We start from the raw sequence: 57,127 nt of genomic DNA on the forward strand, positions 1-57,127 counted from the left end.
CAACGCCATCGGCACCGGGGTGGCGGACGACAAGTCGACCTATCCCTACGTCACCGAGATGATCCGCTTCTACCTGGATGAGGAGCCGATCCTCAAGAACGTGCCGACCTGGCAGTGCAGCAAACCGGCTGACCTGTCCCATGTACTGGCCAACCTCGGCGAGCTGGTGGTCAAGGAAACCCAGGGCTCTGGCGGCTACGGCATGCTGGTCGGGCCGGCCGCGAGCAAGGCCGAGATCGAAGATTTTCGCGCCCGCCTGATCGCCAGGCCGCAAGCCTATATCGCCCAGCCAACCCTGTGCCTGTCGACCTGCCCGACCTTTGTCGAGACCGGCATCGCGCCGCGGCACATCGACCTGCGCCCGTTCGTCCTGTCCGGTCGTGAAGTGCGCCTGGTGCCGGGCGGGCTGACCCGGGTGGCGTTACGTGAGGGCTCGCTGGTGGTCAACTCGTCGCAAGGCGGCGGTACCAAAGACACCTGGGTGGTGGAGGACTTGAAAAATGCTGAGTAGAACTGCCTCCGATCTGTACTGGATGTCGCGTTACCTGGAGCGCGCGGAAAACCTCGCGCGCATGCTCGATGTCAGCTACTTGCTGTCGCTGATGCCGCAGGATGGCCGTGGCGATGGCCTGGAAGAGCTGGCGATGCCGCTGTTGATTACCGGCACGCTTGAGGAATACATGGCGCGCCATGGCCAGTTGCACGGCGAGCGCATGCTGTACTTCTTCGCCCTGGATGCCGAGAACCCGGCGAGCATTTATAGCTGCCTCGGCGCGGCGCGCAGCAATGCCCACGGCGTGCGCGGGCGTATCACCGCCGAGATGTGGGAGAACATCAACGCCACCTGGCTGGAGATTCGCGGCATCGCCGAGCAGGGACTGGGGCGTTACGGCATCAGCCGCTTCTGCGAGTGGGTCAAGGAGCGCTCGCACCTGTTCCACGGCGCCACTTCCGGCACCATCATGCGCGGCGATCCGTACCGCTTCATTCGCCTGGGCACCTTTATCGAGCGGGCCGACAACACCCTGCGCCTGCTCGATGCGCGTTACGAGATGCTCGGCGAGGACATCGACGAGGTCGACGGCCGCCCGGCGCGCAGCTACTACCAGTGGAGTGCGCTGTTGCGCGCGCTGTCCTCGTTCGAGGCCTTCGCCGAGATCTACCGCGGCTCGCCGGGTACGCGCAAGGTCTCGGAACTGTTGCTGCTGCGTCCCGAGATCCCGCGCTCCCTGCGCGCCTGCGTGGACGAACTGCATCTGATGCTCGCCAGCCTGCCTGGCGAGAATGGTCGTCCGGCCCAGCGCCTGGCGGCCGAACTGGAAGCCCGCCTGCGCTACACCAGTATCGACGAGGTGCTGGATGAGGGCCTGCATGCCTGGCTCACCGACCTCATTCTGCTGGTGCGCGACCTGGGCCAAGCCATCCACAGTTCCTACCTGGAGGTCGCATGAGACTGTCCATCAGCCACGACACCACCTATCGCTATGACAGCCAGGTACGCACGAGCATCCAGTACCTGCGCCTGACCCCCCACGACAGTGAACGCCAGCGCGTGCTCAACTGGCAGCTCAACCTGCCGCGCCCGGTGCACGCCCAGCTCGATCCCTATGGCAACATCTTGCATGTGCTGACGATGGATGAGCCCCACGAATCCATCGTCATTGGCGCCCGTGGCCTGGTCGAGATTGATGTGTTGTGCGAGTCCGAGCACGAGAGCCAGTCGGCGTTGCCGTTCCTGCGCTTCACCCGTCTGACCGAGGCGGATGCAGCCTTGCGCGAGTTCGCCCAGCAGCACTGCAAAAAACGTCGCGACCGCAGCGCCCTGATCGACCTGATGCATGGCTTGCATGGCCACATCAGCTACCTGACCGGCAGTACCGCCGTGGAAACCAGCGCCGCCGAAGCCTTCGCCGGCCAGCAGGGTGTCTGCCAGGACCATGCCCATGCCTTTCTCGCCTGCGCACGCAGCCTGGGCATCCCGGCGCGCTATGCGTCCGGCTATCTGTACACCGATAGCGACGACCACCTGGCCAGCCACGCCTGGGCCGAAGCCTGGCTGGAGGGTGCCTGGTACAGTTTCGATGTGACCAACTGCCTGGCCAGGCCGGAACGTCATTTGAAGCTGGCGATCGGCCGCGATTACCTGGATGCCTGCCCGGTGCGCGGCATGCGCCGTGGCGGCGGCACCGAGCAGATGCACGCGCATGTGGAGGTTGAAGTGGAGGTTGCTCCGATGCTGCAGGTGCAACAGCAATAACCTCAGCCGGATGAGTGCTCTATCGCCCCAGGCACAATATTAATCATTGCGCCTGGGAGCTGGATTCATGGCGACCCAGGTGCCAACCCTGGACCTCTCGGGCGGGATCGAGCGCTATGCCCCCGCCAGTTCTTCGCTGGTGGGGATCACGGTCACACGCACCTGCAGCTCTTGTTCGCCACCACCCAGCACCACGCCACGCAGGGGCGTCACATCGCTAAAATCACGCCCCCAGCCCAGGGTGATGTGCTCCAACTGGACCAGACAGCGGTTGGTCGGATCGAAGTCCACCCAGCCAAGCTGCGGGCAGAATACCGAAACCCAGGCATGTGACGCATCGGCGCCGATCATCCGCGGCTGCCCGGCCGGCGGGTGGGTGAGGATATAACCGCTGACGTAGCGCGTCGACAGGCCGAGGCTGCGCAGGCAGCCAATCATCAATTGGGCAAAGTCCTGGCAAACGCCGCGCCGGCCTTTGAGCACCTCGGCCAAAGGGGTGGAAATCTCGGTGGCGGTTTCGTCGAACTCGAAATCGTCAAAAATGCGTTGAGTCAGATCCAGCGCGGCCTCCAGATGCGGCCGGCCGGGGCTGTAACTGTCGCGGGCGTAACGCGCGAGCTCGGAACCGCACTGGATATGGGGTGAGTCATACAGATAGCGTACGGCTTCAAGCGTCGCCGGGCTGCGTACCTGTTGCAGCATCTGCGCCTGCGCTTCCCATGGCATGCTGCCTTTTATCTGCCCCAGCCCCGGGCGCGGGCGCAGCAGCACGGTCGACTCGGCATGCACCAGCAACTCCTTGTGCGACTCGGTGATGGTGATGTTGCGCGTGTGGTTGCCGAAGTAGTCCAGCGCGTCGAGGTGGTGCTCCTGCGGCGGATCAACCCAGATAGTCTGCGACTCGGTTTGCTGATACTCGAATGAACGCGGCGTCAGGTGCAGGTATTGCTGCGAGAGCGTCACCGGGAACTGGTAACTGTAATGGGTTTCATGCACCACGCGGTAGCGCACGGGGGCCGAATTAGCGGAGGGAAAATTGCTCATGCGGCGCCCTTGCCCTGGTGCTCGCTAGCGGTGTAACTGAAGAATCGCGCACTGATCTGCTGCGACAACTCCACGCTGGCATGGTTGATACGCTGCAACAGGCTGATCAGGGCTGGATTAGCGCAATACAGATCTTCATCCGGATCGAGTGCCAATAATGCGTTTTTCAGCGGCAGCAACAGTGTCTCGCCACAGCTGCCGTAGGTTAGCGCCAACTTATTCAAGCTTTTCAAGATACCGGCTATTTGGAACAGCACCGAGCGCGGGTTACTGCTGTCGAGCAGCAACAAATCCAGCACCGGTAACCACTCGGCCTGCGCCCGATAACGGGAGCGGTAGGTGACGATGCTATCGGCCAGTTCGAGCAGCCAGTCCAGGCTGCCGTCCGTCTCCATAGCCAACGCGCGCTGCAGCACCAGGGTCTGGAATTGCAGGCGCTCCAGGCGCCGGCCGATGGAGAGAAAACTCCAGCCCAGATCGCGGGTCATGCCATCGAGGGCGAAACCGGACAAGGTCATCAAGGACGCGGCCGCATCATCCAGCGCGCTCATGGCTTCCGCTGGTGTCAGTTGCTCATCGCTGTTGGCGTTGCGTTGGCGCATGCGGTTGAGGGCACGCCAATTATCCGCCGACAAGCGCTCGCGCAACTGGCTGGCAGTGTTGTACAGCTGCTGCTGCTGGCTGGCGAGACCGGGCACATCGGGCGATACCACGGCGAGTAGCAAGGCCGCCTCGATCCGGGCATCGCTCCAGCGCACCACCGGGGGTGCGCTCTGCGTCTGGCTTGGCGTTTGCCCCGCGACCTGGCTTTGCTGCAGCAGGGCATCCTTGTCCGGGGTCTCGATCAGTTGAAACCAGGCACATAGCGCCTTCACCGTGGCCCATTCAGGGCCGCGCTCCTGCGGGCTGACATTCAACAGCTCATGCAGAGTGGTACGCATCAGGCGCGCGATATTGTCACAGCGTTCGGTATTGCGCCCCAGCCAGAACAGGTTCTCGGCCATGCGACTGGACAGGTGGGTATCGTCGCGAATCAGGTCTTTGCTGGTGGTGGTGCGCGTGGGGTGGCGGTGAGCAGCGGCTTGCGCCCGCGCCTGCACCCAGGTGTCCTTGCTGCTGCCACCGCGCTGCATGGCGATGACCCGCGAGTCGGGTCCGGTAGCGACCCGGGTCAACCCACCGGGCATCACCACGTAGCCGTCGGCAGTGGCACAGGCGTAAACCCGCAGGCCGACGGCGCAGGCACTCAAACCGGCTGGGGCACTGGCCTTCCACACGGGCGACTGCGACAAGCGCACCAGTTCCTGGGCAACATAATTGCGTGGATTGGCGCGCATCTTGGCGATCAGGGCCGCGCGTGCTTCGCCGCTGAGGTCCTGGCCAAACACCGAGAGTTGGCGCAACTGCGGGAAGCTCGACTTGATCACCAACTGATCGAGATTGGCCAGTACCTGTTCGAGCGCGGCCGGTTCACCGCACCACCAGGTTGCTACCGAGGGCATCAGTAATGGCTCGCCGAGCAGGCGCTCACAGAGTGTCGGCAAGAAGCCCAGCAACGCCCCCGACTCCAGAAGGCTGGAGCCCAGACTGTTGGCGATCAGCACATTGCCGAGGCGCGCCGCCTCGGTCAAACCGGCCACGCCCAGTGCCGACTCGGTACGCAGTTCCAATGGATCGCAGAAGTCGTCGTCGACCCGGCGCATGATCACATGCACACGCTGCAGACCGGACAGGGTTTTCAGCCAGACGATACCGCCGCGCACGGTGAGATCACTGCCCTCGACCAGCGGAAAACCGAGATAACGGGCCAGGTAGGCCTGTTCATAATAGGTCTCGTTGTAGGGGCCGGGGGTGAGCAACACAATCAGCGGCGATTCGCTGCCACGCAGCGGCACCCCGCCATTGGCGGCGCACTGCCGCCCCCAATGGGCCAGGCTGTCACGCATGCTGCTGAAAAAGCCGGCTAGATCCTGCACCTTGAGGTCACGCAACTGATCCGGAAAGGTGCGCGCGATCACCGCACGGTTTTCCAGTGCATAACCGGCGCCCGAGGGTGCCTGGGTCCGATCGGCCACCACCCACCATTGACCGTTGGGGGCGCGCGCCAGGTCGACCGCATAAAAATGCAAGGCCACATTGTCGAGGTGCTGGATGCCGTGGGCCGGACGCAGAAAGCCGGCATGACCGTGAATCAATGCCGGTGGCAGCAGACCCTCCTGGAGCATGCGCTGCTCGCCATAAACGTCACCGAGTATCCGGTTCAGCAGGGTTGCGCGCTGGGCCACTGCCGCTTCGATGCCCGCCCATTCGTCATGGGGCAGAATCAGCGGCAGCACATTCAGATCCCAGGGCCGCTGCATGCCTTTGGTGTCGGCATAGACGTTGTAAGTCACACCGTTTTCGCGGATCTGGCTTTCCACCGCTTCCAGGCGCTGACGCATGATCTGCGGCGACTCTTTGGCCAAACTGCCGAGCATTGCGCGCCAGTGTTCGCGTGGCTGCTTGGCGGCATTGAGCAGCTCATCGTAGCTGTTGGGAGCGGCGCGGTACTCGGCGAGTAATTTCTTCAGCATTGGTTCGGTTCTTTTGCTCGCGAATGACGCACGGGAATGCCCCCGGGCTTAACAGGGCTGCCAGCGTAAATCGAGGGTCATCGGGAAACTCGGGTTGAGCTCTTCCTTGTACACGCGCATCGGTCCGGGGGTATGTCCATGGGCCCAGAAGCGGGAAAACCGCCGTGCTTCTGCGGCATTGGCATTGACCGGTGAACTCTCTTCACTGCGGCCACCCGGGTGCACCACATGGTAGGTACAGCCGCCGATGGCGCGGCCGCTCCAATTATCGACTAGATCGAAAGTCAGCGGTGCCTGCACCTTGATACTCGGGTGCAACGCCGACCAGGGGCTCCAGGCGCGGAAACGCACGCCGGCGACATACTCACCCGGCACGCCGGTCGGGTGCAACGGCAGACGCCGGCCGTTGCAGGCGATCTCGTGGCGGCCATCGGTCAGGCCGCGCACCAGCAGCTGCATGCGCTCCACCGAGGAATCGACATAGCGGGCCGTGCCGCCGCCGCTCATCTCCTCACCCAGGACATTCCAGGGCTCGATGGCCTGGCGCAGCTCCATCTCGACCCCTTCGTAGACCACGGTGCCGAAGCGTGGAAAGCGGAATTCGATAAAGGGTTCGAACCAGTGTTCCTCGAAGGCGTAGCCCGCCGCGCGCAGGTCCTTGACCACATCGCGAATATCCTGGGCGACGAAGTGCGGCAGCATCCAGCGGTCATGCAGTGCGGTGCCCCAGTTGACCAGCTTGGCCTGATACGGTTCGCGCCAGAAACGCGCGACCAGGGCGCGCAACAGGAGCATTTGCAGCAGGCTCATGCGCTCATGCGGCGGCATCTCGAAGGCGCGGAATTCGACCAGACCGAGCCGGCCCGTGGGGCCGTCTGGCGAATACAGCTTGTCGATGGAAAACTCGGCGCGGTGGGTATTGCCGGTCAGATCGACCAGCAGATTGCGCAGCAAGCGGTCGACCATCCAGGGCTTGTCGCCCGGCTGCAGCGTCGGCAGGATCTGATCCATCTGCTGGAAGGCAATCGCCAGTTCGTAGAGGTTGTCGTCACGTGCCTCATCGACCCGTGGCGCCTGGCTGGTCGGGCCGATAAAGGTGCCGGAGAACAGGTAGGACAAGGCCGGGTGGTTCTGCCAGTAGGTGATCAGGCTTTTCAGCAGGTCCGGCCGACGCAGCATCGGGCTGTCTTCGGCGGTCGCGCCGCCCAGGGTGGCATGGTTGCCACCACCGGTACCGGTATGGCGGCCGTCGTGCATGAACTTCTCGGTGCCCAGCCGCGTCAGGCGGGCTTCCTGATACAGGGTCGACATGTTGTAGACCAGCTCGTTCCAGCTGGCTGCCGGGTGGATATTGACCTCGATCACGCCCGGATCCGGAGTGACGCTGAGCAGTTTGATCCGCGGGTCGCGCGGGGGCTGATAGCCCTCGATGCGCAGCTTCAGCTTGAGCTTGGTGGCGGTATGTTCGATGGCCGTCACCAGCGCCAGATAATCCTCGATGCGCTTGAGCGGCGGCATGAAGACATGCAGGCGCCCTTCCCTGACCTGCACGCAGAGCGCCGTATGAATCACCTCGCGCGGCTCTATTTTGCTCTCGGCGGCGATGCTGGCGGCATTCTTGCGGCTCAGCGTCGGGCGTTTCTCACTCTTGCCGGGCGCTGCGGCCACGGCCGGGGCGACGGTCGCCAATGCCTCGCGCGGGGCAAAAGGATCGACATCGAAGCTCTGCGGCATATCTTCCGGCATGACCCAGGGCAGCGCGTTCAGCGGCAGGCGCAAGCCCATCGGCGAGTCGCCTTCGATCAGGTACAGATGCTCGCGCTTGAGCGGCCAGGGACAGGTGCGCCAGGCAACCCCCAGGGCAATAGTCGGGTCGAGCGTCTTGGTCGCCAGGGGCAGCACATAGCCGACCACCTCGCCCAGGCCTTGCTCCAGCAGACGGGCCAGGCGTTGCCGCGCCTCGGGCGCCTTGAGATCCAGCTGCAGCGGGTCGAGGTTGTTCGGCAGTCCTTGCTCCAGCTGGGCCTGCTGCACCACGTCCTCGTAGGCCGGGATCGGGCAGTTGGCCGGCAAGCCGAGGATTTTCACCAGTTCGGCGGTAAACCGCCTGGCTTCGTCGGCGCCATAGCCCTCGCTGTGGTCATCGGCAGAAAACAGCGTTGCATCGAGCCACATTGGCAGGCCATCGACCCGCCAGAAAATATTCAATGCCCAGCGCGGCAGCGGTTCGCCCGGATACCACTTGCCCTGGCCGTAATGCAGCATGCCGCCGGGAGCGAAGTGGTTTTTCAGACGCTGCATCAACTCCCCGGCCAGCTCGCGCTTCTGCTCGCCATGGGCCTCGGTATTCCATTGCGCGCCATCCATGTCATCGATGGAGACGAAGGTTGGCTCGCCGCCTTGGGTGAGGCGCACATCCTGACGTTTCAGGTCGGCATCGACCTGCTGGCCGAGCTGATCGATTTTCTGCCAGTCGGCTTCCGAGTAAGGCTTGGTTACCCGCGGATCCTCGTGGATGCGCGTGATGGTCATTTCATGCTCGAAGGTGACTTCGGCCTTGTCGGTAAAGCCGCTGATCGGCGCCGCCGAGGATGGCAGTGCGGTGCAGGCCAGGGGAATATGGCCTTCGCTGGCGAGCATGCCCGAGGTCGGATCGAGACCAATCCAGCCGGCACCGGGGATATACACCTCCGTCCAGGCGTGCAGGTCGGTGAAGTCGACTTCCGCCCCGCTCGGCCCATCGAGGGCTTCCTGGTCGGCGCGCAACTGAATCAGGTAGCCGGAGACAAAACGCGCGGCCAAGCCGAATTCGCGCAGGATCTGCACCAGCAACCAGGCGCTGTCTCGGCACGAGCCCGAGCGCTTCTCCAGGGTTTCCTCAGGCGCCTGCACGCCCGGTTCCATGCGCAACAGATAGGCGATATCCGCTTGCAGGCGCTGGTTGATGGCCACCAGAAAGTTATTGATCGGCTGCGCCTTGCCGAGCAGCTCGCTGCGGGCTGCCGCCATCCACTTGCCCAGCAAGGGGCCGGGCTCGTCGGCCTTCAGATAGGCCGCCAGCTCATCGCTCAATTGCGCCGGATAGCTGAAGGGGAACTGCTCGGCGTACTTCTCGACAAAAAAGTCGAACGGATTGATCACCGTCATATCCGCCACCAGATCGACGGTGAACTCCAGGGTCGCGGATTTTTCCGGGAAGACAAAACGGCCGATGTAGTTGCCGTAAGGGTCTTGCTGCCAATTGATGAAGTGCTTCTGCGGGGTCACGCTCAGTGAGTAGGACAATATTGGCGTGCGCGCATGAGGCGCCGGGCGCAGGCGCACCTCATGGGGCGACAAGCCAACCTGGCGATCGTAGTGGTAGCTGGTTTTGTGATGCAGCGCTATACGTATGGCCATTGACGTTGCCTTCCATGAAAATTGACGCGCTACGGCGGACACAGCCCTGCCGTCCCACTGAAAACGAACTCCTCGGCTTTTTTGCAGAAAGCATGCCATAAGGAATAACGCGCAAGCCCTGCTGCGCGCCCCATTATGGCCATCTACGCGCCTGCTGGTGGTGCGCCCATCCAGCGCTCGCACCGATATACGGCGCCGGCCAGCATGATAACGCTAGTGAACTGTGAGGCCAGTGTAATTTTCAGTGTCTGCCAGACCGTCGTGCCTGGCTAACAGCAGGCGTGTGGCGTCTAGCCCGAGCAGGATGAACTAAGAGTAAGGGTCGTCCTTGCTCCAGGCACCATAGCGCCGGTGACGCTGAAAGTGCAGCCCGCAATGGCGCAGGACGCGCAATCAAAACAGACCCGATGCGACCCAAGCGGGACACGCAAAACAAAAAGGCCAACCCAGTGAGGTTGGCCTTTTTGCTTGGATGCAGATGGTGCCCGAAGCCGGAATCGAACCGGCACGGGGTTACCCCCGAGGGATTTTAAGTCCCTTGCGTCTACCGATTTCGCCATTCGGGCGGTAGAGCTTTAGCGTGAGGCCTGGACTATATACAGCCCCATCGAGCCTCGCAAGGCTTGCTATTCCAAATAAAAAAGCCTCGTAAATCATAGATCTACGAGGCTTTTTATTTGGAGGCTGAGGTCGGAATCGAACCGGCGTTCACGGATTTGCAATCCGGTGCATAACCACTCTGCTACTCAGCCTTGAAACTAAACGGACCGTGCTAGACGGTCCGTTGAAAATGGAGCGGGAAACGAGACTCGAACTCGCGACCCCGACCTTGGCAAGGTCGTGCTCTACCAACTGAGCTATTCCCGCTTGTCTTGTAGACGGGCGCCATTCTATATCTTCAGAACGCCCAGTCAACCCCTTGATTCAAAAAAGCTTATTTCTTTTCAGTGGAAGTACTGAGGTGCGGCCAGGCAGCCAGCAGATACTGCAGCATCGACCACAAGGTCAGGATGGCGGCAACGATCAGAAGACCGTAGCCGAGCAGAACCCAGAATGTGAACAGCGGAGGATTCGCCAGCAGCATGATCAAGGCGAGCATTTGTGCTGCGGTTTTCCATTTGGCCAGTTCGGACACGGCGACATGGGCGCGTGCGCCCAGTTCAGCCATCCATTCACGCAAGGCCGAGACGACGATTTCACGGCCAATGATGATTGCCGCCGGCAACGTCAGCCACAGGTTGGCGTGCTCGGCGACCAGCAAGACTAGTGCAACCGCGACCATCAGTTTGTCGGCGACCGGATCGAGAAAGGCGCCGAAGGGCGTGCTCTGCTCCCAGCGACGCGCCAGGAAACCATCTAGCCAGTCGGTAGCTGCGGCAACAGCGAAGACCGCACTAGCGGCCCAATAACTCCAGCTGAATGGCATATAGAACAGCAGAATGAAGATTGGGATCAGTGCAACGCGGAGCACGGTAAGCAGGTTCGGGATATTCATCGGCGCAACTGGCTGCAAGGTGAGCCGGCATTCTACTCGCTGTGCAGTGCGGCATAAATCAGCTCTGCAAGCTTTTTACTGATCCCGGGCGCTTTGGCGATTTCTTCACTGCTGGCCCGAGATAACTCCTGCAGGCCGCCAAAGTGGTTGAGCAGCTCGCGGCGCCGCTTCGGCCCTACCCCGGCAACCTCCTCCAGGCTCGAGGTACGACGGGCCTTGCCGCGACGGGCGCGGTGCCCGGTAATGGCGAAACGGTGCGATTCGTCGCGAATCTGCTGGATCAGATGCAGTGCCGGCGAGTTGCCCGGCAGGCTGAACTCATGGGCAGCGTCGTTGAGGTAGAGGGTTTCCAGTCCCGGTTTTCGCGTCGATCCCTTGGCCACGCCAAGCAGGATCAGCTCGGGCACGGCCAACTCGTTCAGCACGTCTCGGGCCATGGCCAGTTGGCCCTTGCCGCCGTCGACCAGCAGGATATCCGGCAACTTGCCCTCGCCGTCCTTGATCTTGCTGAAGCGCCGCGTCAGCGCCTGGTGCATGGCAGCGTAATCATCGCCGGCGGTGACGCCCTCGATATTGTAGCGACGGTAATCGGATTTCAAAGGACCTTCCGGACCGAACACTACGCAGGACGCCACCGTAGCCTCGCCACTGGAATGACTGATATCGAAACATTCGAGGCGCTGCGGCACCTCGTCCATTTCCAGCACCTCGGCCAGGGCTTCGAAGCGCGCGGCCACATGCTGGCGGTCGGCCAGGCGCGCGCCGAGCGCCGACTCGGCATTGGTCACCGCCAACTGTTGCCAGCGCGCGCGGGTACCGCGCACCCGGTAGCTGATACTCGGCTCGCAGCCGCGCGACTCGCCGAGCGCCGCGATAAGCGTGGGAAAGTCTTCATGCTGCGCGTTGACGATCAGTTCGGCAGGCAGCTCGCGGTCCTGATTGCCCAGATAATACTGAGCCAGGAAAGCCAGCAGCACCTCGCTGGCCTCCTCCTCGATCGCCACTTGCGGGAAGAAATTCTTGCTGCCGAGTACGCGACCGCCACGCACGCTGATCAGGTGCACGCAGGCACCACCCGGATTGACCATGGCCGCGACTATATCGACATCGCCACTGCCGCCTTCCATGCTCTGCTGGTCTTGCACGCGGCGCAGCAGAGCCATTTTGTCGCGCAATTCGGCTGCCCGCTCGAAATCCAGGGTCGCGGCGGCTTGCTGCATGGCACTGGACAGTTCATCGCCGAGTGCATTGCTGCGGCCCTCGAGAAACATCACCGAGTGGCGCACGTCCTCGGCATATTCCGCCGGATCGACCAGACCGACACACGGCCCCTTGCAGCGCTTGATCTGATACTGCAGGCACGGGCGCGTGCGATTTTTGAAATAGCTGTCTTCACACTGGCGCACCAGGAAGGCCTTTTGCAGCAGACCGAGGCTTTCGCGAATCGCTCCAGCGCTTGGATATGGGCCGAAATAGCGGCCTTTCTGCTTCTTCGCCCCGCGATGGATGCTCAGGCGCGGGTAATCACCATCCGACAAAAATACATAGGGATAGGATTTGTCGTCGCGCAACAGGATGTTGTAGGGCGGTCGCCATTGCTTGATCAGCGTCTGCTCGAGCAACAGGGCTTCGGTTTCATTGGCGGTGATGGTGGTTTCGACCTGGGCGATCCGGCCGACCAGCGCCGCGGTCTTCGGCGCCAGGCCGCTCTTGCGAAAGTAGCTGGCCAGGCGTTTTTTCAGGTTTTTCGCCTTGCCGACATAGAGCAGCTTGGCGTCCGCAGCGAACATGCGGTAGACACCTGGGCGGCTGCTGCACGTAGCCAGGAAAGAGCCGGGGTCGAACGAGGGGTTCATTTCAACCGCAGGCAGCTCAGTAGGCAGCTCAACTGTTGGCATCGACCATGCCATGGCGCACGGCAAGCAAAGCAAGCTCCACGTCGCTGGTAATCGACAGCTTTTCAAAAATCCGATAACGGTAGGTATTGACCGTTTTCGGCGACAGGCACAGCTTGTCGGAAATGCTCTGCACCTTCTGGCAGCCGGCAATCATCAGCGCGATCTGAATCTCGCGCTCGGAAAGCAAATCGAAGGGCGAGTTATTGTTTTGCGGCTGAAACGACTTGAGCGCCAATTGCTGGGCGATTTGCGGGCTGATGTAACGCTGCCCGGCGAACACCTGACGAATCGCCTGCACCATCTCGGCCAGGGCTGCACCCTTGGTCAGATAGCCAGCGGCACCGGCCTGTAGTAAGCGAGTGGGGAACGGATCTTCCTCACAGGCGGTCACGGCGACGACTTTCAGGTCGGGATGACTACGCAGGAGTTTGCGGGTCGCTTCAAGGCCGCCGATGCCAGGCATCTTGACGTCCATCAGGACCACGTCGGGCTTCAATTCGCGCGCTTTCTTCAGCGACTCCTCACCTGAGTCGGCCTGCCCTACGACTTGCAGGCCGTCGATATCGGCCAGCATGCGCGTGATGCCTGTTCGAACCAGATCGTGGTCATCGACCACTAGCACCCTAATCAAGCGGACTCCTCATTGCGCATCAAGCAGCAGCCTCAATTGGTCTTATTCGCGACGCGCACCTTAGCAAAAAAGCATGGTGCAGACCTAGTTTTGCGCATGCCAGTCAGATAGCAAGCGCCAAAAATATACCATGCGAAGTGAGCAACTCATCATGAAGATACAACGTAGAAGCGAAAATACCACGACGCCCGCCTATGCCCCAAAGCGGCAGGAAAATTCTTTTTTTACAAACAGTTAGACGTTTTCCATGACAACTGCGCGGCCAGCCGGAACGTGTCATGGTTGTTGCTTGCGGTCAAGATGGCCTGTTTCGATCACTGACGCGCAGCAAGAGTGCACTATCGGAGTGCAAATGTCGCTCTGGTATGCCGGCTCGCGAGCTCCTGCGCCGCTTCTTTTTTACAGTAGTACTGCGGCTCACTGACGCCCTAACGGTTTCGCCTCCTTCGCCTCGGCGCATTATCGTTGCTGGGTTCGACTGTCGGGCCAGCCACCTCATCTTCAGCCGCAGGCGCATTCACCTGGTCGGCCAGGCTCGGGTCGGCCACGATGTCCCAGCGCACCATCATCGCGTGGTCTTCGTGGATCAGATTGTGGCAATGCATGACGTATTTGCCATAGAAGTCGCGGAAGCGCAGCAACAGCTTGATGCTAGAGATTCCGTTGAGGACAAAAACATCCTTGCGGCCCAGTTCGTGGGGCGGCACCGGCACTTCTTTCCCCTCCACGGTCTTGCTGATGATACGTCCCTCCTCGAAGTGGATATGGATCGGATGGCTCCAACCGTCGTCGATATTCACCAACTCCCAGACCTCGACGCCGCCCTGGGCGATCTTGGCGGCGGCACGCTTCGGATCGAAGAACTCGCCGTTCACCGTCCACATGCCGTTGGCCCGGTCGAAATCCCAGCGTCGCAGCGGAGCCGCGGCGATTTCCGCCGGGTCGAGTGGGCGCAGCTCACGCAGTACAGCCGGTATCTGGCTGACGTCCTGCTCCGGCGGATAGCGGTCGACGATGATCTTCAGCAGCCGATCGCCCGGGGCGCGCACGTCCTTGGGTCGTCGGGTTTCGCCCGGGCGGTGGGTCAGGCGATTGACCAGGTACAGCTCGGTGCCGAGCGGATATCGGGAGAAATCCACCACGATATCTGCGCGCTCGGTCACCCCTAGGCGCACCTTGTACTGGTTGAACAGCGGGGCCGGCAGCAGGTTGCCGTCGTTGCCGATATAGGTGAAGGTCTGCACCACATTGTTCGGTCTGACCAGGTAGAGCTCGTAGAAGCGACTCGGCCCGCCGTTGAGCAGGCGCAGGCGATACTTGCGCGCGGCCACGCGCAACACCGGTTCGATATAGCCGTTGACGATCACCTTGTCGCCGAGCAGCCCTTCGGGATTGACTTGATCCCAGAGCATGATCCCGTTCTGGTCGAAGATCCGGTCGGAGAAATCCAGCGGGTAATCGTAGGGATAGCTCGGCAGGCGCAATGCGCTGGGGCTGGGGTCGCGTTCGTCGCCCGAGTCAATATGGTCGAAGATCAGGAAGAAGCCCATGAGGCCACGAACCACGTTCGGTGCGGTGAAGTCCATCGTGTGGTCGTGATAGAACAGCGTGCCCAATGCCTCGCGCAGGTCACCGATGCCATTCTGCAACTCGTCGTAGCCGGCATAGATGTTGGCGTAGAAATGATCCTTGAACTCACCGGACGATGCCAGGGTCGGGCCGGCCTTGTTGACGCTGTAGTAGTCGCTGGGGAAACCATCGCTCTCCGAGGCCGTGTGCATGTTGTGCAGGTGGGTGGAGATCTCCGGTGCGCCAAAACCTACGTGATCCTGCGGCAGGCGGTTGTGCATGCGGAGGATGGTCGGCTGGCCGTAACGGGCGAAGATGGTCGGCCCCGGCGTGATCGCCCCGGGTGTATTGCCCTCGTAACCCCAGATGCGCTGCGGCGGATAGGCCGGGTTGAAGACCCAGGCGGGGTTCTCCTTGGCGCTCAGCTCGTAGTGGACCGGCGGGTACTGGCGTGGCGTCTCGTACAGCTCGCTCCAGCGCTGATGAGGGCCACGCCCGGCTTCGCCGGCAGCGGTGTTGGCCACTGCCATGGGTGGCGGATCGAGAACTATTGGCTGCAACTGATCGATCGCCGCGGGCAGCTCGAACTGCCAGGGAATGGTCGGCGGGCTGGGCGGCAGCAGCAAAACCCCAGCGTCGTCCCCGTCGTCATCACGTCGACGACTCCTTGCGCTACCGGCAAGGGGGGCCAGCAGCGGCGCCGCAAAGGCGGCGGCCGTGAGTTTGAGAAATGAACGTCGGGCTGCGCCACCCGACGCCCCCTCTGGTGCGTCGGGAATTGAGTCCCAACCTCCCGCCTTGATGGAAATCTTCCAGTTTCCCGGTTTCAGTGTGTCTTGGCAGTTCTCCAGGATAATCGCTTTCATGTGCATCGCCCTCACTGAGGCGCCCTGACTACTCCTTGCTGAAGAAACACCTCTCCCTGCTCAGATGATGGCAAGAACACTCGTAGCGGCCGTATGGTCTAGCCGAATTGAGCGGTACCGCCGCCCCCCATGTACGCGGTGTGCACCATGGCGTTGTCCACATGATTGATGGTGGTGATTATCCGTTCCGGATCGGCCAGCGCCGGCGCCATGGTCCAGCGCTGGTTGCGGTCGTTACCTACGCGCAGCATGCCGGTATGGGTCGCCAGGTTATTGTCGACTTCCGGGACGGGATCATAGAAACCAAGCCCGTAGCGCAGGCGCCTAATGTCGGCAGGAGAGCCAGTAAGGAACTTCCAACCCGGTAGGATACGTTGCTGTTCGACGTACTCCTTGAGGTGCTGCGGCCGGTCGACCTCGGGCTGCAGGGTAATCGAGTACATGAAGACATCCTGCCCCAGGCGCTCACCCAATAGCTGCTGCACTTTGCGCAGATTGGCGGTCATGGTCGGGCAGGCGCCGGTGCACATCACGTACATCATGTTGATGGCAACGATCTTGCCGCGCACCAGATCGTCGTAGAACCGTACCTTCTCGCCCTCATGGGTATAGAGCCAGACGTTGGGGAAATACGAATCGGCGTCGGCTTCCTCTGCCGCGGCATGCTCCAATTCCACCGGCAGACGATTCCACAGCAGCCCGCCCAATGCCACCGCACCCATTCCGGCCAGTAGATTTCTTCGCGTATTCATTGCAATACCTCCAGTCGCAGCAACTAGTCGTCGTCCCTGATATCCCAGCGCAGCATCATCGCGTGGTCCTCATGGATCAGGTTGTGGCAGTGCATGACGTACTTGCCGGTAAAGTCACGAAAGCGCAGAAACACCCGGATAGTCGACATGCCGTTGAGCACATAGACATCCTTGCGTCCCTGCTCATGCAGTGGCACCGGTATGTTGACCCCGTCTTTGGTCTTGCTGAGGATGCGCCCCTCCTCGAAGTGGATATGTATGGGGTGATCCCAGCCGTTGTCGATATTCACCAGCTCCCAGACTTCGGCACCGCCTTTGGGTATCACGGCGCGCGCGCTATTGGGGTTGAAAAATTGCCCGTTGATCGCCCACATACCGTTCTTACGTTCGAATACCCAGCGCCGTACCGGCGCGGCGGCGATCTCGGCCAAATCGAGTGGCGGCAATGGTCTCAACACATCCGGCACCTGACTGAGATCCTGTTCCGACGGATAACGGTCGACGATAAATTTCAGCACCGGCGTCCCCGGGGCCTTGACGTCTCCGGGCCGACGGGTCTCGGTCTGCTCGAGGCGGTTGCTCAAATACAACTCGGTACCGATCGGATACCTGGAGAAGTCGATGATGATGTCGGCGCGCTCGGCCACGGCGATGTGCACCCTGAACTGATTCTTCAACGGCGCCGCCAGCAGATTGCCGTCGTTGCCGATGTAGGTGAAGGTCTGCACTACACCGTTGGTTTTGGTCAGGTAGAACTCGTAGGTGCGACTCGGTCCTATATCGAGCAGGCGGAAGCGGTATTTGCGCGCCGCCACCCGTAACACCGGCTCGATCTTGCCATTGACCGCTATCTTGTCGCCCAGGGTGCCTTCGGGGCTGACCTGGTCGTAGATCAGCCGGCCACTGGCATCGAAACGCCGGTCGCCGAAACTCAACGGATAATCGTAAGGGTGGCTCGGCAGGCGCAGGGCGCCGGGGTTGGGGTCGCGCTCGTTGCCCGAATCGAGGTCGTCATAGGTCAGGTAGAAACCGGCCAGGCCCAGATACAGATTGGGCGCGGTGAAATCGAAGGTATGGTCGTGGTACCAGAGGGTAGACATTGCCTCGCGGTAATCGCCCAGACCGTTCTGGTATTCATCGTAGCCGGCACAGATATTCGGGTAGAAGTGATCCTTGAACTGCCCCGGAGCCGCCAGGGTCGGCCCGGCCTTGTTCGGGCTGAAATAGTCACCGGGGAAACCGTCGCTTTCCGAAGGCGCGTGCGCATTGTGCAAGTGTATCGAGATTTCCGGTGAGCCGAAGCCGACATGATTCTGCGGCAAGTCGTTATGGAAGCGCACGACCACCGGCTGCCCGTAACGGGTCATTATGGTCGGCCCCGGAGTGCTCGCGGCGGCAGAGCCTGCGGCGAAACCCCAGATACGCTGTGGCGGGTAGGCCGGATTGAAGACCCAGGCGGGGTTTTCCTTGGCACTCAGCTCATAATGAGCAACCGGATACTGCCGCGGCGTGCCAAACAACTCGGTCCAGCGCTGGTGTGGTGCGCGTCCGCATTCGCCTGCAGCCGTATTGGCGTCTAGTGCAGGGGCCGGATTCAGGGTGACAGGTGGCAACGGAGTGATGGCGCTGGGTAATTCCTCGACCCAGGGAATAGTCGGCGGACTCGGCGGCAACGCCGGTGGAGCTGGCTCCTCCTCAGGCGCGGGCTCGGGATCCGGTGCCCGCCGCCTCCTGGCATTGCCGTCGGGCGAAACGAATAAAAGCGGGACAGCCATCGCCGCAGCCGTAAGCTTCAGGAACGCGCGCCGGCCGTCGCGGCTATCCGGGAGTTTCTCCTCTGTAGCGGGCAATGGCTCCCAGCCGCCGCGCCTGATGGAAATCTTCCAGGCTCCCGCCCCTAGCGTGCCCACGTTCTCCAAGAATTGGGACGTCATGGCCTTGACCTCTCAGTGCTGTATTGTCCAACTGCAGCCCAGCCTCTATACCGATACCGGCCTCGACTGCTCCGTGTGCTCCTTGCTTGACTCGATGGCGACCTTCTCAATCACTGGCACGCACTTTCCCGCTGAATTGCATTCGCTCATCAGTGTTCTTTAGGTAGAAAAAGCCCCTAGCAGTACCGCGACACCTGCCTGAGGCTATCGCTCAGGAGGAAGGCAGCCCCGCCAAAGGGCATATAACAAGATGATCCCGCGCACGCGCCCTAGCGTTGCAAATTAAGCGCAATCCTGCACATCACGCATTCCTTCCATGGCGCGACAGATACCCTTGGAGCTGACGCCTTCTTCTGCACGGCAAGCCTCATCAATTCCACCCTCTCCCATGGCTAACTAAAGGATCACCCCCAGTATTTGTCAATAGAACGTCGAAATCGCAACCAGCCTAGCTCTTAGATCACAAGCTATTGTTTTTTTTGAAAATAGCCATAATCAGGCGGCGCTTATCAACATCGCTTACTGGACTTTTCGTGGAGGCAGTTGGGGAGTCAATTTGTTCTGCGCCGAGGAAAGCACAGCGACGCGCCGAGAGGCATGTAAACGGCAGCGCCCTTTAAGGTGCCGATGCGGCGGTGAGCAGCTGGAGGGGCAGGCGACCGGCTTACAGTGCGTTCACTCCAGGCATAAAAAAGCCCTCGGGACCGAGGGCTTTTTTATGACCACCAAACAAGCAGTTCGTGGCGTTTTGCTTTCGAGAGTAACGCTGTAAAGCGCTTGTCATGCATATGGCGGAAGCGTAGAGATTCGAACTCTAGGACAGTTTCCCATCGGCGGTTTTCAAGACCGCTGCCTTAAACCACTCGGCCACGCTTCCCAATTCTACGTAAACAGCCCAGAACCGTGGCTTCAACTACCCGGCTACACCTTGGCACGGCTGCGGGCGGCTATCTTACCGGAACGCAACACACTGTCAAACTCTAGAGGTTGGCAGCATGCAACGCTCTGTTATGATCAGTGCAGCTCTGATTACGGATCTATTTAGTCTTCATAGGAGTGTCGCCACCATGCACGAACAAAATTACGCACTCAGTCACGCTCAGGTTGAGCAGCAAGAAGTCAGCCGCGTACTGCGCAATACTTACGGCCTGCTGGCCATCACCCTGGCCTTCAGTGGATTGGTTGCCTTTATGGCGCAACGCGCCAATGTGCCTTACCCCAACTTTTTCGTGGTGCTGATCGGCTTCTACGGCCTGTTCTTCCTCACCGCCAAACTGCGTGACTCCTCCTGGGGCCTGCTCTCCACCCTCGCCCTGACCGGCTTCATGGGCTACACGCTGGGGCCGATCCTCAATCGCTACCTGGGAATGGCCAACGGCGCCGAAGTGGTCAGTTCGGCCTTCACCATGACGGCTCTGGTTTTCTGTGGCCTGTCCGCCTACGTGCTGATTTCGCGCAAGGACATGAGTTTCCTCAGTGGTTTCATCACCGCGGGCTTCTTCGTCCTGATCGGCGCCATAGTGGCAAGCTTCTTCTTCCAGATCAGCGGCCTGCAACTGGCGATCAGCGCCGGCTTCGTGCTGTTTTCCTCAGCCTGCATCCTGTTCCAGACCAGCGCCATCATCCACGGTGGCGAGCGCAACTACATCATGGCGACCATCAGCCTGTATGTCTCGATCTACAACCTGTTCATCAGCCTGTTGCAGATCATGGGCATCATGGGCAGCGACGACTGATCATCGTGTTGCACCCGAAGCCCGCTTCAGCGGGCTTTTTCATGTCTGCGGCGAGCATCTTGCGCGCTCAGCCTTTATCATTGGGGCAGATTTCCCTGCCGGCTTCTCTATGAAATTCGCCATCGCCCTCTTCGCCCCACCGCATGCGCCCTCCTCCCGGCGCGCCCTGTGTTTCGCCCAGGCAGCCCTGGCCGGCGGCCATCAGATCGTACGTCTGTTCTTCTATCAGGATGCGGTGCACAACGCATCGAGCAATGTGGTCAGCGCCCAGGATGAGTTGGACACCCCTGCCGAATGGCGCGAACTGGTACGCCAGCAGCAGCTCGATGGCGTGGTCTGCATTGCCGCAGCGCTACGCCGTGGCATCCTCAATGCGCAGGAAGCGCAACGCTACGGGCGTAGCGCCGGCAATCTGGATGCTCCCTGGGAGCTATCCGGGCTGGGCCAGCTACATGAGGCGGCGCAAACGGCCGATCGGCTGATCTGCTTCGGAGGGCCTTGAAGTGAGTAAATCCTTGCTGATCATCAGCCGCCAGTCGCCCTGGTCCGGGCCCAGCGCCCGCGAAGCGTTGGATATTGCCCTGGCTGGCGGCGCGTTCGACCTGCCTATCGGCATGCTGTTTCTCGACGACGGCGTGTGCCAGTTGGCGCCAGCGCAACGGCCCGCCGCCCTGCAGCAGAAAGACCTCGCTGCCAACCTGCAGGCGTTGCCACTGTTCGGCGTCGAGTCGCTGTATGCCTCGGCCCGCAGCCTGCAGGAGCGCGGCCTGGATCCACAGGCGCTGACGCTGGCGACCGAGGTGCTGGATGATGCCGCCCTGATCGCGCTTATCGACCGTTACGACCAGGTGATCACCCTCTGATGGCTACCTTGCATGTGTTATCCCATTCACCGTTCAGCGACAGTCGGTTGAGCAGCTGCCTGCGCCTGCTCGGCCCTGCCGACGGCCTGTTGCTCTGCGGCGATGCGGTATATGCCCTGCAACCCGGCACCGCGCAGCGCCAGGCCCTGGAGCTGATGCCGGACGCTATCGACCTGTTTGCCCTCGACGAAGACCTAGGCGCCCGCGCTCTCAACGCGCCGACGCGGGTCCAGGTGGTCGACTATCCGGGGTTCGTCGAACTCAGTTGCCGCTTCGACAAGGTCAACAGCTGGCTATGACGCATTTGATCGTTGCCGGTCGGCGCATCGAGCTGGACAAGGATGGCTATCTCCTCGCCCTAGCGGACTGGTCGGAACCGGTGGCCGAGGCCCTGGCGCAGCAGGAACAACTGGCCCTGACTGCCGAGCACTGGCAGATCCTGCGCTTGTTGCGGGCCTTCTACGCCGAGTTCCAGTTGTCGCCAGCCAACCGACCACTGATCAAATACGTGGCGCTCAAGCTAGGCCCGGAAAAAGGCAACAGCCTGTACCTCAATCTCCTGTTTAAAGGCGCTCCCGCCAAACTCGCCGCCAAACTGGCGGGCCTGCCCAAACCGACGAATTGCCTATGAACCTTGTCACCCCAGCGGAACACCCTTTTGCCCAATTCGTGCGGATCCTCGGCAAAGGCAAGCGCGGCGCGCGCAACCTGACCCGAGAAGAAGCCCGCGAAGCCATGGGCATGTTGCTCGACGGCAAGGTCGAGGACACCCAGCTCGGCGCCTTCCTGATGCTGCTCAGGCACAAAGAGGAAAGCGCCGAGGAGATGGCCGGCTTTGCCGAAGCAGTACGCGAGCGCCTGCAGGCACCGGCCATTGCGGTCGATCTGGACTGGCCCAGCTATGCCGGCAAGAAACGCCATTTGCCCTGGTTCCTCCTCGCCGCCAAGGCCCTGGCCAACAGCGGCGTGCGCATCCTCCTGCATGGCGGCGGCGCGCACACCGCCGGGCGGCTGTACAGCGAGCAGGTGATCGGGCTCCTGCAGATCCCTCTGTGCCATAGCTGGACCGAGGTGGAGCGCGCCTTGCAGCAGCAGCACCTGGCGTTTATCCCACTGGGCGACTGGATGCCGCAACTGCAACGAATGATCGACCTGCGCAACATCCTTGGCTTGCGCTCGCCGATCCACTCACTGACCCGCATTCTCAACCCCTTGTCGGCGCGCTGCGGCTTGCAGAGCATCTTTCACCCCGGTTACCAGGCGGTGCACCGCGAAGCCAGCCAGCTGCTCGGCGACACCGCACTGGTGATCAAGGGCGAAGGTGGCGAGGTGGAAATCAATCCGGACGCCACCAGCCATCTCTATGGCACGGCCAACGGCGAGAACTGGGACGAAGACTGGCCGCCGCTGTCGGCCCAGCGCCACGTCAAGCCCGAGTCGCTGCAACCGGAGCACCTGCGGGCGTTCTGGCGCGGCGAAGTCGAGGACGCCTACGGCAGGCTTGCGGTATTGAGCAGCATGGCCGTGGCCCTGCGCGGCCTGGGCATCCCCCGTGAAGAGGCATTCGTGCAGGCGCAGCAGCGCTGGGATGCACGAAACATATCGGGCTAGTCGATTTTTAGAGGCAGGTTTTTCTACCTTTCAATCGAACCACCACCGTTAGACTGAACGCCTGAGCCGTAAAGTCAAAGGAGTCGGGTAATGGGTTTGTTGATTGAAGGAAGCTGGCATGACCAGTGGTACGACACTGCAGCTGACGGCCGTTTCAAACGCGAGGATGCCCAGCGACGCAACTGGATCACCGCCGACGGCAGCCCTGGGCCAAGCGGCGAAGGTGGCTTCAAGGCGCAGGCTGGTCGCTATCACCTGTATGTTTCCCTCGCCTGCCCCTGGGCCCATCGCACCCTGATCCTGCGTCAGCTCAAGGGCTTGCAGGATCTGGTCGATGTATCGGTGGTCAGCTGGCTGATGCTCGACGATGGCTGGACCTTTGACCCGGCCCATGGCTCCACGGGTGATGCGCTGGACGGCCTGGAATTCCTGCATCAGCGCTACACCGCCGATGATGCCAACTACAGTGGCCGGGTGACCGTGCCGTTGTTGTGGGACAGACAGCGGCAGTGCATCGTCAGCAATGAGTCAGCGGAAATCATCCGCATGTTCAACTCGGCGTTCGACGGGCTGACGGGCAATTCCCTGGATTTCTATCCCGCAGCGCTGCGCGGCGAGATCGACGCACTCAATCGGCGCATCTATCCGGCGGTCAACAATGGTGTGTACCGCGCCGGTTTCGCCACCGCCCAGGACGCCTACGAGGAAGCCTTCGGCGAGCTGTTCGCCGAACTGGATTGGCTGGATGCGCGTCTCGGCGAGCACCGCTACCTGGCTGACGAATACCTCAGTGAAGCCGATTGGCGCCTGTTCACCACCCTGGTTCGCTTCGATGCAGTGTACTACGGGCACTTCAAGTGCAACCTGCGGCGTATCGAGGACTACCCGAACCTGTCCAACTGGTTGCGCGAGCTGTACCAGTGGCCCGGTGTGGCGGCGACGGTGGATTTCGACCACATCAAGGGCCATTACTACGCAAGCCATCGCACCATCAACCCGACCGGCATAGTGCCCAAGGGCCCCGCGCTGGACTTGTCCCGCGGCCATGACCGCGCGCGCTTGCCGGGCAAGGGCGTCTTGGCAAGGTAGGAGCGGTTCAGACTTCTGCCTGCGCGCCCTCGAACCAGGCGAGTTTTTCGCGCAGCTGCACCACTTCGCCGACGATGACCAGGGTCGGGGCATGGACTTCGTGGTGGGCGACCAATTCCGGCAGGTTCGCCAGAGTGCCGGTGAACACCCGCTGGTTATGCGTGGTGCCCTGCTGGATCAGCGCCGCGGGGGTGCCGGCGGCACGGCCATGGGCGATCAATTGCTGGCAAATCAGCGGCAAGCCGACCAGGCCCATGTAGAACACCAGGGTCTGGCTGGGCGCTGCCAGTTCCGCCCAAGGCAGGTCGCAGCTGCCGTCCTTGAGGTGGCCCGTGACGAAGCGTACCGACTGCGCATGATCGCGGTGGGTCAGCGGAATCCCGGCATAAGCCGCGCAGCCACTGGCCGCGGTGATGCCGGGCACCACCTGGAAGGGAATGCCGTGGGCCGCCAGCTGTTCGATCTCCTCGCCGCCACGGCCGAAGATAAACGGATCGCCGCCTTTCAGGCGCAACACCCGCTTGCCCTCTTTGGCCAGGCTGACCAGACGCTGATTGATCTGATCCTGCGGTACGGCATGGGCCGCGCGCTGCTTGCCGACGTAGATGCGCTCGGCATCGCGACGGCACAGTTCGATGATCGCCGGAGCGACCAGGCGATCATAAAGCACCACATCGGCTTGCTGCATCAGGCGCAGGGCGCGAAACGTCAGCAGGTCCGGGTCGCCCGGGCCAGCGCCGACCAGGTACACCTCACCTAGGGCGCGCGGTGCGGCACCGGCGATTTTTGCCTCGAGCAGGCGCTCGCCTTCGTGCAATTTGCCGGCGAACACGCTCTCGGCGATCTGCCCTTGAAATACGTCCTCCCAGAACACCCGGCGTTGCTGCACATCGGGAAACAGGCCTTTGACTTGCGCGCGGAATTTCTTCGCCAAGCTGGCCAGTTGGCCGTAGGTCGCCGGAATCCAGGTCTCGATCTTGGCCCGAATCAGGCGTGCCAGCACCGGCGCATCGCCACCGCTGGTGACGGCGACGATCAGTGGCGAGCGGTCGACGATGGCCGGGAAGATCACGCTGCACAGCTTGGGTGCGTCGACAACATTGACCGGAATGCCCAATGCCTGGGCCTGGGTGGATATCCGCGCATTCAGGGACTCATCGTCGGTGGCGGCGATGATCAACACCACGCCACCCAGGTCACCGGTTTGATAGTCACGCAGCAGCACCTCGCCGCCTCTCTGGCCGACCAGTTCGCGCAGTTCGTCGCGCACCCCGGGCGCCACGACCCGCAACCTGGCGCCGGCATCGGCCAGCAAACGCGCCTTGCGCAGGGCCACTTCACCGCCACCGACCACCAGCACCAGGCGATCCTGCAATTTGTGGAACAGAGGGAGAAAGTCCATGAGCATGATCCAAACAAGTAGCTGTGGCGCGGCACGAGGAACCTGCCCCGTAGGGAGGGCTTCAGCCCACCGGGGTTGCTGGCAGCGGCGACTTGAAAGCCACCCTACCAGGTACGTCCTCGCGATTTACCCGATGACTTCGATGCCGCCCATATAGGGCTTGAGCACGTCAGGTACACGAATGCTGCCATCGGCCTGCTGGTAGTTCTCCAGCACCGCCACCAGGGTGCGGCCCACCGCCAGACCGGAACCGTTGAGGGTGTGCAGCAGCTCCGGCTTGCCGGTTTCCGGGTTGCGATAGCGAGCCTGCATGCGCCGTGCCTGGAAGTCGCCGCAATTGGAGCAGGAGGAAATCTCGCGGTACTTGTCCTGGCTCGGCACCCAGACTTCCAGATCGTAGGTCTTGGTCGCGCTGAAGCCCATGTCGCCGGTGCAGAGGGCGAGCACGCGGTATGGCAGTTCGAGCAGTTGCAGGACCTTTTCGGCATTGCCGGTGAGTTCTTCCAGGGCCTGGTAAGAAGTACCCGGTTCGACGATCTGCACCATCTCGACCTTGTCGAACTGGTGCTGGCGGATCATCCCGCGGGTGTCGCGACCGGACGAACCGGCTTCGCTGCGGAAACACGGGGTGTGGGCCACCCACTTCAGTGGCAATTGCCTGGCATCGAGAATCTCGCCCGCGACGATGTTGGTCAGCGACACTTCGGCGGTCGGAATCAGGTACAGATCGGCCTCGTTCTCGCGGCTGATCTTGAACAGGTCTTCCTCGAATTTGGGCAACTGACCTGTACCCTGTAGCGCCGAGGCCTGGACCAGATAAGGTGTGTAAGCCTCTTCGTAGCCATGCTCGCCGGTGTGCAGGTTGATCATGAACTGGGCCAGAGCGCGATGCAGGCGAGCGATAGGCCCGCGCAACAGAGCGAAACGTGCTCCGGACAGCTTGGCGGCGGTTTCGAAATCCAGCCAGCCGTGTTGCTCGCCCAGGCTGACGTGATCCTGGATGGCGAAATCGAAGGCCTTGGGTGTGCCCCAGCGGCGCACCTCGACGTTGCCGTCTTCATCGTCGCCGACCGGCACCGACTCGTGCGGCAGGTTGGGTATATTCAGCAGCAGCCCGTCCAGTTCGACCTGAATGGCATCCAGCTCCTGCTTGCCCTGCTCCAGCTCGCTGCCCATGCGATCGACATCAGCCAGCAGCGGCGCTATGTCTTCGCCACGCTGCTTGGCCTGGCCGATGGCCTTGGAGCGACTGTTGCGCTCGGCCTGTAACTGTTCCGTGCGGGTCTGCACGGTCTTGCGCTGGGTTTCCAGCGCTTCGAAGCGTGCCACATCCAGTTGAAAGCCGCGGGTGGCAAGACGCTGAGCCACATCGTGGAGTTGGCCGCGCACCAGTTTGGAGTCGAGCATGTCGGGTTCTCGTCGATCAGAGTTTGGTGAATGATAGGCCGGCCCAGGTAGCGAGCAGGCCGCCCAACACACTCAGCGCCAGATAGCCGAAGGCCATTGGCGCCTGGCCGCTTTCCAGCAGGCGCAAGGTGTCGAGGGAAAAGGATGAAAAGGTGGTAAAACCGCCCAGAAAGCCAACGATCAAGCCGGCGCGTAACTCCAGCGGTATGTCCGGACGCAGCAAAAACAGCCCGTACAGGAAGCCGATCAACAGGCAGCCAAGGATGTTGACCGCCAGGGTGGCGGTGTAGAAATATTGCGGCCAGTTTGCATTGATCCAGTTGCCCGTGGCAAAGCGCAACAGGGTGCCGCACGCCCCACCGGCAGCCACCGCGAAAACCACCGCGATCATGGTTTTCTCCGTTTGCGCGGACTTGCCGCATCCTGGCTGGCCAGATGGGCCAGTTTGTCGCGAATTTTCTGCTCGAGACCGCGTGGTACGGGTTGATAGTACTGACGCGCCGGCAGTAGCTCGGGAAAGTAATCTTCACCGGCGGCGTAGGCATCCGGCTCGTCATGGGCATAACGGTATTCATCGCCGTAGCCGAGTTCTTTCATCAGCTTGGTCGGCGCGTTGCGCAGGTGCAGCGGGACTTCCAGGGAGCCATGCTCGGCGGCATCGCGCATCGCCGCCTTGAACGCGTTATACACCGCGTTGCTTTTCGGCGCGCAGGCCAGGTAAACGATGGCCTGGGCCACGGCCAGTTCGCCTTCGGGGCTGCCCAGGCGCTCTTGCACGTCCCAGGCATTGAGGCACAGCGTCAGAGCGCGCGGGTCGGCGTTGCCGATGTCTTCGCTGGCCATGCGCACGACCCGGCGGGCGATGTACAGGGGGTCGCAGCCACCATCGAGCATGCGCGCGAACCAATAGAGTGCCCCATCCGGACTGGAACCGCGCACCGACTTGTGCAGCGCGGAAATCTGGTCATAAAAGGCTTCACCGCCCTTGTCGAAGCGCCTGCCGCTGTCGCCGAGCAGGTCCAGCAACAGTTCGCTACTGATGGCGCCGCCGTCCTCGGCCAGATCCGCGGCGTTCTCCAGAAAATTCAGCAAGCGCCGGCCATCGCCATCGGCGGCGGCCAGGAGAATCTTGAAGCTTGCCTCCGGCAGGCTGAGCTGTCGTTCGCCGAGCCCTTTGGGATCAGCCAGGGCACGGGTCGCCAGCTTGTGCAGCGCCTCCTCATCGAGGCTTTTCAGGACATAGACGCGGGCTCGCGAAAGCAGCGCGTTATTCAGTTCGAACGAGGGGTTTTCGGTGGTGGCACCGATGAAGATCAGGGTGCCGTCTTCCACATAGGGCAGAAAGGCATCCTGCTGCGACTTGTTGAACCGGTGCACTTCGTCGACGAACAGGATGGTCCGACGGCCGTACTGGGCGGCGTGCTGTTGCGCGACCTCGACTGCCTGGCGGATCTCCTTCACGCCGGAGAGCACCGCGGAAATCGTCTCGAAGTGGGCATCGGTGACCTGGGCCAGCAAGCGCGCCAGGGTGGTCTTGCCCACGCCCGGCGGCCCCCAGAAGATCATCGAGTGCAGTGCGCCCTGCTCCAGCGCCTCGCGCAACGGCTTGCCGCGTGCCAGCAGATGCTCCTGACCGACGTACTCGTCCAGGCTGGCGGCACGCAGGCGCGCAGCCAGGGGCTGGGCGATGGGAGCATTACGGAACAGATCCATGGCGGCGGGCTACGACCTCTTACTCTTGAATGACATCCGCGCCTTCGGGAATCTCGAAGCTGAACAGGCTGTCGTCCACCGCTTCATTCATCTCCACGCCGAGGAACAGGATGTTGGTGCGCTGGCCGATGCTGTCGATCAGTTGCATGTCATTCAACACGCCACTGCGAAACGACAATCGCAGGCTGTCGAACAAGGTGTCCTTGGATTTCGGCTTGAGCATGAAGTCGACCACGTTGCCGCCTTCCTGATGACTGATCGCGAAGTTCTCCTGAATCTCGGAGACATCGCCGGACAGCAGCAGTGCCGGGGTATGGGTCAGGCGCTTGTCGAGGGTCTGAATGGTGACCTGCTCCAGATCCGGGTCATACAACCAGACCTTCTCGCCGTTGGACACCAGCAACTGCTCCATAGGGGCGTCGGTATGCCAGCGAAACAGTCCCGGCCGTTTCAGCACAAGCTGACCTGCGGTTTCCTGCAACTGCGCGCCACTGCCATCCAGGGTCAGCTGCGAGAAGCGCGCGCTGATGGTTTGCGCCTGGCTGAGCAATGCGGTCAGGCGTTGTGCCGACGCATCCTCGTCCGCCAGAGTGGAAACGCTGGAAAAGCTTAAAGCTGCCAGCAACAGCATTCGAATCAGGCCCATGGAACTCCTTATCACATTGATTTCTTGGCGTTAGTCACGAGTTGGGGCTGGCGCCATCACTTCGCGCGAGCCATTGGTGCTCATCGATGTCACCACGCCAGCCATTTCCATCGCTTCGATCATCCGTGCTGCACGGTTGTAGCCGATCTTCAATTTGCGCTGCACTGCGGAAATCGAGGCCCGACGGCTTTCGGTGACGAAACGCACGGCTTCGTCATACAGCGGATCTTCTTCACTGCCTTCGCTGCCTCCCTCGCTGCTGCCGTCGAAGCCACTGCCGGACTCCTCGACACCGGCCAGAATGTCTTCGATATAGTCCGGCGTGCCCCGCAGCTTCCAGGCCTCGACCACACGGTGAACCTCTTCGTCGGAAACGAAGGCGCCGTGCACGCGAATCGGCAAACCGGTGCCGGGCGGCAGGTAGAGCATGTCACCGTGGCCGAGCAACTGTTCGGCGCCACCCTGGTCGAGAATGGTCCGCGAATCGATCTTGCTCGACACCTGGAAGGCCATGCGCGTCGGGATGTTGGCCTTGATCAGGCCGGTGATCACATCTACCGACGGCCGCTGGGTGGCGAGAATCAGGTGGATACCGGCGGCGCGGGCCTTCTGCGCGATTCGGGCGATCAACTCTTCGACCTTTTTGCCGACGATCATCATCATGTCGGCGAACTCGTCCACCACCACCACGATGGTCGGCAGGGTTTTCAGCAGCGGTGCCTCGTCGTGCATGCTTTCGCGCTTGTACAACGGGTCCGGCAGGGGCTCGCCCGCCTCCTCGGCTTCCCTGACCTTGCGGTTGAAGCCGGCCAGGTTGCGCACGCCCATCTTCGACATGAGCTTATAGCGCCGTTCCATTTCGGCGACGCTCCAGCGCAGGGCGTTGGCCGCCTCCTTCATGTCGGTGACCACCGGGCAAAGCAGGTGAGGAATGCCCTCGTAGATCGACAGCTCGAGCATTTTCGGGTCGATCATGATCAAACGCGCCTCTTCCGGCGTGGACTTGAACAGGATCGACAGGATCATCGCGTTGACCCCGACCGACTTACCCGAGCCGGTGGTGCCGGCGACCAGCAAGTGGGGCATTTTTGCCAGGTCGGTGATCACCGGGCGACCACCGATGTCGTGGCCCAGGGCCAGGGTCACCGGGGACTTGGCGTCATCGTACTCGGGTGACGACAGTACCTCGGAAAAGCGCACGATCTGGCGGTCTTCGTTGGGCACCTCGATACCCACGGTGGTTTTGCCGGGAATCACTTCGACCACGCGCACGCTGATGATCGCCATCGAGCGCGCCAGATCCTTCGCCAACCCGGAAATGCGGCTGACCTTGACCCCGGCGGCGAGCTGGATCTCGAAGCGGGTGATCACCGGTCCCGGGTGCACCGACTCGACCATGACCTCGACGCCGAACTCCTTGAGCTTGATCTCGAGCAGGCGCGACATGGCCTCCAGCGACTCGGGGGAAAATTTCTTCTGCTTCTTTTCGGCGACATCAAGAATGGAAATCGGTGGCAAGGTGCCCTCGACGGCGCTGTCGACGAACAGCGGCGCCTGCTTTTCTTTCTGTACGCGCTTGCTCGGCTCGGCGACTTTAGGCTCTGCCGGCGGGGTAATCATTGGCGCCGTGCGGCTTTCACGGGCGCTCATGTGTTTCGTCAGCGCTTCCTCGCGCTCCAGCAGGCGCTCTTTGACTTTGGCCTGTTCGCGACGGTCGTGCACCATCGGCGCAGCCACCTCGCTGACCCGCTCATCGACTTCGCGCAACTGGGCAACCAGTTGCTTGCGCTCGGTACGTGCATTCCACCAGCGGTTGATCAGGCTCTGGATCAACTCGAAAAGATCCAGGGTGATCTTGCCGGTAAGGTCCATGACCTTGAACCAGGACAGATCGCTGAACACGGTCAAGCCAAACAGGAACAATGCAATGAACAGCAAGGTGCTGCCCTGCACGTTCAATACATCTTCGGCCAACTGGCCAAGACTCTCGCCCAATGCCCCGCCGGCAGCGGCCGGCATGCTGGCGCCCGCGTCAAAATGAATATCGGCCAGCGTTGCCCCGGACAGCACCAGGAACACCAGGCCGATCAATCGCCACGAGAACAGCCAGCCGCTCCACTGCCAGGGCTGATGGCGGGCACGGAATACCTGCAGGGTCTTGACCCCGAGCAACAGCGGGAACACATAAGCGAAATAGCCCAAGGCCATGAACAGGATATCGGCGAACCAGGCGCCAGCACGGCCGGCGGCATTTTGCACCTGATCGATATTGCTGGTATGCGTCCAGCCCGGGTCAGCGGGATCATAGGTCAGCAGTGCCATCCACAGATAAAGACAGAGTGCACCGAGAGCGATCAAGGCGCCCTCTTTCAACCTATATGGCAATTGCTGACGCCAGACTGGAGTCTGGGCTGTAGGGCTTGAATTCTTCAAAACACATCTATTCCTGCGCCAGCGGCGCGCCGAATAATCGGTTAACGGCAAAATTTTTGCCTATTGTACGGATTTACCCGGTTGCTGCCACGCTAGGCAACAGGTGGCAACCGGCCTGAACGGAGGTCTCTGCCACCGGCTCCCGCTCGCCCCCTGCTTCGGTGTAGCATAGCCAGCAACATATTACGTGCAGCTCAATTTGAGCACGCATTCTCTTTTGTGACAAAGGCTTATGAGGTGTTTTTATGAGTGAAGTCAAACATTCACGCCTGATCATCCTGGGTTCCGGCCCTGCCGGTTACGCTGCGGCGGTATATGCCGCCCGCGCCAACCTCAAGCCCGTAGTGATCACCGGCATCCAGCCCGGCGGCCAACTCACCACTACCACCGAAGTGGACAACTGGCCGGGTGACGTCGAAGGTTTGACCGGTCCCGCGCTCATGGAGCGCATGCAAAAACATGCCGAGCGCTTCGACACCGAGATCATTTATGACCACATTCACACGGCCGAGTTGCAACAGCGTCCGTTTATCCTCAAGGGTGACAGCGGCACCTACAGCTGCGATGCACTGATCATCGCCACCGGCGCCTCGGCCCAGTACCTCGGCCTGCCGTCAGAAGAAGCCTTTGCCGGCAAAGGCGTTTCTGCCTGTGCCACCTGCGACGGCTTTTTTTACCGCAATCAAGTCGTTGCAGTGATTGGTGGCGGCAATACCGCCGTCGAGGAAGCGTTGTACCTGGCCAATATCGCCAAGGAAGTGCACCTGGTTCACCGGCGCGACAAGCTGCGCTCGGAAAAGATCTTGCAAGACAAGCTGTTCGACAAGGCAGCCAACGGCAACGTCCATCTGCACTGGAATCACACCCTCGACGAAGTGCTTGGCGATGCCAGCGGCGTAACCGGCGTACGCCTGAAAGACACCACCAATGGCTTATCCAGGGAACTGCCGCTGACGGGCGTATTCATCGCCATCGGCCACAAGCCCAATACCGACCTGTTCCAGGGCCAACTGGAAATGCGCGACGGCTATCTGCTGATCAAGGGCGGCAGCGAGGGCAACGCTACCGCGACCAGTATCGAGGGTGTGTTCGCCGCCGGCGACGTGGCCGACCATGTGTACCGCCAGGCAATCACCTCTGCAGGTGCCGGCTGCATGGCTGCACTGGATGTCGAAAAATTCCTCGACGACAATTGATCGCCCCCTGGGCGGGCGCTACAGCCCGCCAGGCGGCCAAACCCACCCTCGCCTCTCGCGGTTTCGTCGTATGCTGACTTGGTTGCAACGCGACTCACTGAGTTTCCCGCCGCTCGCCAAAGCTCTGCATGAACCCAATGGCTTGCTTGCGGCCGGCGGCGACTTGAGTGCCGAGCGTTTGATCGCGGCTTATCGCCACGGCTGCTTCCCCTGGTTCCAGGACGATCAGCCGATTCTCTGGTGGTCGCCGGATCCGCGCACAGTGCTCCTCCCGGAAGAGCTGCATGTCTCGCGCAGCCTGGCCAAGGTGCTGCGCCAGGCACGCTACCAGGTGACCTTCGACCGAGACTTTGCCAAGGTAATCCAGGCCTGCGCCGAGCCACGCGACTATGCCGGGGGCACCTGGATAACTACCCCAATGCAGCACGCCTACCTTGAACTGCATCGGCGCGGCATTGCCCATTCGGTCGAAGTCTGGCGCAACGATGAACTGGTCGGCGGGCTATACGGACTGGCAATGGGCCGATTATTTTTCGGCGAATCCATGTTCAGTCGCGCCGATAACGCCTCGAAGGTCGGCTTTGTCACCCTGGTCGAACAACTAAAGGCCTGGGGCTTCGCACTCATCGACTGCCAGATGCCCACGCAACACCTGCACCGCTTTGGCGCCAAGCAAATTGCCAGGGCAGATTTCGCCGACTACCTGAAGCAGCACATCGACCAGCCCGACAAGGCACCGTGGATCGCCTAGGCGAGTACCTCAGGGTGGCTTACACTTGTTCAAGGCATTACCTCGAGAGTCGATCATGACCGAGCTGGCCCGCCTGAAGTTTTACGCCACCCAGCCTCATCCGTGCAGCTATCTGCCCGAAGAGCAGGCCACCACCCTGTTCCTCGACCCCAGCCAGCCAATGGATGTGGATGTCTATGCCGAACTTTCGGAAATGGGCTTTCGCCGCAGCGGTGATCATCTTTACCGACCCCACTGCCAACGCTGCTCGGCCTGTGTGCCCGCACGCATTCCCACTGCCCAGTTTCGCCCCAATCGCCAACAGCGGCGTATTTTCAAACGCAACCTCGACATCCAGGTCTTTGCGGTACGCCCGGCGTTCACCGAGGAGTACTACGACCTCTATGTTCGCTATATCGAGCAGCGCCATGCCGATGGCGACATGTATCCACCGAACCGCGAGCAGTTCTCCACCTTTCTGGTACGCGACCTGCCGTTTTCCCGTTTCTACGAGTTCCGCCAGCACGGCCGGCTGCTGGCTATCGCGGTCACCGACGTGCTGCCCAACGGCCTTTCCGCGGTTTACACCTTTTACGAACCTAGCGAAGAGCGTCGCAGCCTCGGGCGCTTCGCCATTCTTTGGCAAATCAGGGAGTCGTCGCGCCTTGGGCTGCACGCCCTGTACCTCGGTTACTGGATCAAAAACTGCCGAAAAATGAATTACAAGACGCAATATCGCCCAATCGAGCTGTTCGTTAATCAGCGCTGGATCACTCTCACCTGAAGTCACTTGGCGTACACCCTCCTTTTCGGGCACAATGCACGCCGCTTTTGCCTGGAGCCAGTTGCACCTGGCCATGGTCATACTTTGGATACCGAGGGCTTTACTGAATGTCGAAAGAAGACAGCTTCGAAATGGAAGGCACTGTCGTCGACACCCTGCCCAACACCATGTTCCGTGTGGAGTTGGAAAACGGGCACGTCGTTACCGCGCACATCTCCGGAAAGATGCGCAAAAACTATATCCGCATTCTGACTGGCGACAAGGTTCGCGTAGAACTAACGCCTTATGACCTGAGCAAAGGTCGTATCACCTACCGCGCCCGCTAACAGGTTTTTGAAAACCGCTGCATTTGGTCATAGGCATGAGGGCAGGTTAAATGGCGCAGCCTCAACGCGCCTAGCCTGGCGCCAGGAGCCTGCCGGACTTGAGACTGCCTACAGCTAAAGTCCGACAGCCTCCTGGGTGAAGCGAGTAAAGCAGTTTGTTTTTTCGCTGACTGCACCAGCTGCGGCTCAACCTGACCTCCCGGCACGCGGTTTTCAAGTACTGATAAAATCAGGCGCCCACAAAAACGCCCGGCATTGCCGGGCGTTTTTGTGGGCGCTATTTAGCTAAAGCGAGAGCGACTTCAGGCCATTTCCGCAGCGGTTTCGAATTCGAAGGTCAATTCGTCGCCACTGAGATCGACATGGGCCACGCCCCCGTGCTCGGCCAGCTCGCCAAACAGGATCTGCTCCGCCAGGGGCCGCTTGATCTTCTCCTGAATCAAGCGCGCCATAGGCCTTGCCCCCATCTGCACGTCGTAACCTTTTTCAGCCAGCCAGCCGCGCGCGGCATCGCTGACCTCGAGCATCACGTGCTTGTCTTCAAGTTGCGCCTGCAGCTCGGTAAGGAACTTGTCGACGATACTCTTGATCACTTCATGGCTCAGTCGGCCGAACTGGATAATAGTATCCAGACGATTGCGGAACTCCGGCGTGAAGCTCTTCTTGATCACTTCCATGGCATCGGACGCATGGTCCTGGTAGGTAAAGCCAATGGACGCCCGCGCTGCGGTTTCCGCCCCGGCGTTGGTGGTCATGATCAGAATCACGTTACGGAAATCCGCCTTGCGCCCGTTATTGTCGGTCAGGGTGCCGTGATCCATCACCTGCAACAGCAGATTGAAGACCTCTGGATGAGCCTTCTCGATTTCATCGAGCAACAGAACACAGTGCGGCGTCTTGGTGATGGCTTCGGTCAGCAAACCACCCTGATCGAAGCCGACATAGCCTGGCGGCGCACCGATCAGCCGGGAAACCGTATGCCGCTCCATATATTCGGACATATCGAAGCGCACCAACTCGACACCCAGCGCCTTGGATAGCTGACGAGCCGCTTCGGTTTTACCAACCCCGGTAGGACCGGCAAAGAGGAAAGAACCGACCGGCTTGTCAGGCGCCTTGAGCCCAGCCCGCGACAACTTGATCGCCGTGGACAGGGAGTCGATGGCGGCTTCCTGACCAAACACTGTCAATTTGAGGTCGCGTTCCAGGTTGCGTAGCAGCTCTTTATCCGAACTGCTGACGTGCTTTGGTGGAATTCGCGCAATTTTTGCGACGATATCCTCGACCTGCGCCACTTCGATGCGTTTGACGCGTTTCTCCATTGGCTGCAGGCGCTGATAGGCGCCTGCCTCGTCGATGACGTCAATGGCCTTGTCAGGCATGTGTCGGTCATTGATATAGCGAGCGGCAAGCTCAGCCGCCGCGCGCAGAGCCTCGTCACTGTATTCGATGCCATGGTGCTGTTCGAAGCGCCCCTTGAGGCCCTTGAGGATGCTGTAGGTGTCATCCACCGAAGGCTCACCAACATCAACCTTCTGAAAACGCCGCGCCAGGGCTCGATCCTTCTCGAAAATGCCGCGAAACTCCTGGAAGGTGGTGGAACCTATGCAGCGAATCTCTCCCGAAGACAGCATCGGCTTGAGCAAATTGGAAGCATCCATCACCCCGCCAGACGCAGCCCCCGCACCAATTATGGTGTGGATCTCGTCGATAAACAGGATCGCGTGCGGGCGCTTGCGCAGCTCGTTGAGCAGCGCCTTGAGCCGCTTCTCGAAATCGCCACGGTATTTGGTGCCAGCCAGCAAGGCTCCCAGATCCAGGGAATAGACCACGCTGGTAGCCAGCAGGTCGGGTACCTGATTGTCGACAATACGCTTGGCCAAGCCTTCGGCTATGGCGGTCTTGCCCACACCGGCCTCGCCTACCAGCAGCGGGTTGTTCTTGCGCCGACGTGCCAGGATTTGCGCGACCCGCTCCACTTCCAGCTCTCGGCCGACCAAAGGATCGATCCGCCCTTGGCGAGCCAGTTCATTGAGATTGCTGGTATAGGCGTCCAGAGGATTGCCTGAAGCCGAAGACTCGCCACCCTCTTCGTCCTGCATTTCCTGCTCGCTTTCTGTATGGCCACCATGCCCTGGCACTTTGGAAATGCCGTGGGCGATGAAATTGACCACGTCGATGCGCGCAACACTCTGCTGCTTGAGCAGGAACACTGCCTGGCTTTCCTGTTCACTGAAAATCGCCACCAACACGTTGGCGCCAGTCACTTCGCGTTTGCCGGAGCTTTGCACATGGAATACAGCGCGCTGTAATACCCGCTGAAAGCCCAGGGTCGGCTGGGTCTCACGTTCTTCGTCATGCTGTGGAATCAGCGGGGTGGTGGAATCGATGAACTCCTGAAGGTCGTGGCGCAATTTGTCGAGGTTGGCGCCGCATGCGCGCAATACGCTGGCGGCGGCCTCGTTATCCAATAAAGCCAAAAGGAGGTGCTCAACCGTCATGAATTCATGACGCTTGGTGCGAGCCTCCTTGAAGGCCAGATTGAGGGTGACTTCGAGCTCTCGATTTAACATGGCTTCACCTCGTGCCCAAGCGGCCGGCGTTAACCGTCCTTCTCTATCTCACAGAGTAGCGGATGCTGGCTTTCTCTAGCGTACTGATTAACCTGCATTGCCTTGGTTTCGGCGATGTCGCGGGTAAACACTCCGCAAACTGCCCGTCCCTCTGTGTGGACGGTCAGCATGATCTTGGTCGCCAGCTCCCGATTTAAGTTGAAAAACACCTCGAGCACTTCGACCACGAAATCCATCGGTGTGTAGTCATCATTGAATATGACCACCCTGTAAAGCGGTGGTGCCTGCAGCGCGGGCTTGGATTCCTGCACGGCAAGGCCGGTGGAATCGTCCTCATGCGTTGCCGGACGGTCCTGATTGAATGTTAGTCGAATCTGGCTACGTGCATGCATGCTGGAATAGGGGTTCATGGCTGGGCGAGTACGGATGGTAGATGGAGTTTGACCTGTGTCTCAGGCAGTCGCAGCATCGCCTTGACTATCGGCAAAACGGTGTTACAAACAATGAATACCCACATGTGTAGGTATGAGGGATTCCGCGCCCTCGCCCAAGCCAGTTGATTCGCGCGCGGAATCAGAAGTGGATGATACTCCAGTGGTGGAGTTCTTTGCAGAGGGATATCAGCATGCTTAGCGGTAAGGTCAAGTGGTTCAATAATGCCAAGGGCTATGGATTCATTCTGGCCGACGGACGGGATGAGGACCTGTTCGCTCATTATTCGGCGATCCAGATGGACGGCTATAAAACCCTGAAAGCTGGTCAGGCGGTAAGTTTCGACATTATCCAAGGCCCCAAAGGGCTCCATGCCGTGAACATCAGCGCGCTTTCGGCCACCACCGAGGCACCTGCAAGCCAGCCTCACGGCAATACGATTGAGGCCTGAATAGCAGGATAACTGGCTACCCAAAATAAAAAAGACCGGTCACTTGACCGGCCTTTTTCTTACCGCTGATCAGCTCACATATGAGAGATCATGGCGTCGCCGAACTGTGAACAGGACAGCAACTGGGCGCCGTCCATCAGCCGCTCGAAGTCATAGGTCACTGTCTTGGCCGAGATAGCGCCATTGGTGCCCTTGATGATCAGGTCGGCCGCTTCGACCCAGCCCATGTGACGCAACATCATTTCGGCAGAGAGGATCAGCGAACCCGGGTTCACCTGGTCCTTGCCGGCGTACTTCGGTGCAGTGCCGTGGGTGGCTTCGAACATGGCGATACTGTCGGAGAGGTTGGCGCCAGGCGCAATACCAATGCCGCCAACTTCGGCCGCCAGTGCGTCGGACAGATAATCGCCGTTCAGGTTTAGCGTGGCGATTACATCGTATTCAGCCGGCCGCAGGAGAATCTGCTGCAGCATGGCGTCGGCGATGGCGTCCTTGACGATGACGTTCTTGCCGGTTCTCGGGTTCTTGAACTGCATCCAGGGCCCACCGTCGAGCAGGGTCGCGCCGAACTCTTCTGCGGCAATCTCGTAGGCCCACTCCTTGAAAGCGCCTTCGGTGAACTTCATGATGTTGCCTTTGTGCACGATGGTCAGCGAGTCGCGGTCGTTATCGACCACATACTGCAGCGCCTTGCGCACCAGACGCTTGGTGCCCTCCAGGGAAACCGGCTTGATGCCGATGCCGCAGTTCTCGTCGAAGCGGATCTTGGTGACACCCATTTCCTCCTTGAGGAACTTGATGACCTTGTCGGCCTCCGGCGAACCGGCTTTCCATTCGATCCCGGCATAAATATCTTCGGAATTTTCCCGGAAGATGGTCATGTCGACGTCGCCAGGCTTCTTCACCGGGCTGGGTACACCTTGGAACCAGCGTACCGGGCGCAGGCAAACGTACAGATCCAGTTGCTGGCGCAGGGCCACGTTGAGGGAGCGGATGCCACCACCGACGGGGGTGGTCAGCGGACCCTTGATGGAAACGACGTAGTCTTTGACCGCATCCAGGGTTTCCTGAGGCAGCCAGGTGTCCTGGTCATACACCTGAGTGGCTTTCTCGCCGGCATAAACTTCCATCCAGGAAATCTTGCGCTGACCGCCGTAGGCTTTTTCGACGGCCGCATCGACAACCTTGATCATCACCGGACTGATATCGACACCGATGCCATCACCCTCGATGTAAGGGATGACCGGGTTGTCCGGTACGTTAAGCGACATATCGGCATTGACGGTGATTTTGTCACCGGTTGCTGGCACCTGGATCTTTTGGTATCCCATGCTGGACTCCGCTTTGTGGTTAGAAATCATATCTCTCCCGAGCGTAACCCACTTGATTCGGGCGAGACCACCTGTTCCTTGGTCTATAGGAGACTGGCGAATTTAACGCCGCGCTACTACGGAAAAACCATTCTTCTTGGTAGGGAGGATCATTTTTGCTGCTTTTCCTCGTTAAATAGCCCGCTATTCGCCTCGGAAAAGCAGCCCAATTGCCTCAAACCGGACCGCCCCTCGCTACGAACGGTCAAGTCCGACAGGCCCCTGTAGGCACAAGGGCATTCTTCAGCACCTTAGTGCAATGGTATACTGCGCGCCGTGACTAACGAGTCATAAGGGCTTGCCTGTCTTGAACGAGGCAGCCGGCCCTTGAACCGGTCGAGTTGTTACCGCATCTCAATCGTTCAACTGCTCAACGCTCTACTGGTGCATCCCACATCAAATGCGGCAAATCCTCGACTTTCGGCTCATTGACGACTTTGAGCGAACGCGCCTACCTGCGCATCTCGAGATTCTGTGCTCGCTTAGCAAAGAAGAGAGTTAATCCCAAATGTCCAACCGTTCGAAGATCGTCTACACCTTCACCGATGAAGCTCCAGCCCTTGCCACCTATTCGCTTCTGCCAATTGTAGAAGCTTTCGCGGCATCCGCTGACATAGCCGTCGAAACCAGCGACATCTCTCTTGCAGGGCGCATTCTTGCAAGCTTTGCCGAGTACCTGGAGGCTGACAAGCGCGTCCAGGACGACCTCGCCAAGCTGGCTGTTCTGGCCACTACGCCAGAAGCCAACATCATCAAGCTACCGAATATCAGTGCCTCGGTACCGCAACTCAAAGGTGCCATCGCCGAGCTGCAGGCCCTGGGTTACAACATCCCCGACTTCCCGGAAGACCCGCAGAGCGACGCGGAAAAGCAAGCCCGCGCGCTTTACAGCAAGATTCTCGGCAGCGCCGTGAACCCGGTCCTGCGCGAAGGTAACTCCGACCGTCGCGCACCCGCCGCGGTCAAAGCCTTCGTCCGCAAGCACCCGCACTCGATGGGCAAGTGGAGCATGGCCTCCCAGTCCCATGCCGACTACATGCGCGGCGGCGACTTCTTCTCCAGCGAACAGTCGATCACCATGGACAAAGCCGGTGACGTGCGCATCGAGTTCGTCGACAAGAACGGCAAGGTCGAAGTCAAGAAACAGCTCGCCCTGCTGGAAGGCGAAGTCTTCGACAGCATGTTCATGAGCTGCCGCAAGCTGCGCGAGTTCTTCGAAGCGACCCTGCAGGACTGCAAGGAAACCGGCGTCATGTGGTCCCTGCACGTCAAGGCGACCATGATGAAGGTCTCCCATCCGATCGTCTTCGGCCACGCCGTCAGCGTCTACTACAAGGACGTGTTCGACAAGTACGGTGAGCTGTTCAAGGAGCTGGGCGTCAACCCGAACAACGGCATCAGCAGCGTCTACGACAAGATCAAATCCCTGCCCATCTCGCAGCAGGAAGAGATCCTCCACGACATCCATGCCTGCTACAGCGGTCGCCCGGAAATGGCCATGGTCGACTCGGTCAAGGGCATCACCAACCTGCACATCCCGAGCGACGTGATCGTCGACGCCTCGATGCCGGCGATGATTCGCAGCTCCGGGCAGATGTGGGGCAAGGATGGCAAGCTCAAGGACACCAAGGCGGTGATGCCGGAAAGCACCTACGCCCGCATCTACCAGGAAATGATCAACTTCTGCAAAACCAACGGCGCATTCGACCCGACCACCATGGGCAGCGTGCCGAACGTCGGCCTGATGGCGCAGAAGGCTGAAGAGTACGGCTCCCACGACAAGACCTTCGAAGTCGCCGTCGACGGCAGCATGCGCGTGGTGCTGGCTGACGGCACCGTGCTGATGCAGCACGAAGTCGAGGCCGGCGACATCTGGCGTGCCTGCCAAACCAAGGACGCGGCGATTCGCGACTGGGTCAAGCTGGCCGTTACCCGCGCCCGCCAATCCAACACGCCGGCCATTTTCTGGCTCGACCCGGAGCGCGCTCACGATCGGCAGCTGCAGAAGAAGGTCGAAACCTATCTGCAGGAATGCGACCTGAGCGGCCTGGATATTCGCCTCATGGGTTACAACGAAGCCATCCGCATCAGCATGGAACGCCTGATTCGCGGCCAGGACACCATCTCGGTGACCGGCAACGTGCTGCGCGACTACCTGACCGACCTGTTCCCGATCATGGAGCTGGGCACTTCGGCCAAGATGCTCTCCATCGTGCCGCTGATGGCGGGCGGCGGCATGTACGAAACCGGTGCCGGCGGTTCGGCGCCGAAACACGTGCAGCAGCTGATCGAAGAGAACCACCTGCGCTGGGACTCGCTCGGCGAGTTTCTGGCTATTGCAGTGTCTCTGGAAGAGACCGGCATCAAGAACGCCAACCCACGCGCCAAGCTGCTGGGTAAAACCCTGGATGCCGCCACCGGCAAGCTGCTCGACAACAACAAGTCGCCGTCGCGTAAAACCGGTGAGCTGGATAACCGTGGCAGCCACTTCTACCTGGCGATGTACTGGGCCCAGGAGTTGGCTGCGCAGACTGAAGACGCCTCCTTGCAGGCGCACTTCAGCCCGCTGGCGAAAACCCTGACCGACAACGAAGCAACCATCCTTGCCGAACTCGGCGCCGTGCAGGGCTCGCCGGTGGACATCGCCGGCTACTACCGCTCCAGCCCGGAGCTGACCAGCAAGGTCATGCGCCCGAGCGCAACCTTCAACGCCGCGATCGCCTCGCTGCTGTAAGGCGTAACATCTGGCGCCTGAGCGCGCCGCATGATCAGAAGCCCCGGCCAAGTGCCGGGGTTTCTGTTTGTATGCCCTGGCGCAGCACATGCAGTCCGCCGCCCGGCGGCTGCTTATGATCGACCCATTCCTACAGGACACACACATGGATTGGCACCCCCACATCACCGTTGCCACTATCGTCGAAAACCAGGGCCGCTTTCTCCTCGTCGAAGAGCTCAAGGGCGGCCGTCTGGTACTCAATCAGCCCGCCGGCCATCTTGAAGCCAACGAAACCCTGCGCGAAGCAGCGGTGCGCGAGACGCTCGAAGAAACCGGCTGGGATGTCGAACTCAGCGGCATCGTCGGTATTTATCTGTATACCGCGCCGAGCAATGGGGTGACCTATCAGCGCGTCTGCTTTGTCGCCAAACCGCTGCGTCATCACCCGCAACGCAGTCTGGACAGCGGCATCGTCGGCGCGTCATGGTTGAGCCGCGCTGAAGTGTCCAGCCAGCCAGAACGCTGGCGCAGCGAGTTGGTCCTGCGCTGCATCGACGACTACCTCGCTGGCCCGCTGCATGATCTGGAGCTGATCCGTGATTGAATACCGCCTTAGCCTTGGCACCGCCAGCCTGTTAGAATTTCGTCTTTTGTGCAGACACCCCCATGCGTGATCCAGCCCTCCCCAGCCCAGAACAGCAACGCGTCATAGTCGGCATGTCCGGCGGCGTGGATTCGTCCGTCTCGGCCCTGCTGCTGCTCGAACAGGGTTATCAGGTCGAAGGCCTGTTCATGAAGAACTGGGACGAAGACGACGGCACCGAATACTGCACCGCCATGGATGACCTGGCCGATGCCCAGGCCGTGTGCGACAAGATTGGCATCAAACTGCACACCGCCAACTTCGCCGCGGAGTATTGGGACAATGTGTTCGAGCATTTTCTTGCCGAATACAAGGCCGGGCGCACGCCCAACCCGGATATCCTGTGCAACCGCGAAATCAAGTTCAAGGCCTTCCTCGACTATGCCCTGGCGCTCGGCGCCGACCTGATTGCCACCGGCCACTATGTGCGCCGCCGCGATCGCGATGGCCGCACCGAGCTGCTCAAGGGCCTGGATCCGAACAAGGATCAGAGCTACTTCCTGCATGCCGTTGGTGGCGAGCAGATCGCCAGGACCCTGTTCCCCGTTGGTGAGCTGGAGAAACCGGCAGTGCGCGCCATCGCCGAGAAGCACCAGTTGGCCACGGCGAAGAAAAAGGACTCCACCGGTATCTGCTTCATCGGCGAACGGCGCTTCAGCGACTTTCTCAAGCAGTACCTGCCGGCCCAGCCCGGCGATATCGAAACCACCGAAGGCGAGGTCATCGGCCGTCATAGTGGCCTGATGTACCACACCATCGGCCAGCGTCAGGGCCTGGGCATCGGCGGGTTGAAAGACGCCAGCGACGAGCCCTGGTACGTGCTGCAAAAAGACCTTGAGCGCAATGTGCTGGTGGTCGGTCAGGGCAACGATCACCCCTGGCTGTTTGCCAGCGCCCTGCTCGCCTCCGAGGTCTACTGGGTTAATCCAATCGAGCTCAAGGAGCCGCGCCAGCTGACGGCCAAGGTGCGCTATCGCCAAGGCGATCAAGCCTGCATCCTGGAAAAAACCACCAGCGGCTATCGTGCCAGTTTTTCCATGCCGCAACGCGCGGTCACGCCCGGCCAGTCCGTGGTGTTCTATGACGGCGAAGTCTGCCTCGGCGGCGGCGTGATCGAAATAGCAGAACCCTGGAGCAGCAAGGATAAGCATCCATGAGTCCAACGCAGGAACAACTGGTCGCCCTGGGTGCGGTTTTCGAAGCCGCAGTGCTGGTCGACAAGCTGGCCAAGACCGGACAGGTTGGCGAGCCAGGGCTGGCATGCATGCTGGGCAGCCTGCTGGTGCGCGACCCCAAGAGCACCCTGGACGTATACGGCGGTGACGACCTCAACCTGCGCGAGGGGTATCGCGCCCTGATCAGCGCCCTGGAACGTGACCCGGCCAGCCTGCAGCGCGAACCGCTGCGCTATGCCCTGGCCCTGCTCGGACTGGAAAGGCAACTGGCCAAGCGCGACGACATGCTGCAGGTCATGGGCAGCCGCCTGGACCAGATCCAGAACCAGGTCGGTCATTTCGGCCTGGTGCACGACAACGTCATTGCCGGCTGCGGCAGTCTCTACGAGGACACCATCAGCACCTTCCGCCAGCGTATCCAGGTGCAGGGCGACATGCGCCACCTGCAGCAACCGAGCAACGCCTCGAAGATTCGCGCCCTGCTGCTCGCCGGCATCCGCTCGGCCCGACTGTGGCGTCAGCTGGGCGGCCACCGCTGGCAGTTGGTGTTCAGCCGCAGCAAGCTGCTCAAGGAACTCTATCCGCTGTTACGCGGTTAGCCGTGACCACCCGCATGGTCAAACCCATGCAAGGGGCCGCGCTGCTGGCGCTTTCGGCGATGCTGTTCTCGCTGATGGGGGGCGGCGTGCGCGAAGTCTCCACCAGCGTCAATAACGAGTCGGTGGTGTTCTTTCGCAACCTGGTCGGCGTGCTGTTCTTCCTGCCGCTGATCCTGCTCAGGGGTGTGGCTCCGCTTAAAACCATGCGCCTCAAGGCGCATCTCTGGCGCACCGGCTATGGCCTGGCGGCGATGTACTGCTTCTTCTACGCGCTGGCCCACCTGCCCCTGGCCGACGCCATGCTGTTCACCTACTCGGCCCCGCTGTTCACGCCACTGATCGCCTGGTGGTGGCTGAAGGAGCCGCTGAGTAAGCGCATCCTGCTGACGACCGGCATCGGCCTGCTTGGCGTGCTGCTGGTGGCTAAACCCTCGAGCGCCTTGCTCAATGGCAATACCTTGATCGGCATGGCAACCAGTGTTCTGGCGGCGTTTGCCTTTGTCTCCATCCGCGAGATGAGCGATACCGAACCGGCTTATCGCATCGTGTTCTATTTCTCGCTGTTCAGCGCGCTGGCCTCCGCAATCCCGCTGACCTGGGCCTGGCAACCCTTGAGCAATCATGAGCTGAGCCTATTGCTGGTGATCGGCCTGCTTGCCACCATCAGCCAGATCGTCATGTCCAAGGCCTATGGCATGGCGCCGCCCGGGTTGATCGGGCCCTTTGCTTACCTGGCCATCGTCTTCGCCGGCGTGATCGCCTGGTGGCGCTGGGGTGAAACCCCGGACCCGACCTCGCTGATCGGTGCCGCCCTGATTTTCGCCGCCAGCCTTCTGTCGATTGCCCGACGCAGCCGCTGAACGGCTAGCGAGCAAACGCGGCCAGAGCGACGATTTAATGTATGATATGCGCCCTTTTCGTCAGCCGATTGTCCGAGAACGCCCTCTTATGCAGCTTTCCTCGCTCACCGCGGTTTCCCCCGTTGATGGCCGCTATGCCGGCAGAACCAGCGCCCTGCGCCCCATTTTCAGCGAATACGGCCTGATCCGCTTTCGCGTTCTGGTCGAAGTGCGTTGGTTGCAACGCCTGGCCGCCCACGAAGGCATCGGCGAAGTCCCCGCCTTCTCGGCCGAAGCCCAGGCGGTACTCAACCAACTGGCGGACAACTTTGCCCTCGAGCACGCCGAGCGCGTCAAAGAGATCGAGCGCACCACCAACCACGACGTCAAGGCCGTGGAGTACCTGCTCAAGGAACAGGCAGCCAAGCTGCCGGAGCTGGATAACGTCAGCGAGTTCATCCACTTCGCCTGCACCAGCGAGGACATCAACAACCTGTCCCACGCCCTGATGCTGCGTGAAGGCCGCGATAACGTGCTGTTGCCGCTGATGCGCCAGACTGCCGAAGCCATCCGCGAACTGGCGGTGAAATTCGCCGATGTACCAATGCTCTCGCGCACCCACGGCCAGCCGGCCTCGCCGACCACCCTGGGCAAGGAGCTGGCCAACGTGGTCTATCGCCTCGAGCGGCAGATCGCCCAGGTCGCAGCCGTGCCGCTGCTGGGCAAAATCAACGGCGCCGTGGGCAACTACAACGCGCACCTGTCGGCCTACCCGCAGGTCGACTGGGAAGCCAACGCCCGCGCCTTCATCGAAGGCGACCTGGGCCTGCAGTTCAACCCCTACACCACGCAGATCGAACCGCACGACTATATCGCCGAGCTGTTCGACGCCATCGCCCGCTTCAACACCATCCTGATCGATTTCGATCGCGATATCTGGGGCTATATCTCTCTGGGCTACTTCAAGCAGCGCACCATCGCCGGCGAAATCGGCTCCTCGACCATGCCGCACAAGGTCAACCCGATCGACTTCGAGAACTCCGAAGGTAACCTCGGCATCGCCAACGCGCTGTTCCAGCACCTGGCCAGCAAGCTGCCGATCTCGCGCTGGCAGCGCGACCTGACCGACTCCACCGTGCTGCGTAACCTGGGTGTCGGCTTCGCCCATAGCGTTATTGCCTATGAGGCAAGTCTCAAGGGAATCAGTAAGTTGGAGCTGAATGCTCAACGTATTGCTGATGATCTGGATGCCTGCTGGGAAGTGCTGGCCGAACCGATCCAGACCGTCATGCGCCGCTACGCGATCGAAAATCCCTACGAGAAGCTGAAAGAGCTGACTCGCGGCAAGGGCATCTCTGCCTCCGCGCTGCAGACCTTCATCGATGGCCTGGACATGCCGGCCGCGGCCAAAGCCGAACTGAAGCTGCTGACCCCAGCCAACTACATCGGCAATGCGGTCGCCCAGGCCAAGCGCATTTAACCGATCGAGTCCTTTGCACGCCCGGCAGTGCCGGGCGTTTTTATTTTTGGGCTTTTATTTATTTCAAGGGCTTAGCGATGAATCCTGATACTCCGCTGCAGCTGTTGGGCGGCCTTACGGCCCGTGAGTTCCTGCGCGACTACTGGCAGAAGAAACCCCTGCTGGTACGCCAGGCCATGCCCGGCTTCGAAAGCCCGATCTCGCCAGACGAACTGGCCGGCCTGGCCCTGGAAGAAGAAATCGAGTCGCGCCTGGTCATCGAACACGGCGAGCGGCCATGGGAATTGCGCCGCGGCCCGTTCGCCGAAGACGCCTTCGCCCAGTTGCCGGAGCGCGACTGGACCCTGCTGGTGCAAGCCGTCGACCAGTTCGTACCGGAAGTGGCCGAACTGCTCGAGGAATTCAAGTTCCTGCCCAAGTGGCGCATCGACGACGTGATGATCAGCTTTGCCGCACCTGGCGGCGGCGTTGGCCCGCACTTCGACAACTACGATGTGTTCCTGCTGCAGGGCTACGGCAAGCGCCGCTGGCAGGTCGGCCAGATGTGCAACTCCGACAGCCCGCTGCTGCAACACGCGGATCTGAAGATCCTTGCCGAATTCGCTAAAACTGAAGAATGGGTACTGGAGCCCGGCGACATGCTCTATCTACCGCCACTCCTGGCCCACTGTGGTACCGCTGAGGATGATTGCATGACCTATTCCGTAGGCTTCCGCGCGCCGAGCGCCGCCGAAGTACTGACCCATTTCACCGACTTTCTCGGCCAGTTCCTGCCGGATGAAGACCGCTACAGCGACGCCGATGCGCAACCGACCAGCGATCCGCACCAGATCCAGCGTGACGCCCTGGATCGCTTGAAAGCCCTGCTCAATGAACACATGAGCGACGAGCGCCTGCTGATGACCTGGTTCGGCCAGTTCATGACCGAACCGCGCTACCCCGAACTGATCGCCGGGATCGAGATCGACGAACCGACCCTCCTCGGCAGTCTGGAAGCAGGTGGCGTGCTGATCCGCAACCCCAGTGCGCGCTTGGCCTGGTCCGAAGTCGGCGAAGACCTGGTGCTGTTTGCCAGTGGCCAGAGCCGCCTACTGTCTGCCAGCCAGCGCGAGCTGCTGAAATTGATCTGCTCGGCCGACGCGCTGCATATCGACAACCTCGGTTCATGGCTGGCCGATGACGAGGGGCGTAATCTGCTTCTGGAGTTGGCCAAACAGGGTAGCCTGGAGTTTGCCGATGAATAGCATTCACGTGCGCCTGGCCGATTGGCAAAAGGACAACGCCGACCTGCGACGCATTCGCGAGACGGTGTTCATTGCCGAGCAAGCGGTGCCGCCGGAGCTCGAATGGGATGCCGAAGATGTCGAGGCCTTGCATTTTCTCGCCTACGAGGGCGACTACCCGATCGGTACCGCGCGCCTGCTGCCAGATGGGCATATCGGTCGGGTTTCGGTGCTCAAGGACTGGCGCGGCCTGAAAGTCGGCGATGCACTACTGCGCGCAGTGATCACGGAAGCAGAAAAGCGGGGCCTGCAGCAACAAATGCTCAGCGCCCAGGTGCAGGCCACGCCTTTCTATGAAAGGCTTGGTTTTGCCATCGTCAGCGGTGAATACCTCGACGCCGGTATTCCCCATGTGGATATGGTGCGCCACAGCCAATAGCCGTGAGGTCAGAATGAACAAGGACGCCCCGTCAGACGCAACCGAGAGCAACGAGCCAGCAGCGCTTCCCGCCATCGAGTTTCAGTCGCCGGGGCGTTTTGCCGTGCGCAACCCCGAACCGGCTCCGAGCGAAACCCTGCAGGCAGAACCGGCGCCATTTATCCTCGGCGAGCACCTGGCGCTGGAGCGTTTCGATCAGCCCGAACTGGCCCGTGCCCACGCCCTGGCCATGCTCCAACAGGCCCGGCGCAGCCTGTGCATCTACAGCACTGACCTCGACCCCTGGCTGTATCACCACAGCAGCATCCAGGAGGCCTGCACCCGCTTCCTCCTGGCCAACCCGAAGAACCGCCTGCGCATCCTGGTCAAGGACCTCGGTCGCGCGGTCAAACAGGGCCACCGTTTGCTTGGCTTGTCGCGCCGCCTGTCGAGCAACCTGCATATTCGCCAGCCGCACCCGGACTACCCCAGCGAGGAAGTGGCCTTTTTACTGGCCGATGACCGCGGCCTGCTGCTGCGTCCCGAACCCGCGCAGTGTGCCGGCTATGCGCTATACCAGGACCCTGCCCGTGTGCGCTTGCGCCAGGCGCAATTCGATCAGGCCTGGCAGACCAGCATCACCGCCCCCGACCTAAGGAGTTTCCTGCTATGAGTGCGCGTACCCTGCTCGCGGGCCTGCTGCTCAGCATCGCCCTGCCCCTCTGCGCGGCCACCGAGGTCATCCCCCTGAATTACCGCACCGCCGATGATGTGCTGCCGCTGGTGCAGTCGTTGCTGGGCAGCGATGGACGCGTCAATGCCTATGGCAACCAGTTGATCGTCAACGCCACGCCGGCCAAGATCGAGGAAATACGCCAGTTGCTCGAGCAACTGGACACCCGCCCACGGCGCTTGCTGATCAGCGTCGACAGCTCGGAGTCCAGCTATCAGAGCGACCGCGGTTATCGCGCCGATGGCACGCTGAGCGCCGGCGATGCCCAGGTGCAGATTGGCCGGGGCGAAATCAACGGCCGCGACCAGGTGCGCATCATCAGCCGCACGACCGACAGCCGTGGCGGCGGCACCCAGCAGGTGCAAGCCACCGAAGGCTACCCGGCGCTGATCCAGGTCGGTCAGACCGTGCCCCTCAACTCGAGCAGCCGCGATCCTTACGGTCAGGTGTACAACAGCACGGAATACCGTGACGTCACCCGCGGGTTCTACGTGACCGCCAGCCTCACCGGCGAAATCGTGCATATCGATATCAGCAGCAACCGCGACCGCCTGAGCTCATCGCAGCCCGGGGTAATCGACATCCAGAGCACCAATACCCGGGTCAGCGGCCGGCTTGGGGAATGGATCAGTATCGGCGGCGTCAACCAGCAGAGCCAGGCCGAGCACGGCGACGTCCTGCGCCAGCGCTCGACCCGGGGGCGCGAGGACATGACCCTGCGGGTCAAGGTCGATATCGTCGATTGAAACCGGGAGGCTGTGAAAACCCTCGCCTACTGCGACCGCCTCCAGGCGCCCGCTGCTGACGTTGCGCCAGGTGAAAAACCGGGGGAGTTTAGTAAGCCAAATCCCCCGGCCTTTCAGCTGGCGCGCCTTGCCGCGAACGCGTGGGATCGCTCTTGCTACGGCGCTTGATATTTACACAAACCCTGACTCACCAGTCGTCGTAATACTTATGTAGTAGTCGCGAAAAAGCACTACAAAACGTTTGACGAACACTATTAGCAGAGGCATCATGGCCTCGCTCCCGCTAATCAGGGGCCCTGAAAAGGGTCTCCGGATCGAGTTCCAGCTTACCGCCAGAACCGATTCGTGTTGTAAAGCCCACAAGGCCGTTCGACGAGATTGCGACTGGAACGAAGTTGTCCTGAGGGACGGGGAAGCGCTTCAACGTAACAGCCAGCAGACAGTTACAGCCTACTGAGTCGTCCAACGGCATCTTTGATCCGGTAAACGCCAAATGCCCCGATCATTTGCAGCAGCTGTAGTCAAACGCGCTGTTCGTTTCGTCCCCCTCCTCCCGCCTGCAACCGCGTCCTGGTCACTCTCTCTCGTACTGCTGTGAGCCCCCGCAACCATGACCCTCACAGGTTTTGAGTGGGAAAGTCGGTGCTCAACCAAACACATACATTGAAGGATTGACCATGTCCGCTTATCAAAATGACATCAAGGCAGTAGCCGCTCTTAAAGAGACCAACGGCAACAGCTGGAGCGCTATCAACCCGGAGTCCGTGGCCCGCATGCGCGCCCAGAACCGTTTCAAGACCGGTTTGGAAATCGCCCAATACACCGCCGACATCATGCGCAAGGACATGGCCGAGTACGACGCCGACTCTTCCGTCTACACCCAGTCCCTGGGCTGCTGGCATGGGTTCATCGGTCAGCAGAAGATGATCTCCATCAAGAAGCACCTGAAGACCACCGACAAGCGCTACCTCTACCTGTCCGGCTGGATGGTTGCCGCCCTGCGTTCCGAGTTCGGCCCGCTGCCGGATCAGTCGATGCATGAGAAGACTGCAGTCTCCGACCTGATCGAAGAGCTGTACACCTTCCTGCGCCAGGCCGACGCCCGTGAACTGGATCTGCTGTTCACCGCCCTGGACGCCGCTCGCGAAGCCGGCGACAACACCAAGGCCGCTGACATCCAGAACCAGATCGACAACTACGAAACCCATATCGTACCGATCATCGCCGACATCGACGCCGGTTTCGGCAATCCGGAAGCGACCTACCTGCTGGCCAAGCGCATGATCGAAGCAGGCGCCTGCTGCATCCAGATCGAGAACCAGGTTTCCGACGAGAAGCAGTGCGGCCACCAGGACGGTAAAGTGACCGTTCCTCACGCCGACTTCCTCGCCAAGGTCGCTGCTGTTCGTTACGCCTTCCTCGAACTGGGAATCGACAACGGCGTGATCGTTGCCCGTACCGACTCCCTGGGTGCCGGCCTGACCAAGCAAATCGCCGTAACCAACGAGCCGGGCGACCTGGGCGACCAGTACAACGCCTTCCTCGACTGCGATGAAGTATCCACCGCCGACCTGAAAAACGGCGACGTGGTACTCAACCGCGAAGGCAAGCTGCTGCGTCCCAAGCGCCTGCCAAGCAACCTGTTCCAGTTCCGCAAGGGCACCGGCGAAGCGCGCTGCGTACTGGACAGCATCACCTCGCTGCAGAACGGTGCCGACCTGTTGTGGATCGAAACCGAGAAGCCGCACGTTGGCCAGATCGCCGAAATGGTTAACGAGATCCGCAAGGTGATCCCGAACGCCAAACTGGTTTACAACAACAGCCCGTCCTTCAACTGGACCCTGAACTTCCGTCAGCAGATGTTCGACATCATGGTCGGCGAAGGCAAAGACGTTTCCGCCTACGACCGCGCCAAGCTGATGAGCGTCGACTACGACGAAACCGAACTGGCTCTGCGTGCCGATGAAATGATCCGCACCTTCCAGCGTGACGGTTCGGCTCAAGCCGGTATCTTCCACCACCTGATCACCCTGCCGACCTACCACACCGCCGCGCTGTCCACCGACAACCTGGCCAAAGGTTACTTCGCAGAAGAAGGCATGCTCGCCTACGTCAAAGGTGTTCAGCGTCAGGAACTGCGTCAGGGCATCGCCTGCGTCAAGCACCAGAACATGGCCGGCTCCGACATTGGCGACAACCATAAAGAGTACTTCGCTGGCGAAGCGGCTCTGAAAGCTAGCGGCAAAGACAACACCATGAACCAGTTCGGCTAATAGCCTGAGGTTCACCCGGTCAGGACTTCGCGTCTCGACCGAGTCCGCTACAAGAAAGCCCCGGCAGCGATGCCGGGGCTTTTTCATTTGATATATGCCCATTCGGGGGTGCGCGCGCTGTTGGCATCAGGCTCGTCCGGCTTGCTGCGCAACAGCGATTTGCCGAAGACGGCGATCGATATTCACAACCTCTGAAAGATGACTGTTTCATTGCTGCCCCCAGACATGCGTTGAATTGGGGGCAGCGAATGTATCCACGCAGCCCTCCCTGAGGCTGTAGCCTTGCCATAGCCCGAACTTGTTCGAAATCAAGGAAGCCCTGGGCGCCGACCTTCTAGCATGCAATCCCGAGCAATCCCGAGCTGCGTCGTGGGAGAAACCATGCTGACCGAACCATCACTTGTCGCACAGTTGCGCCATCATCACCTGTTCAGCCGGCTGCCGGAGGCGGCGCTGCAGGAGGTATGCGCCTCAGCCAACCTCAAACGCCTGGCTGCTGGCGCCTCGTTGTTCCACCAGGGCGACAAGGCCGAGCGCTTCTATTTCATCTTCAGCGGCCAGGTCAAGCTGCATCGGGTGGTTTGCGACGGTCAGGAAAAACTGGTGGAAATCATCCGCGCCGGCGAATCCTTCGCCGAGGCGCTGCTGTTTACCGGCGTGCCGCAGTACCCGGTCAGTGCCACCGCGCTGAAGACCTGCCAGATGGCCAGCCTGCACGGCGCACAGTATCGACGCCTGCTGGAAGAACACCCGAGCATCTGCCTGGATATTCTCGCCACCCTGAGCATCCGCCTGCATCAGCGTTTGAACGAAATCGACACCCTGACCCTGGCCAACGCCTGCCACCGGGTCAGACGCTTTCTGGCCCAGGCCCATGAAGAAGGCGACGGGGTGATCATGCTCGATGTGCCGAAGCGGCTGATCGCCTCGAAGCTGGGCATCCAGCCGGAAACTTTCTCGCGCATCCTCCATCGTCTGATCGACTCGGGCGTGATTGCCGTACAGCGCCGGCGTATCGAGATCATCGATCTTCAGGGGCTGAGTAACTACGACGACTAGCAGGCCATAAGCCCGGAATTGACTCTAGTCAACGTCAGCTGCCGCACGCCGGTCAAACTGGACAGATTCTTGACGCTTGGAGGGCGCGCGCAATGTCCAAGACCACCCTGCCCCTGGTTTACTCCTGCTCTGGCTGCTCCAACGTGGCGCAACTGGCGAATACCCTCGCCGTGCGCCTGGATCGTGCCGGTCTGGCGGAAATGTCCTGCATCGCCGGGGTCGGCGGTCATGTCCCGGCGCTGGTGAACAAGGCCCGCTCCGGGCGACCGATCCTCGCCATCGACGGCTGCCCCCTGCATTGCGCCAGCGCCTGTCTGGCCCAGCATGGCATCGGTGCCGATGTGCATATCACCCTCAGCAGCTCAGGCCTGCGCAAACGCTATCGGCAAGATTGCAGCGCGGCAGAGGCCGACGCGCTGTTCGCGGACATGACCCGGATCATCGCCAGCGACCTCGGCCGCCCAGCTCGGGTGCAAGCAGCGGATTGAGCGACACGCCGCCAATACCATGGTCAAAACGACCCTAATGGTATTCATGACCCTGACCGAGGGCAGTCATATTTACCATAACAACCGATTAAAGCCTTTAAATTCAATGAATTGCAGATGGCACGCGGCTTGCTCAAGGATAAATAAGGATAGTTATCCATAATCGCGCCACGAGTGCATGACCGCCATGCAGGGAGTCTCCATGAAAAAAGTTCTGCAACCGCTAGCCTGGTATCTGGTCCTGACCTCGGTACTGGCCCTGGCCAGTGGCGTCGCCTTGAGTTTCGCCACCGACGTAGCGCTGGCCGCCAGCGGCGATCACCAGCACGGCGCCAACGCGCACCTGCCACTGCCGCCGCCAGGACAGAAATGGGCCACCGATCAACCCTTGCGTGAGGGCATGGCCCACATCCGCACAGCGGTCGAACAGGCACTGCCGACAACTCAGACGCCGATCGGTGTTACTCAGGCCAGCGAGCTGGCACTGATCATCGAAGCCGAGGTTGCCTCGATGATCAGCCACTGCGCGCTGCCGGAACAGGCCGATGCGACCCTGCACGGCCTGTTCGGTGAGCTGCAGCAGGGCAGCGAAGCCCTGCAGGCCAATGGCGACTCTGAACAGGCCATGCTCAGGGTGGTGACTACGCTCAACCGCTATCCGCACCTGTTCGACGATCCTGCCTGGCAGACGCTGGCTATGCCCACGCAGCATTGAGTCGCGGCAGCCCCAGGTGGGCTGCCTGATAGAACTTCGTTGACCAAGCAAGATCGATTCATCAGCCCGTCACGCCCAGGGCCGATCTTCACGCCAAACAATCAGGATGTCCTTTATGGTGCTTCATCGCGTTCATCACCAGATTCTCCGCAGTCACCACTTGTTCGAGCCGTTGAACGAAGAGCAGATGGATGAGTTGATGAGCACCAGTCAACTGCTCAGCATCGACAAGGGCGAGCCGCTGTTCCGCCAGGGCGAACCGGCCCATTCGTTCTATTTCGTCATCGCCGGCGCAGTGAAGATCTACCGCCTCACGCCGGATGGGCAGGAGAAGGTGTTCGAGGTCATCGGCAACCGGCAGACCTTCGCCGAAGCCATGATGCTGATGGACACGCCCAATTACGTCGCCTCGGCCGAGGCGGTGTGCCCCACGCAGCTCTACCGCATCGCCAACAGCACCTACATGCGCCTGCTGCAGAGCAATAGCCGGCTGACCTTTGCCCTGCTCGGCAAGCTCTGCGTGCGCCTGCATCAGCGGGTCAACGAGATCGAAACCCTGTCGCTGAAGAACGCCACTCACCGCGTGGTGCGCTACCTGATCACCCAGCTCGCGCGCCAGCCGGACGCGGGCAACAGTTTCGAGTTGCCAATGGCCAAGCAGTTGATCGCCGGACACCTGTCGATCCAGCCGGAGACCTTTTCACGGATCATGCGCCGCCTGATTGACGAGGAAATCATCTCCCAGGAAGGCCGCCAGATCGCTATTCTCGATCGCCTGCGCCTGGAACAGTTCGAATGAAATGCCTGCCCTCGCGCCTGAGCGAACAATGAGCGGTTGCCATGTCTAAATGCCTGTATTGCCAACAAGACAACCCGGTCCAGCAACCTGAATGCCGCAACTGCGGCATGCCGCTGCCGGCTCTGGCCGACAGCGCCGGCGAACGGCGGCAGCGGCGCTTCCTGTGGTTCTGCATCGGCCTGACCGCATTCTGCGCCGCAATGATCGTCTGGTTGCCGCGCAGCATCGCCTGAGCCGTGACGCGGTGCGCGTGCGCCCCCTACAGAAGCCTCCGTTCATCCACATCTCTGGTCGTCGAGGTGACAGAGGTTGTACCTGTTACCCCTCCACAGGACACGCGGATCAGCGCGGGGCCGATGCCACCGCCGATGGTGCCCGCAGGCTGGTGTTGGCCGATGGCAGGCACACTACAAGTTTCGCAGCTAAGTCACGCCGCCATCCAGCACCAGACCGAGCCGCAGGAGCGGGAGCAGGCATCAGGCGCTCTCCACCCCCACCCGGATCACCCCGGTATCGATGGCCAGATGCACCAGTTCGGCTTGTGAGCCGACCCGCAGCTTGTTCTTCAGCAGGGTCATGTAGTTGGACACCGTCTTGCCGCTGATACACAGCTTTTCCGCGATAATGCGGCTGGGTATGCCTTTGGCAAGCATTACGAAAATCTCGAATTCTCGCTGGGTCATGTCGCGCAGACGCGGGTCGATGCTGCCCTGATGCACTGGGTTGCAGGCCAGATGGGTGGCCAGCGGCTGCTCGATATAGGCATGCCCGGCCAGGGTCCGCTTGACTGCCTCGAGCAATACTTCCGGCGGCGAGGTCTTGGTCAGATAGCCGATCGCTCCGGCGTCCAGCGCCTGCCGCACCAGCGGCAATTCGTCATGCATGCTGAAGAACAACACCCGCAGTTGCGGCAAGCGCTGGCGCAGACGCCGGGTGGTTTCCAGGCCGCTGATGCCAGGCAGGCCGATGTCCATGATCACCAGATTGGGGATTTCTTCCTGCACCCGTTGCAGGGCCTGCTCGCCATCGCAGGCTTCGAGGACCTGCACGTCGGGCAGCAAGGCACGCAACAGGCTGGCATAGCCCTGGCGCACCACGGAGTGATCGTCGACCAGCAGGATCTTCATTGATCATTGCCCTTCAAGTGGAATACTCAGGCACAGCACCCAGCCGGCGCCGGGTCGACTGTTCAGGCGCAACACGCCGCCGAGGCAGCGCGCCCGCTCGCGAATCGAACGCAGGCCGATGCCCGCGCGCTGTGGCATCTGCGCGCCGATACCGTTGTCGCGCACCAGCAGACGCAAGCGCCCACCCTGGTATTGCAGGCGCACGCGCACTTCGCTGGCCTGGGCATGGCGGGCCACATTGGTCAGGGCTTCCTGGACCAGGCGATACATATGGGCTTTGCTCGGCAATGGCAGTTGCGGCAGGGCTTCGCTCAACAACAGCCGGCAACGCACCCCCTGGGTGGTTTGCCAGTCCTGCGTCAGCTGTTGCAGCGCCTCACCCAACTCGAGACGCTCGAGCACCAGCGGATAGAGATCGCGGATCAACGCACGAAAACCCTCCTGCAACTGCTGACAATTATCTTCCAGGCATTGCGCGGTGCTCCTTACCGCCTCCGGCTGATCGGCCACGGCACGCAGCAGGCAGGCCTGGGCGCGGATGCCACTGAGGTATTGGCCCAGGTCGTCGTGCAGGGTTTGCCCCAGGCGGGTGCGCTCGCGCTCTTGCAGGGCCAGCAGAGCCTGGGTCAGCTCGGCATTATCCACCTGCACCTGCTGCAAGGTGGTGGCCATGGAATTGAAATGCCCGGCCAATTGCCGGGCCTCGGGCAAGCTGTGCGTTTGCAGACGCGCATCGAGCTGCCCCTGGGTCACTCGCTGCAGGCCGCCGAGCAGTTCATCCAGCACCCGCAGGCCACGGCGCACCGCCCAGCGAATGGTCAGCAGACTCAACACCAGCGCCAGGGCACTGAGCACCAGTAGCTGCAGCAGGGAATCCCAGACTTCGTCGATCTCATCCTCGGGGTCGACGGTAA

Annotated in this window: 51 protein-coding genes and 4 tRNA genes (1 of these 55 cut by a window edge); 31 read left to right on the forward strand and 24 right to left on the reverse strand. The window is 61.1% G+C overall.

Annotated features, from left to right (window positions below):
• The 3 genes from R3355_RS10030 to R3355_RS10040 form a co-directional block, all read left to right on the forward strand.
• A partial coding sequence (locus R3355_RS10030; RefSeq protein WP_318961070.1) for a circularly permuted type 2 ATP-grasp protein occupies window positions 1-511 on the forward strand: 511 nt, incomplete at its 5' end.
• A complete protein-coding gene (locus tag R3355_RS10035; RefSeq protein ID WP_318961071.1) occupies window positions 501-1,451 on the forward strand; it encodes an alpha-E domain-containing protein in 951 nt (316 codons plus the stop codon). The genes R3355_RS10030 and R3355_RS10035, both read left to right, overlap by 11 nt.
• Window positions 1,448-2,257 (forward strand): transglutaminase family protein, encoded by an 810-nt coding sequence (locus R3355_RS10040; RefSeq protein WP_318961072.1) that lies wholly within the window; start codon window positions 1,448-1,450, stop codon window positions 2,255-2,257. Before R3355_RS10035 ends, R3355_RS10040 begins: the two co-directional genes overlap by 4 nt.
• Before the next feature lie 114 nt (window positions 2,258-2,371).
• Here R3355_RS10040 and R3355_RS10045 read toward each other — a convergent pair whose 3' ends face one another.
• From R3355_RS10045 to R3355_RS10105, 13 genes are all read right to left on the reverse strand, one after another.
• Window positions 2,372-3,301 carry a transglutaminase family protein gene (locus R3355_RS10045; RefSeq protein WP_318961073.1) on the reverse strand — a complete coding sequence of 310 codons (930 nt, stop codon included), beginning with the start codon at window positions 3,299-3,301 and terminating at the stop codon, window positions 2,372-2,374.
• Window positions 3,298-5,874, reverse strand: coding sequence for a circularly permuted type 2 ATP-grasp protein (locus R3355_RS10050; protein ID WP_318951115.1), 2,577 nt, complete (start codon window positions 5,872-5,874; stop codon window positions 3,298-3,300). The genes R3355_RS10045 and R3355_RS10050 overlap by 4 nt, the downstream gene beginning before the upstream one ends.
• A gap of 48 nt (window positions 5,875-5,922) precedes the next feature.
• The gene (locus tag R3355_RS10055; protein ID WP_318961074.1) at window positions 5,923-9,273 is read right to left on the reverse strand and encodes a transglutaminase family protein; all 3,351 of its coding nucleotides are present in this window, start codon (window positions 9,271-9,273) and stop codon (window positions 5,923-5,925) included.
• A 479-nt stretch (window positions 9,274-9,752) separates the two neighbouring features.
• Window positions 9,753-9,839 (reverse strand) — tRNA-Leu (locus R3355_RS10060).
• Between the two features lie 112 nt (window positions 9,840-9,951).
• Window positions 9,952-10,025 (reverse strand) — tRNA-Cys (locus R3355_RS10065).
• A 39-nt stretch (window positions 10,026-10,064) separates the two neighbouring features.
• Window positions 10,065-10,140: transfer RNA gene (locus R3355_RS10070), tRNA-Gly, on the reverse strand.
• A 67-nt stretch (window positions 10,141-10,207) separates the two neighbouring features.
• Window positions 10,208-10,768 (reverse strand): CDP-diacylglycerol--glycerol-3-phosphate 3-phosphatidyltransferase, encoded by a 561-nt coding sequence (gene pgsA / locus R3355_RS10075; RefSeq protein ID WP_318949302.1) that lies wholly within the window; start codon window positions 10,766-10,768, stop codon window positions 10,208-10,210.
• 32 nt (window positions 10,769-10,800) lie between these two features.
• A complete protein-coding gene (gene uvrC, locus R3355_RS10080; protein WP_318961075.1) occupies window positions 10,801-12,624 on the reverse strand; it encodes an excinuclease ABC subunit UvrC in 1,824 nt (607 codons plus the stop codon).
• Window positions 12,625-12,652: 28 nt separating this feature from the next.
• Entirely contained in the window at window positions 12,653-13,297 is a 645-nt protein-coding gene (gene uvrY / locus R3355_RS10085; protein ID WP_318949300.1) for a UvrY/SirA/GacA family response regulator transcription factor, read from the reverse strand.
• A 428-nt stretch (window positions 13,298-13,725) separates the two neighbouring features.
• A complete protein-coding gene (locus tag R3355_RS10090; RefSeq protein ID WP_318961076.1) occupies window positions 13,726-15,732 on the reverse strand; it encodes a multicopper oxidase family protein in 2,007 nt (668 codons plus the stop codon).
• Window positions 15,733-15,830: 98 nt separating this feature from the next.
• Window positions 15,831-16,484: an SCO family protein gene (locus R3355_RS10095; RefSeq protein ID WP_318961077.1), complete on the reverse strand. Its 654-nt coding sequence runs from the start codon at window positions 16,482-16,484 to the stop codon at window positions 15,831-15,833.
• Between the two features lie 23 nt (window positions 16,485-16,507).
• Window positions 16,508-18,259: a multicopper oxidase family protein gene (locus tag R3355_RS10100; RefSeq protein ID WP_318961078.1), complete on the reverse strand. Its 1,752-nt coding sequence runs from the start codon at window positions 18,257-18,259 to the stop codon at window positions 16,508-16,510.
• Window positions 18,260-19,207: 948 nt separating this feature from the next.
• Window positions 19,208-19,295 (reverse strand) — tRNA-Ser (locus R3355_RS10105).
• Between the two features lie 190 nt (window positions 19,296-19,485).
• Between R3355_RS10105 and R3355_RS10110 the strand changes: the two genes are divergently transcribed.
• The 7 genes from R3355_RS10110 to R3355_RS10140 all read left to right on the forward strand — a co-directional run bounded on the left by R3355_RS10110 (window position 19,486) and on the right by R3355_RS10140 (window position 23,717).
• A complete protein-coding gene (locus tag R3355_RS10110; protein WP_318949296.1) occupies window positions 19,486-20,154 on the forward strand; it encodes a Bax inhibitor-1/YccA family protein in 669 nt (222 codons plus the stop codon).
• A 109-nt stretch (window positions 20,155-20,263) separates the two neighbouring features.
• Window positions 20,264-20,656 carry a sulfurtransferase complex subunit TusD gene (gene tusD / locus R3355_RS10115; protein WP_318961079.1) on the forward strand — a complete coding sequence of 131 codons (393 nt, stop codon included), beginning with the start codon at window positions 20,264-20,266 and terminating at the stop codon, window positions 20,654-20,656.
• Between the two features lies 1 nt (window position 20,657).
• On the forward strand, window positions 20,658-21,017 hold the full coding sequence (gene tusC, locus R3355_RS10120) for a sulfurtransferase complex subunit TusC (protein ID WP_318961080.1): 360 nt from the start codon (window positions 20,658-20,660) through the stop codon (window positions 21,015-21,017).
• Window positions 21,017-21,316 carry a sulfurtransferase complex subunit TusB gene (gene tusB, locus R3355_RS10125; RefSeq protein ID WP_318961081.1) on the forward strand — a complete coding sequence of 100 codons (300 nt, stop codon included), beginning with the start codon at window positions 21,017-21,019 and terminating at the stop codon, window positions 21,314-21,316. The genes tusC and tusB overlap by 1 nt, the downstream gene beginning before the upstream one ends.
• On the forward strand, window positions 21,313-21,648 hold the full coding sequence (locus R3355_RS10130) for a TusE/DsrC/DsvC family sulfur relay protein (RefSeq protein WP_318961082.1): 336 nt from the start codon (window positions 21,313-21,315) through the stop codon (window positions 21,646-21,648). Before tusB ends, R3355_RS10130 begins: the two co-directional genes overlap by 4 nt.
• The gene (locus tag R3355_RS10135) at window positions 21,645-22,628 is read left to right on the forward strand and encodes a glycosyl transferase family protein (RefSeq protein WP_318961083.1); all 984 of its coding nucleotides are present in this window, start codon (window positions 21,645-21,647) and stop codon (window positions 22,626-22,628) included. Before R3355_RS10130 ends, R3355_RS10135 begins: the two co-directional genes overlap by 4 nt.
• A gap of 90 nt (window positions 22,629-22,718) precedes the next feature.
• Entirely contained in the window at window positions 22,719-23,717 is a 999-nt protein-coding gene (locus tag R3355_RS10140; RefSeq protein ID WP_318961084.1) for a glutathione S-transferase family protein, read from the forward strand.
• Between the two features lie 7 nt (window positions 23,718-23,724).
• On the opposite strand, the gene cysG is transcribed toward R3355_RS10140, so the two are convergent.
• From cysG to ftsK, 6 genes are all read right to left on the reverse strand, one after another.
• Window positions 23,725-25,119 (reverse strand): siroheme synthase CysG, encoded by a 1,395-nt coding sequence (gene cysG, locus R3355_RS10145; protein ID WP_318961085.1) that lies wholly within the window; start codon window positions 25,117-25,119, stop codon window positions 23,725-23,727.
• 126 nt (window positions 25,120-25,245) lie between these two features.
• Window positions 25,246-26,526: a serine--tRNA ligase gene (gene serS / locus R3355_RS10150; RefSeq protein ID WP_318961086.1), complete on the reverse strand. Its 1,281-nt coding sequence runs from the start codon at window positions 26,524-26,526 to the stop codon at window positions 25,246-25,248.
• A 16-nt stretch (window positions 26,527-26,542) separates the two neighbouring features.
• Complete coding sequence (gene crcB, locus R3355_RS10155) at window positions 26,543-26,917, reverse strand: fluoride efflux transporter CrcB (protein ID WP_318961087.1); 375 nt, start codon at window positions 26,915-26,917, stop codon at window positions 26,543-26,545.
• On the reverse strand, window positions 26,914-28,239 hold the full coding sequence (locus tag R3355_RS10160) for a replication-associated recombination protein A (RefSeq protein WP_318961088.1): 1,326 nt from the start codon (window positions 28,237-28,239) through the stop codon (window positions 26,914-26,916). The genes crcB and R3355_RS10160 overlap by 4 nt, the downstream gene beginning before the upstream one ends.
• A 19-nt stretch (window positions 28,240-28,258) precedes the next feature.
• Window positions 28,259-28,885 carry an outer membrane lipoprotein chaperone LolA gene (gene lolA, locus R3355_RS10165; protein WP_318949285.1) on the reverse strand — a complete coding sequence of 209 codons (627 nt, stop codon included), beginning with the start codon at window positions 28,883-28,885 and terminating at the stop codon, window positions 28,259-28,261.
• Between the two features lie 30 nt (window positions 28,886-28,915).
• The gene (ftsK, locus tag R3355_RS10170; protein WP_318961089.1) at window positions 28,916-31,318 is read right to left on the reverse strand and encodes a DNA translocase FtsK; all 2,403 of its coding nucleotides are present in this window, start codon (window positions 31,316-31,318) and stop codon (window positions 28,916-28,918) included.
• A gap of 245 nt (window positions 31,319-31,563) precedes the next feature.
• Here ftsK and trxB point away from each other — a divergent pair, with 245 nt between their 5' ends.
• The 4 genes from trxB to infA all read left to right on the forward strand — a co-directional run bounded on the left by trxB (window position 31,564) and on the right by infA (window position 34,354).
• The gene (trxB, locus tag R3355_RS10175; protein WP_318951399.1) at window positions 31,564-32,514 is read left to right on the forward strand and encodes a thioredoxin-disulfide reductase; all 951 of its coding nucleotides are present in this window, start codon (window positions 31,564-31,566) and stop codon (window positions 32,512-32,514) included.
• A gap of 70 nt (window positions 32,515-32,584) precedes the next feature.
• Entirely contained in the window at window positions 32,585-33,265 is a 681-nt protein-coding gene (aat, locus tag R3355_RS10180) for a leucyl/phenylalanyl-tRNA--protein transferase (RefSeq protein WP_318961090.1), read from the forward strand.
• A gap of 55 nt (window positions 33,266-33,320) precedes the next feature.
• Complete coding sequence (locus R3355_RS10185) at window positions 33,321-34,028, forward strand: arginyltransferase (RefSeq protein ID WP_318951397.1); 708 nt, start codon at window positions 33,321-33,323, stop codon at window positions 34,026-34,028.
• 107 nt (window positions 34,029-34,135) lie between these two features.
• The gene (infA, locus tag R3355_RS10190) at window positions 34,136-34,354 is read left to right on the forward strand and encodes a translation initiation factor IF-1 (RefSeq protein ID WP_002553999.1); all 219 of its coding nucleotides are present in this window, start codon (window positions 34,136-34,138) and stop codon (window positions 34,352-34,354) included.
• A 302-nt stretch (window positions 34,355-34,656) separates the two neighbouring features.
• Here the strand turns inward: infA and clpA are convergent, their stop codons facing one another.
• Both clpA and clpS read right to left on the reverse strand, forming a co-directional pair.
• Window positions 34,657-36,927: an ATP-dependent Clp protease ATP-binding subunit ClpA gene (clpA, locus tag R3355_RS10195; protein ID WP_318961091.1), complete on the reverse strand. Its 2,271-nt coding sequence runs from the start codon at window positions 36,925-36,927 to the stop codon at window positions 34,657-34,659.
• A gap of 29 nt (window positions 36,928-36,956) precedes the next feature.
• Window positions 36,957-37,319, reverse strand: a complete 363-nt coding sequence (clpS, locus tag R3355_RS10200; RefSeq protein ID WP_318949098.1) for an ATP-dependent Clp protease adapter ClpS — start codon at window positions 37,317-37,319, stop codon at window positions 36,957-36,959.
• A gap of 233 nt (window positions 37,320-37,552) precedes the next feature.
• Here clpS and cspD point away from each other — a divergent pair, with 233 nt between their 5' ends.
• Window positions 37,553-37,810, forward strand: a complete 258-nt coding sequence (gene cspD / locus R3355_RS10205; protein WP_318949075.1) for a cold shock domain-containing protein CspD — start codon at window positions 37,553-37,555, stop codon at window positions 37,808-37,810.
• A gap of 74 nt (window positions 37,811-37,884) precedes the next feature.
• Here the strand turns inward: cspD and icd are convergent, their stop codons facing one another.
• Window positions 37,885-39,141, reverse strand: a complete 1,257-nt coding sequence (icd, locus tag R3355_RS10210; RefSeq protein ID WP_318949076.1) for an NADP-dependent isocitrate dehydrogenase — start codon at window positions 39,139-39,141, stop codon at window positions 37,885-37,887.
• Between the two features lie 547 nt (window positions 39,142-39,688).
• On the opposite strand from icd, the gene R3355_RS10215 reads away from it, so the two are divergent.
• The 16 genes from R3355_RS10215 (at window position 39,689) to R3355_RS10290 (ending at window position 55,319) form a co-directional block, all read left to right on the forward strand.
• A complete protein-coding gene (locus R3355_RS10215) occupies window positions 39,689-41,914 on the forward strand; it encodes an NADP-dependent isocitrate dehydrogenase (protein ID WP_318961092.1) in 2,226 nt (741 codons plus the stop codon).
• A 145-nt stretch (window positions 41,915-42,059) separates the two neighbouring features.
• Window positions 42,060-42,500, forward strand: a complete 441-nt coding sequence (locus tag R3355_RS10220) for an NUDIX hydrolase (RefSeq protein WP_318961093.1) — start codon at window positions 42,060-42,062, stop codon at window positions 42,498-42,500.
• Window positions 42,501-42,562: 62 nt separating this feature from the next.
• Window positions 42,563-43,696, forward strand: a complete 1,134-nt coding sequence (mnmA, locus tag R3355_RS10225) for a tRNA 2-thiouridine(34) synthase MnmA (RefSeq protein WP_318961094.1) — start codon at window positions 42,563-42,565, stop codon at window positions 43,694-43,696.
• Window positions 43,693-44,313, forward strand: coding sequence for a high frequency lysogenization protein HflD (gene hflD / locus R3355_RS10230; protein WP_318949081.1), 621 nt, complete (start codon window positions 43,693-43,695; stop codon window positions 44,311-44,313). Before mnmA ends, hflD begins: the two co-directional genes overlap by 4 nt.
• Window positions 44,314-44,327: 14 nt before the next feature.
• Window positions 44,328-45,173: a DMT family transporter gene (locus R3355_RS10235; protein ID WP_318961236.1), complete on the forward strand. Its 846-nt coding sequence runs from the start codon at window positions 44,328-44,330 to the stop codon at window positions 45,171-45,173.
• A gap of 88 nt (window positions 45,174-45,261) precedes the next feature.
• A complete protein-coding gene (gene purB, locus R3355_RS10240) occupies window positions 45,262-46,632 on the forward strand; it encodes an adenylosuccinate lyase (RefSeq protein ID WP_318949083.1) in 1,371 nt (456 codons plus the stop codon).
• Between the two features lie 77 nt (window positions 46,633-46,709).
• Window positions 46,710-47,876: a cupin domain-containing protein gene (locus tag R3355_RS10245; protein ID WP_318961095.1), complete on the forward strand. Its 1,167-nt coding sequence runs from the start codon at window positions 46,710-46,712 to the stop codon at window positions 47,874-47,876.
• On the forward strand, window positions 47,869-48,294 hold the full coding sequence (locus R3355_RS10250; RefSeq protein WP_318949086.1) for a GNAT family N-acetyltransferase: 426 nt from the start codon (window positions 47,869-47,871) through the stop codon (window positions 48,292-48,294). Before R3355_RS10245 ends, R3355_RS10250 begins: the two co-directional genes overlap by 8 nt.
• A gap of 13 nt (window positions 48,295-48,307) precedes the next feature.
• Window positions 48,308-48,946 carry a histone acetyltransferase HPA2 gene (locus R3355_RS10255; RefSeq protein WP_318961096.1) on the forward strand — a complete coding sequence of 213 codons (639 nt, stop codon included), beginning with the start codon at window positions 48,308-48,310 and terminating at the stop codon, window positions 48,944-48,946.
• Window positions 48,943-49,752, forward strand: a complete 810-nt coding sequence (locus tag R3355_RS10260; RefSeq protein WP_318961097.1) for a secretin N-terminal domain-containing protein — start codon at window positions 48,943-48,945, stop codon at window positions 49,750-49,752. The genes R3355_RS10255 and R3355_RS10260 overlap by 4 nt, the downstream gene beginning before the upstream one ends.
• 677 nt (window positions 49,753-50,429) lie before the next feature.
• The gene (locus R3355_RS10265) at window positions 50,430-52,025 is read left to right on the forward strand and encodes an isocitrate lyase (protein ID WP_318961098.1); all 1,596 of its coding nucleotides are present in this window, start codon (window positions 50,430-50,432) and stop codon (window positions 52,023-52,025) included.
• Window positions 52,026-52,406: 381 nt separating this feature from the next.
• Complete coding sequence (locus R3355_RS10270) at window positions 52,407-53,084, forward strand: Crp/Fnr family transcriptional regulator (protein ID WP_318961099.1); 678 nt, start codon at window positions 52,407-52,409, stop codon at window positions 53,082-53,084.
• 92 nt (window positions 53,085-53,176) lie between these two features.
• Complete coding sequence (locus tag R3355_RS10275; RefSeq protein ID WP_318961100.1) at window positions 53,177-53,572, forward strand: putative zinc-binding protein; 396 nt, start codon at window positions 53,177-53,179, stop codon at window positions 53,570-53,572.
• Between the two features lie 202 nt (window positions 53,573-53,774).
• Complete coding sequence (locus tag R3355_RS10280; RefSeq protein WP_318961101.1) at window positions 53,775-54,287, forward strand: DnrO protein; 513 nt, start codon at window positions 53,775-53,777, stop codon at window positions 54,285-54,287.
• Between the two features lie 115 nt (window positions 54,288-54,402).
• Window positions 54,403-55,086 (forward strand): Crp/Fnr family transcriptional regulator, encoded by a 684-nt coding sequence (locus R3355_RS10285; protein ID WP_318961102.1) that lies wholly within the window; start codon window positions 54,403-54,405, stop codon window positions 55,084-55,086.
• Window positions 55,087-55,127: 41 nt separating this feature from the next.
• Window positions 55,128-55,319, forward strand: a complete 192-nt coding sequence (locus R3355_RS10290; RefSeq protein WP_318949095.1) for a DnrP protein — start codon at window positions 55,128-55,130, stop codon at window positions 55,317-55,319.
• Window positions 55,320-55,562: 243 nt separating this feature from the next.
• Here the strand turns inward: R3355_RS10290 and R3355_RS10295 are convergent, their stop codons facing one another.
• Together R3355_RS10295 and R3355_RS10300 are read right to left on the reverse strand one after the other, a co-directional pair.
• Window positions 55,563-56,213: a response regulator transcription factor gene (locus tag R3355_RS10295; protein ID WP_318961103.1), complete on the reverse strand. Its 651-nt coding sequence runs from the start codon at window positions 56,211-56,213 to the stop codon at window positions 55,563-55,565.
• Window positions 56,214-56,216: 3 nt separating this feature from the next.
• On the reverse strand, window positions 56,217-57,127 hold the 3' portion of the coding sequence (locus R3355_RS10300; RefSeq protein ID WP_318961104.1) for a histidine kinase. Its footprint extends 349 nt past the window's final position; the window shows 911 of its 1,260 coding nt (coding positions 350-1,260); the start codon falls outside the window, past its right edge; its stop codon occupies window positions 56,217-56,219.

This window comes from Pseudomonas sp. (assembly GCF_033723075.1).
Taxonomy (GTDB): Bacteria; Pseudomonadota; Gammaproteobacteria; order Pseudomonadales; family Pseudomonadaceae; genus Aquipseudomonas.

What these genes read in the sequence shown, in the direction of transcription:
- aat (WP_318961090.1), top strand. Translation starts at nt 32,585, where the DNA reads ATGCTGACTTGGTTGCAACGCGACTCACTGAGTTTCCCGCCGCTCGCC.
- clpS (WP_318949098.1), bottom strand. Translation starts at nt 37,319, where the DNA reads ATGCATGCACGTAGCCAGATTCGACTAACATTCAATCAGGACCGTCCG.
- R3355_RS10275 (WP_318961100.1), top strand. Translation starts at nt 53,177, where the DNA reads ATGTCCAAGACCACCCTGCCCCTGGTTTACTCCTGCTCTGGCTGCTCC.
- R3355_RS10290 (WP_318949095.1), top strand. Translation starts at nt 55,128, where the DNA reads ATGTCTAAATGCCTGTATTGCCAACAAGACAACCCGGTCCAGCAACCT.
- R3355_RS10050 (WP_318951115.1), bottom strand. Translation starts at nt 5,874, where the DNA reads ATGCTGAAGAAATTACTCGCCGAGTACCGCGCCGCTCCCAACAGCTAC.
- R3355_RS10160 (WP_318961088.1), bottom strand. Translation starts at nt 28,239, where the DNA reads ATGGATCTGTTCCGTAATGCTCCCATCGCCCAGCCCCTGGCTGCGCGC.
- R3355_RS10250 (WP_318949086.1), top strand. Translation starts at nt 47,869, where the DNA reads ATGAATAGCATTCACGTGCGCCTGGCCGATTGGCAAAAGGACAACGCC.
- cspD (WP_318949075.1), top strand. Translation starts at nt 37,553, where the DNA reads ATGCTTAGCGGTAAGGTCAAGTGGTTCAATAATGCCAAGGGCTATGGA.
- R3355_RS10040 (WP_318961072.1), top strand. Translation starts at nt 1,448, where the DNA reads ATGAGACTGTCCATCAGCCACGACACCACCTATCGCTATGACAGCCAG.
- R3355_RS10055 (WP_318961074.1), bottom strand. Translation starts at nt 9,273, where the DNA reads ATGGCCATACGTATAGCGCTGCATCACAAAACCAGCTACCACTACGAT.
- trxB (WP_318951399.1), top strand. Translation starts at nt 31,564, where the DNA reads ATGAGTGAAGTCAAACATTCACGCCTGATCATCCTGGGTTCCGGCCCT.
- R3355_RS10045 (WP_318961073.1), bottom strand. Translation starts at nt 3,301, where the DNA reads ATGAGCAATTTTCCCTCCGCTAATTCGGCCCCCGTGCGCTACCGCGTG.
- serS (WP_318961086.1), bottom strand. Translation starts at nt 26,526, where the DNA reads ATGCTCGACTCCAAACTGGTGCGCGGCCAACTCCACGATGTGGCTCAG.
- R3355_RS10095 (WP_318961077.1), bottom strand. Translation starts at nt 16,484, where the DNA reads ATGAATACGCGAAGAAATCTACTGGCCGGAATGGGTGCGGTGGCATTG.
- icd (WP_318949076.1), bottom strand. Translation starts at nt 39,141, where the DNA reads ATGGGATACCAAAAGATCCAGGTGCCAGCAACCGGTGACAAAATCACC.
- cysG (WP_318961085.1), bottom strand. Translation starts at nt 25,119, where the DNA reads ATGGACTTTCTCCCTCTGTTCCACAAATTGCAGGATCGCCTGGTGCTG.
- R3355_RS10110 (WP_318949296.1), top strand. Translation starts at nt 19,486, where the DNA reads ATGCACGAACAAAATTACGCACTCAGTCACGCTCAGGTTGAGCAGCAA.
- uvrC (WP_318961075.1), bottom strand. Translation starts at nt 12,624, where the DNA reads ATGAACCCCTCGTTCGACCCCGGCTCTTTCCTGGCTACGTGCAGCAGC.
- R3355_RS10235 (WP_318961236.1), top strand. Translation starts at nt 44,328, where the DNA reads ATGGTCAAACCCATGCAAGGGGCCGCGCTGCTGGCGCTTTCGGCGATG.
- R3355_RS10280 (WP_318961101.1), top strand. Translation starts at nt 53,775, where the DNA reads ATGAAAAAAGTTCTGCAACCGCTAGCCTGGTATCTGGTCCTGACCTCG.
- R3355_RS10215 (WP_318961092.1), top strand. Translation starts at nt 39,689, where the DNA reads ATGTCCAACCGTTCGAAGATCGTCTACACCTTCACCGATGAAGCTCCA.
- R3355_RS10100 (WP_318961078.1), bottom strand. Translation starts at nt 18,259, where the DNA reads ATGGCTGTCCCGCTTTTATTCGTTTCGCCCGACGGCAATGCCAGGAGG.
- mnmA (WP_318961094.1), top strand. Translation starts at nt 42,563, where the DNA reads ATGCGTGATCCAGCCCTCCCCAGCCCAGAACAGCAACGCGTCATAGTC.
- lolA (WP_318949285.1), bottom strand. Translation starts at nt 28,885, where the DNA reads ATGGGCCTGATTCGAATGCTGTTGCTGGCAGCTTTAAGCTTTTCCAGC.
- R3355_RS10135 (WP_318961083.1), top strand. Translation starts at nt 21,645, where the DNA reads ATGAACCTTGTCACCCCAGCGGAACACCCTTTTGCCCAATTCGTGCGG.
- R3355_RS10220 (WP_318961093.1), top strand. Translation starts at nt 42,060, where the DNA reads ATGGATTGGCACCCCCACATCACCGTTGCCACTATCGTCGAAAACCAG.
- tusB (WP_318961081.1), top strand. Translation starts at nt 21,017, where the DNA reads ATGGCTACCTTGCATGTGTTATCCCATTCACCGTTCAGCGACAGTCGG.
- tusD (WP_318961079.1), top strand. Translation starts at nt 20,264, where the DNA reads ATGAAATTCGCCATCGCCCTCTTCGCCCCACCGCATGCGCCCTCCTCC.
- R3355_RS10035 (WP_318961071.1), top strand. Translation starts at nt 501, where the DNA reads ATGCTGAGTAGAACTGCCTCCGATCTGTACTGGATGTCGCGTTACCTG.
- R3355_RS10295 (WP_318961103.1), bottom strand. Translation starts at nt 56,213, where the DNA reads ATGAAGATCCTGCTGGTCGACGATCACTCCGTGGTGCGCCAGGGCTAT.
- clpA (WP_318961091.1), bottom strand. Translation starts at nt 36,927, where the DNA reads ATGTTAAATCGAGAGCTCGAAGTCACCCTCAATCTGGCCTTCAAGGAG.
- R3355_RS10270 (WP_318961099.1), top strand. Translation starts at nt 52,407, where the DNA reads ATGCTGACCGAACCATCACTTGTCGCACAGTTGCGCCATCATCACCTG.
- R3355_RS10140 (WP_318961084.1), top strand. Translation starts at nt 22,719, where the DNA reads ATGGGTTTGTTGATTGAAGGAAGCTGGCATGACCAGTGGTACGACACT.
- R3355_RS10260 (WP_318961097.1), top strand. Translation starts at nt 48,943, where the DNA reads ATGAGTGCGCGTACCCTGCTCGCGGGCCTGCTGCTCAGCATCGCCCTG.
- R3355_RS10130 (WP_318961082.1), top strand. Translation starts at nt 21,313, where the DNA reads ATGACGCATTTGATCGTTGCCGGTCGGCGCATCGAGCTGGACAAGGAT.
- hflD (WP_318949081.1), top strand. Translation starts at nt 43,693, where the DNA reads ATGAGTCCAACGCAGGAACAACTGGTCGCCCTGGGTGCGGTTTTCGAA.
- R3355_RS10285 (WP_318961102.1), top strand. Translation starts at nt 54,403, where the DNA reads ATGGTGCTTCATCGCGTTCATCACCAGATTCTCCGCAGTCACCACTTG.
- R3355_RS10090 (WP_318961076.1), bottom strand. Translation starts at nt 15,732, where the DNA reads ATGAAAGCGATTATCCTGGAGAACTGCCAAGACACACTGAAACCGGGA.
- R3355_RS10255 (WP_318961096.1), top strand. Translation starts at nt 48,308, where the DNA reads ATGAACAAGGACGCCCCGTCAGACGCAACCGAGAGCAACGAGCCAGCA.
- crcB (WP_318961087.1), bottom strand. Translation starts at nt 26,917, where the DNA reads ATGATCGCGGTGGTTTTCGCGGTGGCTGCCGGTGGGGCGTGCGGCACC.
- R3355_RS10265 (WP_318961098.1), top strand. Translation starts at nt 50,430, where the DNA reads ATGTCCGCTTATCAAAATGACATCAAGGCAGTAGCCGCTCTTAAAGAG.
- R3355_RS10245 (WP_318961095.1), top strand. Translation starts at nt 46,710, where the DNA reads ATGAATCCTGATACTCCGCTGCAGCTGTTGGGCGGCCTTACGGCCCGT.
- R3355_RS10185 (WP_318951397.1), top strand. Translation starts at nt 33,321, where the DNA reads ATGACCGAGCTGGCCCGCCTGAAGTTTTACGCCACCCAGCCTCATCCG.
- pgsA (WP_318949302.1), bottom strand. Translation starts at nt 10,768, where the DNA reads ATGAATATCCCGAACCTGCTTACCGTGCTCCGCGTTGCACTGATCCCA.
- infA (WP_002553999.1), top strand. Translation starts at nt 34,136, where the DNA reads ATGTCGAAAGAAGACAGCTTCGAAATGGAAGGCACTGTCGTCGACACC.
- purB (WP_318949083.1), top strand. Translation starts at nt 45,262, where the DNA reads ATGCAGCTTTCCTCGCTCACCGCGGTTTCCCCCGTTGATGGCCGCTAT.